This window comes from Paenibacillus sp. alder61 (assembly GCF_020179875.1).
Taxonomy (GTDB): domain Bacteria; phylum Bacillota; class Bacilli; order Paenibacillales; family Paenibacillaceae; genus Fontibacillus; species Fontibacillus faecis.
Map to the genome: position 1 here is coordinate 288,358 of NZ_JAIUDG010000002.1, position 57,671 is coordinate 346,028.

At 53.4% G+C, this 57,671-nt stretch carries 53 protein-coding genes (2 of these 53 only partly in view); 41 read left to right on the top strand and 12 right to left on the bottom strand.

The annotated features are described in order from the left end of the window. Positions 1–233 carry the final stretch of a trimeric intracellular cation channel family protein gene (locus tag LBW89_RS03255; protein ID WP_148452451.1) on the top strand. The gene continues 403 nt to the left of window position 1, outside the view, so the window shows 233 of its 636 coding nt (coding positions 404–636); its start codon lies off the left edge, out of view; its stop codon occupies positions 231–233. A gap of 742 nt (positions 234–975) precedes the next feature. Here LBW89_RS03255 and LBW89_RS03260 read toward each other — a convergent pair. Further along, complete coding sequence (locus tag LBW89_RS03260) at positions 976–1,704, bottom strand: alpha/beta hydrolase (protein WP_148452453.1); 729 nt, start codon at positions 1,702–1,704, stop codon at positions 976–978. 255 nt (positions 1,705–1,959) lie between these two features. Here LBW89_RS03260 and pdhA point away from each other — a divergent pair, with 255 nt between their 5' ends. The 14 genes from pdhA to LBW89_RS03330 all read left to right on the top strand — a co-directional run bounded on the left by pdhA (position 1,960) and on the right by LBW89_RS03330 (position 16,548). Next, positions 1,960–3,027 carry a pyruvate dehydrogenase (acetyl-transferring) E1 component subunit alpha gene (pdhA, locus tag LBW89_RS03265; RefSeq protein WP_148452455.1) on the top strand — a complete coding sequence of 356 codons (1,068 nt, stop codon included), beginning with the start codon at positions 1,960–1,962 and terminating at the stop codon, positions 3,025–3,027. A 36-nt stretch (positions 3,028–3,063) separates the two neighbouring features. After that, positions 3,064–4,044 carry an alpha-ketoacid dehydrogenase subunit beta gene (locus LBW89_RS03270; RefSeq protein ID WP_148452457.1) on the top strand — a complete coding sequence of 327 codons (981 nt, stop codon included), beginning with the start codon at positions 3,064–3,066 and terminating at the stop codon, positions 4,042–4,044. Between the two features lie 42 nt (positions 4,045–4,086). Then, on the top strand, positions 4,087–5,409 hold the full coding sequence (locus LBW89_RS03275; protein ID WP_148452459.1) for a dihydrolipoamide acetyltransferase family protein: 1,323 nt from the start codon (positions 4,087–4,089) through the stop codon (positions 5,407–5,409). Positions 5,410–5,413: 4 nt separating this feature from the next. Then, positions 5,414–6,829 (top strand): dihydrolipoyl dehydrogenase, encoded by a 1,416-nt coding sequence (lpdA, locus tag LBW89_RS03280; protein ID WP_148452461.1) that lies wholly within the window; start codon positions 5,414–5,416, stop codon positions 6,827–6,829. A gap of 176 nt (positions 6,830–7,005) precedes the next feature. Continuing rightward, positions 7,006–7,713 (top strand): hypothetical protein, encoded by a 708-nt coding sequence (locus LBW89_RS03285; protein ID WP_225038454.1) that lies wholly within the window; start codon positions 7,006–7,008, stop codon positions 7,711–7,713. 14 nt (positions 7,714–7,727) lie between these two features. Further along, complete coding sequence (locus LBW89_RS03290; RefSeq protein ID WP_225038455.1) at positions 7,728–8,093, top strand: cupin domain-containing protein; 366 nt, start codon at positions 7,728–7,730, stop codon at positions 8,091–8,093. Positions 8,094–8,614: 521 nt separating this feature from the next. Continuing rightward, positions 8,615–9,469 carry an undecaprenyl-diphosphate phosphatase gene (locus tag LBW89_RS03295; protein ID WP_148452465.1) on the top strand — a complete coding sequence of 285 codons (855 nt, stop codon included), beginning with the start codon at positions 8,615–8,617 and terminating at the stop codon, positions 9,467–9,469. A 113-nt stretch (positions 9,470–9,582) separates the two neighbouring features. Continuing rightward, positions 9,583–10,041 (top strand): GNAT family N-acetyltransferase, encoded by a 459-nt coding sequence (locus LBW89_RS03300; RefSeq protein ID WP_148452467.1) that lies wholly within the window; start codon positions 9,583–9,585, stop codon positions 10,039–10,041. A gap of 18 nt (positions 10,042–10,059) precedes the next feature. Beyond that, on the top strand, positions 10,060–10,497 hold the full coding sequence (locus tag LBW89_RS03305) for an NUDIX hydrolase (RefSeq protein ID WP_225038456.1): 438 nt from the start codon (positions 10,060–10,062) through the stop codon (positions 10,495–10,497). Between the two features lie 15 nt (positions 10,498–10,512). Next, entirely contained in the window at positions 10,513–11,109 is a 597-nt protein-coding gene (locus tag LBW89_RS03310) for an AAA family ATPase (protein ID WP_213503983.1), read from the top strand. Between the two features lie 55 nt (positions 11,110–11,164). Beyond that, complete coding sequence (gene thyA / locus LBW89_RS03315) at positions 11,165–11,959, top strand: thymidylate synthase (protein WP_148452474.1); 795 nt, start codon at positions 11,165–11,167, stop codon at positions 11,957–11,959. A 29-nt stretch (positions 11,960–11,988) separates the two neighbouring features. Then, positions 11,989–12,489 (top strand): dihydrofolate reductase, encoded by a 501-nt coding sequence (locus tag LBW89_RS03320; protein ID WP_225038457.1) that lies wholly within the window; start codon positions 11,989–11,991, stop codon positions 12,487–12,489. Between the two features lie 125 nt (positions 12,490–12,614). Beyond that, positions 12,615–14,102, top strand: coding sequence for a glutamate synthase subunit beta (locus LBW89_RS03325; RefSeq protein ID WP_225038458.1), 1,488 nt, complete (start codon positions 12,615–12,617; stop codon positions 14,100–14,102). 163 nt (positions 14,103–14,265) lie between these two features. Then, positions 14,266–16,548 carry a type IA DNA topoisomerase gene (locus LBW89_RS03330; protein ID WP_225038459.1) on the top strand — a complete coding sequence of 761 codons (2,283 nt, stop codon included), beginning with the start codon at positions 14,266–14,268 and terminating at the stop codon, positions 16,546–16,548. 48 nt (positions 16,549–16,596) lie between these two features. On the opposite strand, the gene LBW89_RS03335 is transcribed toward LBW89_RS03330, so the two are convergent. Then, the gene (locus tag LBW89_RS03335) at positions 16,597–17,376 is read right to left on the bottom strand and encodes an HAD family hydrolase (protein ID WP_213503977.1); all 780 of its coding nucleotides are present in this window, start codon (positions 17,374–17,376) and stop codon (positions 16,597–16,599) included. 39 nt (positions 17,377–17,415) lie between these two features. Continuing rightward, positions 17,416–18,330 carry a winged helix-turn-helix domain-containing protein gene (locus LBW89_RS03340; protein ID WP_225038460.1) on the bottom strand — a complete coding sequence of 305 codons (915 nt, stop codon included), beginning with the start codon at positions 18,328–18,330 and terminating at the stop codon, positions 17,416–17,418. Between the two features lie 270 nt (positions 18,331–18,600). Here LBW89_RS03340 and LBW89_RS03345 point away from each other — a divergent pair, with 270 nt between their 5' ends. Genes LBW89_RS03345 through LBW89_RS03365 form a run of 5 tightly spaced genes read left to right on the top strand, consistent with a single transcriptional unit; the run spans position 18,601 to position 23,373 of the window. Then, entirely contained in the window at positions 18,601–19,335 is a 735-nt protein-coding gene (locus LBW89_RS03345) for a phosphonate ABC transporter ATP-binding protein (protein WP_148452485.1), read from the top strand. A gap of 11 nt (positions 19,336–19,346) precedes the next feature. Continuing rightward, positions 19,347–20,606, top strand: coding sequence for a hypothetical protein (locus LBW89_RS03350; protein WP_225038461.1), 1,260 nt, complete (start codon positions 19,347–19,349; stop codon positions 20,604–20,606). A 31-nt stretch (positions 20,607–20,637) separates the two neighbouring features. Further along, on the top strand, positions 20,638–21,336 hold the full coding sequence (locus LBW89_RS03355) for a response regulator transcription factor (protein ID WP_148452489.1): 699 nt from the start codon (positions 20,638–20,640) through the stop codon (positions 21,334–21,336). Continuing rightward, complete coding sequence (locus LBW89_RS03360; protein WP_225038462.1) at positions 21,333–22,850, top strand: sensor histidine kinase; 1,518 nt, start codon at positions 21,333–21,335, stop codon at positions 22,848–22,850. The genes LBW89_RS03355 and LBW89_RS03360 overlap by 4 nt, the downstream gene beginning before the upstream one ends. Beyond that, entirely contained in the window at positions 22,831–23,373 is a 543-nt protein-coding gene (locus tag LBW89_RS03365) for a GNAT family N-acetyltransferase (protein ID WP_225038463.1), read from the top strand. The genes LBW89_RS03360 and LBW89_RS03365 overlap by 20 nt, the downstream gene beginning before the upstream one ends. Positions 23,374–23,434: 61 nt before the next feature. On the opposite strand, the gene LBW89_RS03370 is transcribed toward LBW89_RS03365, so the two are convergent. After that, positions 23,435–24,658 carry a glucose-1-phosphate adenylyltransferase gene (locus tag LBW89_RS03370; protein ID WP_148452495.1) on the bottom strand — a complete coding sequence of 408 codons (1,224 nt, stop codon included), beginning with the start codon at positions 24,656–24,658 and terminating at the stop codon, positions 23,435–23,437. Between the two features lie 189 nt (positions 24,659–24,847). Here LBW89_RS03370 and glgB point away from each other — a divergent pair, with 189 nt between their 5' ends. Together glgB and glgA are read left to right on the top strand one after the other, a co-directional pair. Continuing rightward, positions 24,848–26,785, top strand: a complete 1,938-nt coding sequence (gene glgB / locus LBW89_RS03375; protein WP_225038464.1) for a 1,4-alpha-glucan branching protein GlgB — start codon at positions 24,848–24,850, stop codon at positions 26,783–26,785. Then, positions 26,782–28,221 (top strand): glycogen synthase GlgA, encoded by a 1,440-nt coding sequence (gene glgA, locus LBW89_RS03380; protein WP_225038465.1) that lies wholly within the window; start codon positions 26,782–26,784, stop codon positions 28,219–28,221. Before glgB ends, glgA begins: the two co-directional genes overlap by 4 nt. Before the next feature lie 99 nt (positions 28,222–28,320). Here the strand turns inward: glgA and LBW89_RS03385 are convergent, their stop codons facing one another. Further along, a complete protein-coding gene (locus LBW89_RS03385) occupies positions 28,321–30,066 on the bottom strand; it encodes an alpha-glycosidase (protein WP_225038466.1) in 1,746 nt (581 codons plus the stop codon). Between the two features lie 378 nt (positions 30,067–30,444). Here LBW89_RS03385 and LBW89_RS03390 point away from each other — a divergent pair, with 378 nt between their 5' ends. The 4 genes from LBW89_RS03390 (at position 30,445) to LBW89_RS03405 (ending at position 33,685) form a co-directional block, all read left to right on the top strand. Beyond that, positions 30,445–31,290 carry a transporter substrate-binding domain-containing protein gene (locus LBW89_RS03390; protein WP_148452503.1) on the top strand — a complete coding sequence of 282 codons (846 nt, stop codon included), beginning with the start codon at positions 30,445–30,447 and terminating at the stop codon, positions 31,288–31,290. Positions 31,291–31,381: 91 nt separating this feature from the next. Then, on the top strand, positions 31,382–32,044 hold the full coding sequence (locus LBW89_RS03395; RefSeq protein ID WP_225038467.1) for an amino acid ABC transporter permease: 663 nt from the start codon (positions 31,382–31,384) through the stop codon (positions 32,042–32,044). After that, positions 32,031–32,753: an amino acid ABC transporter ATP-binding protein gene (locus LBW89_RS03400; protein ID WP_225038468.1), complete on the top strand. Its 723-nt coding sequence runs from the start codon at positions 32,031–32,033 to the stop codon at positions 32,751–32,753. Before LBW89_RS03395 ends, LBW89_RS03400 begins: the two co-directional genes overlap by 14 nt. Positions 32,754–32,983: 230 nt before the next feature. After that, entirely contained in the window at positions 32,984–33,685 is a 702-nt protein-coding gene (locus LBW89_RS03405; RefSeq protein WP_148452509.1) for a 3D domain-containing protein, read from the top strand. Positions 33,686–33,742: 57 nt separating this feature from the next. Here LBW89_RS03405 and LBW89_RS03410 read toward each other — a convergent pair whose 3' ends face one another. Next, the gene (locus tag LBW89_RS03410; RefSeq protein WP_225038469.1) at positions 33,743–34,579 is read right to left on the bottom strand and encodes a polysaccharide deacetylase family protein; all 837 of its coding nucleotides are present in this window, start codon (positions 34,577–34,579) and stop codon (positions 33,743–33,745) included. A gap of 160 nt (positions 34,580–34,739) precedes the next feature. On the opposite strand from LBW89_RS03410, the gene LBW89_RS03415 reads away from it, so the two are divergent. Genes LBW89_RS03415 through mobB form a run of 5 tightly spaced genes read left to right on the top strand, consistent with a single transcriptional unit; the run spans position 34,740 to position 38,574 of the window. Next, positions 34,740–35,435 (top strand): dihydroorotate dehydrogenase electron transfer subunit, encoded by a 696-nt coding sequence (locus LBW89_RS03415; RefSeq protein ID WP_225038470.1) that lies wholly within the window; start codon positions 34,740–34,742, stop codon positions 35,433–35,435. Further along, positions 35,432–36,364 carry a dihydroorotate dehydrogenase gene (locus tag LBW89_RS03420; protein ID WP_225038471.1) on the top strand — a complete coding sequence of 311 codons (933 nt, stop codon included), beginning with the start codon at positions 35,432–35,434 and terminating at the stop codon, positions 36,362–36,364. Before LBW89_RS03415 ends, LBW89_RS03420 begins: the two co-directional genes overlap by 4 nt. Positions 36,365–36,401: 37 nt before the next feature. After that, positions 36,402–36,767: a hypothetical protein gene (locus LBW89_RS03425; RefSeq protein ID WP_148452517.1), complete on the top strand. Its 366-nt coding sequence runs from the start codon at positions 36,402–36,404 to the stop codon at positions 36,765–36,767. Further along, a complete protein-coding gene (gene glp / locus LBW89_RS03430) occupies positions 36,755–38,026 on the top strand; it encodes a gephyrin-like molybdotransferase Glp (RefSeq protein WP_225038472.1) in 1,272 nt (423 codons plus the stop codon). The genes LBW89_RS03425 and glp overlap by 13 nt, the downstream gene beginning before the upstream one ends. Further along, complete coding sequence (gene mobB / locus LBW89_RS03435) at positions 38,023–38,574, top strand: molybdopterin-guanine dinucleotide biosynthesis protein B (protein ID WP_225038473.1); 552 nt, start codon at positions 38,023–38,025, stop codon at positions 38,572–38,574. Before glp ends, mobB begins: the two co-directional genes overlap by 4 nt. Positions 38,575–38,630: 56 nt before the next feature. Here mobB and xerS read toward each other — a convergent pair whose 3' ends face one another. The 3 genes from xerS to LBW89_RS03450 form a co-directional block, all read right to left on the bottom strand. Next, a complete protein-coding gene (gene xerS, locus LBW89_RS03440) occupies positions 38,631–39,725 on the bottom strand; it encodes a tyrosine recombinase XerS (protein ID WP_225038474.1) in 1,095 nt (364 codons plus the stop codon). Between the two features lie 40 nt (positions 39,726–39,765). Further along, positions 39,766–40,428 carry a spermine/spermidine synthase gene (locus LBW89_RS03445; RefSeq protein WP_225038475.1) on the bottom strand — a complete coding sequence of 221 codons (663 nt, stop codon included), beginning with the start codon at positions 40,426–40,428 and terminating at the stop codon, positions 39,766–39,768. Positions 40,429–40,639: 211 nt separating this feature from the next. Beyond that, a complete protein-coding gene (locus LBW89_RS03450) occupies positions 40,640–41,050 on the bottom strand; it encodes a MarR family winged helix-turn-helix transcriptional regulator (RefSeq protein WP_225038476.1) in 411 nt (136 codons plus the stop codon). Positions 41,051–41,199: 149 nt separating this feature from the next. Between LBW89_RS03450 and LBW89_RS03455 the strand changes: the two genes are divergently transcribed. Together LBW89_RS03455 and LBW89_RS03460 are read left to right on the top strand one after the other, a co-directional pair. Next, positions 41,200–42,435 (top strand): MFS transporter, encoded by a 1,236-nt coding sequence (locus tag LBW89_RS03455; RefSeq protein WP_225038477.1) that lies wholly within the window; start codon positions 41,200–41,202, stop codon positions 42,433–42,435. 781 nt (positions 42,436–43,216) lie between these two features. Beyond that, positions 43,217–44,776: a 2-isopropylmalate synthase gene (locus LBW89_RS03460; RefSeq protein WP_225038478.1), complete on the top strand. Its 1,560-nt coding sequence runs from the start codon at positions 43,217–43,219 to the stop codon at positions 44,774–44,776. 88 nt (positions 44,777–44,864) lie between these two features. Here LBW89_RS03460 and LBW89_RS03465 read toward each other — a convergent pair whose 3' ends face one another. Then, on the bottom strand, positions 44,865–45,791 hold the full coding sequence (locus LBW89_RS03465) for an L-lactate dehydrogenase (RefSeq protein WP_148452529.1): 927 nt from the start codon (positions 45,789–45,791) through the stop codon (positions 44,865–44,867). A 399-nt stretch (positions 45,792–46,190) separates the two neighbouring features. Here LBW89_RS03465 and LBW89_RS03470 point away from each other — a divergent pair, with 399 nt between their 5' ends. Beyond that, positions 46,191–47,177 (top strand): polysaccharide deacetylase family protein, encoded by a 987-nt coding sequence (locus LBW89_RS03470; protein WP_225038479.1) that lies wholly within the window; start codon positions 46,191–46,193, stop codon positions 47,175–47,177. Between the two features lie 64 nt (positions 47,178–47,241). Beyond that, on the top strand, positions 47,242–48,546 hold the full coding sequence (locus LBW89_RS03475; RefSeq protein WP_225038480.1) for a WD40/YVTN/BNR-like repeat-containing protein: 1,305 nt from the start codon (positions 47,242–47,244) through the stop codon (positions 48,544–48,546). A gap of 21 nt (positions 48,547–48,567) precedes the next feature. Here LBW89_RS03475 and LBW89_RS27660 read toward each other — a convergent pair whose 3' ends face one another. Next, entirely contained in the window at positions 48,568–50,625 is a 2,058-nt protein-coding gene (locus LBW89_RS27660; protein ID WP_225038481.1) for a LuxR family transcriptional regulator, read from the bottom strand. Positions 50,626–50,753: 128 nt separating this feature from the next. On the opposite strand from LBW89_RS27660, the gene ilvB reads away from it, so the two are divergent. The 3 genes from ilvB to LBW89_RS03495 all read left to right on the top strand — a co-directional run bounded on the left by ilvB (position 50,754) and on the right by LBW89_RS03495 (position 53,471). Next, positions 50,754–52,460 (top strand): biosynthetic-type acetolactate synthase large subunit, encoded by a 1,707-nt coding sequence (gene ilvB, locus LBW89_RS03485; protein WP_225038482.1) that lies wholly within the window; start codon positions 50,754–50,756, stop codon positions 52,458–52,460. 203 nt (positions 52,461–52,663) lie between these two features. After that, positions 52,664–52,849: a hypothetical protein gene (locus LBW89_RS03490; RefSeq protein ID WP_213503926.1), complete on the top strand. Its 186-nt coding sequence runs from the start codon at positions 52,664–52,666 to the stop codon at positions 52,847–52,849. Between the two features lie 217 nt (positions 52,850–53,066). Continuing rightward, positions 53,067–53,471 (top strand): DUF2500 domain-containing protein, encoded by a 405-nt coding sequence (locus LBW89_RS03495; RefSeq protein WP_225038483.1) that lies wholly within the window; start codon positions 53,067–53,069, stop codon positions 53,469–53,471. A 46-nt stretch (positions 53,472–53,517) separates the two neighbouring features. Here LBW89_RS03495 and LBW89_RS03500 read toward each other — a convergent pair whose 3' ends face one another. After that, complete coding sequence (locus tag LBW89_RS03500; RefSeq protein ID WP_225038484.1) at positions 53,518–54,843, bottom strand: FAD-dependent oxidoreductase; 1,326 nt, start codon at positions 54,841–54,843, stop codon at positions 53,518–53,520. 234 nt (positions 54,844–55,077) lie between these two features. Between LBW89_RS03500 and LBW89_RS03505 the strand changes: the two genes are divergently transcribed. From LBW89_RS03505 to LBW89_RS03515, 3 genes are all read left to right on the top strand, one after another. Further along, entirely contained in the window at positions 55,078–55,500 is a 423-nt protein-coding gene (locus LBW89_RS03505) for a cell wall hydrolase (RefSeq protein WP_148452545.1), read from the top strand. A gap of 194 nt (positions 55,501–55,694) precedes the next feature. Then, positions 55,695–56,099 (top strand): spore coat protein GerQ, encoded by a 405-nt coding sequence (gene gerQ / locus LBW89_RS03510; protein WP_373317641.1) that lies wholly within the window; start codon positions 55,695–55,697, stop codon positions 56,097–56,099. Between the two features lie 332 nt (positions 56,100–56,431). Continuing rightward, a protein-coding gene (locus LBW89_RS03515) for a hemolysin family protein (RefSeq protein ID WP_211373300.1) crosses the window boundary here: on the top strand, positions 56,432–57,671 show its 5' portion. It continues 41 nt past the right edge of the window; only the first 1,240 of its 1,281 coding nucleotides appear in the window; it begins with the start codon at positions 56,432–56,434; its stop codon lies off the right edge, out of view.

Here is a 57,671-nt window from a genome sequence, read left to right on the forward strand (position 1 = left end):
GGGATTTGCTTGCCGGACGCAAGCCGCTCGTTCTAAGAGATGAAATATACGCCGTTTGGGCGATGTTGGCCGGGCTCGCCGTAGGGTTGAAGTTTTTTACGTCAACCGTCGGTCTGCTGCTGCTGTTCGGCCTGGTTGTCTTCTTCCGGATGCTTTCCGTTCATTATAGATGGAAACTGCCGAGCCGTTCTCTGCGTACGGGAAACATCGGGACGAAATCAGAACAGGGTTAAAGTCCGGGTATTAAGGCTGCTTCTATAATGTAAAGAAAAAAAAGGATATCGCCCCAATGTGGCGGTATCCTTTTTGTTTGGGGCTTTAGCCAGTTGAGCTCGCGAAGCGTGCGAAACAAAGAACCATCTGATGGGGGTGTGATCATAGGAGTGTTCAAGCTACGAAGTATAACGAAAGGAAAGGGTGCTTAATGGCTAATCGAAGGGATATGTCACATCCAAAGAGGCGCCAAGTTGTGCTTCCAAGCCTCCAACTCCAAAAAGATGCAAATCTGCAAGTATTTTAGGCCGATTCCCGGGGCGATGCAAAAAAAGATGCAGATCTGCAGGAATTTCTAACGATTTTAGAGAAATGAGCCGGTTTCGTCGAAAATTCCTGCAGATTTGCAGGTATTTAGAAATTTTGAGTCCAAACAGGAAAAAAGCATGCAGATATGCAGGAATTCTATGTTATCAAGGTTTGTCTGACGGAGTACGAGTAATAATCGCACCCCTTCAGGGGGAGGCAATAGCGGCAACGGCATAGAACAAGTGGGAATGGTATTTCTGACGAGCTTGCTCACCACGCGTTCCTAATTCAGGGGTGAAATTGCAGTCCGGCGAGGGATGAAGACAGCTCACTCCTGAAGATGGGGAACTGGCGAAGGAAAGCCGTGTGCGGGAAATCCGCATGCACGGTTTGACGGGGAGTCCGGGGGAGTAAACCCCCGTCTTACCCTACTGAGGAAGGCTTGCGTCGATCTTATTGCAAGAAATGCGTCAGCGCCTCGGGCAGTTCTTGCTGCCAAAATCCCCAAAGGTGTTTGCCGTCCTTTTCATAATAAACCACTTTTGCGCCCCGTTCTTCAAGCAGTTGTCTGGCCCGGCGATTTAACTCCACGAAATTGTAGGTCCCCGTGTCGGTGGTGTATTGTTGCTCCTGAAGACCGACGACCATAAAGAGGGAGAGGTGGGACAAATCGGATTCCGCTTCAATCATCGCGAGCGTTTGGTCGTAATAGGCTCCGGAAAGGCTGATGATTTTGGAAAACAGTTTGGGATTTTTCATAGCCAGATGAAGAGAGAACGATCCGCCCAACGAATCTCCGGCCAATACCCGATCCTCCGGCTCTCGCCGCACGGGATAATTGCGTTCTACAAAGGGTATAATCTCTTCTGTAATACAGCGGCAATAGGCTTCGAACCGATGGCCGAAAGGCGCGTATTCTTCCGTACGGACGGTAGTATCGACTTCAATGCCTACAATAATAAAAGGCTCGAGTCCGTCATCCAGAATCAGCTTGTTCGCATGGGTGGCAATTCGCCCGAAGTTGAAAAACTCCTCGCCGTCCTGACAGTAGACGACAGGGTAACTAAGAATTTCGTTATAGCCCGGCGGGAGGTAAATGCGTAATTTTCGCTTCTCCCCCAAGCTGTCGCAGTCGATTTCCTCCCTGACAATAGTCCGCTTTAAATAGCGTGAATCCGTCATAATTCGGCTCGCTCCTTATCGTCTTGATATTTTGCTTTTGACCTCTCATTACGTTAAGATAGCCCTGGGAGAGGTAAACGCATTCACTACCAGGACCCGATTGTGTTACATAATTGTGTTACTGCTGTTATACAAACAAAGATAAAAAATTAAGTCATTTATGCGCAATTCCTTTGACTTAACGACTGAAACAGATGTATAATAATTCTATAACAGCGGAACATGATAATCAAATATTTTGTCGAGGTGAAGAAAATGAGCAAGATTCCTTATGAAGTATATACCGAGGAAGTCGAGGCTTTAACCGTCCTTTCGCCGGATGGTGAGATTGTTAACAAAGATAAAGTCCCGAACTTGACAGATGATCAATTGAAAGAATTAATGTACCGTATGGTATTCACCCGCACATGGGATGAGCGCGCCATCAACCTGGGCCGCCAAGGCCGCCTCGGCTTTTATGCGCCGGTATCCGGTCAAGAAGCTACGATGGTCGGCAGTGAATTCGCTCTGGACAAGAACGACTTCGTTTGCCCGGGCTACCGCGATATGCCGCAGCTCGTATGGCATGGTCTTCCGCTTTATCAAGCTTTCCTGTATTCCCGCGGCCATCAGCACGGCGGACAAATTCCGGAAGGCGTCAACGTACTTATGCCACAAATCATTATCGGCGCTCAAGTGCTTCATGCGATGGGGATCGCCATGGGCTACAAATTGAAGAAGCAAAAACAAGTCGCCATTACTTACACGGGAGACGGCGGTTCGTCCGAAGGCGATTTCTACGAAGCGCTTAACTACGCTGGGGTTTACAAACTTCCGGTCATTTTCTTTGTGCAAAATAACGGCTATGCCATTACGACTCCGTTCTCGAAACAAACCGCTGCTTTGTCCATTGCTCATAAGGCGGTTGCCGCCGGGATTCGCGGCGTGAAGATCGACGGGATGGACGTGTTCGCCGTCATCAGCGCGGTTCAAGAAGCCGCCGAGCGTGCCCGGAACGGCGAAGGCGCTACTTTGATCGAAGCTGTGACTTACCGTTTCCGTCCGCATTCCCTCTCTGACGATACGAGCAAATACCGTACGAAAGAAGAAGAAGGACAATGGAGCGAGAAGGACCCGATCGCCCGTCTTGCCAAGTATTTGGAGAAGAAAGGCCTTTGGACCGAAGAAGATACGGCTCGCGTGAAAGAAGAAGCGAAAGCGAAAGTGAACGAGCAAATCAAGAAGGCGGAACAAACCGAGAAGATGACGATTCCTGGTCTGATCGACAGCATGTTCGAGCAAACGCCTAAGCATCTGGAAGAGCAAAAAGCCGATTTTCAATAAGCCTTGAAGAAGTTCTAATGAGGAGGATAAGAAGCAATGGCACAAATGAATATGAAAGAAGCAATCCGCGATGCGATGCGCGTAGAGTTGAATCGGGATCCGAACGTCCTGCTTTTCGGGGAAGACGTAGGTAATGTCGGCGGGGTATTCCGCGTAACGGAAGGACTGCAAAAGGAATTTGGCGAAGAGCGCGTATTCGACACGCCGCTGGCCGAATCCGCGATCGGCGGTCTGGCCGTCGGTTTGGGAATCCAAGGATTCCGTCCTGTTGCGGAAATCCAGTTTGTCGGCTTTATTTTTGAAGCGTTGGACCAAATTCTCGTACAGGCTGCCCGCATGCGTTACCGTTCCGGCGGCCGCTATCATGCGCCGGTCGTATTCCGTACGCCATACGGCGGCGGGGTTAAAGCCGCTGAATTGCACACCGACGCCCTGGAAGGTTTGATTGCGCAAACTCCGGGTATTAAACTGGTGATTCCTTCGAACCCATACGATGCGAAGGGCCTGATGATCTCCGCGATCCGCGACAATGACCCGGTATTCTTCATGGAGCATTTGAACTTGTACCATGCTTTCCGCGCGGAAGTGCCTGAAGGCGAATATACCGTAGAACTCGGCAAGGCGAACGTGGTTCGCGAAGGATCCGACGTCACGATTATCGCCTACGGCATGATGGTTCATACCGCGGTGAAAGCGGCGGAAGAACTGGAGAAGAGCAAAGGCATCAAAGCCGAAGTCATCGATCTGCGCACGCTTGTGCCGCTGGACATCGATACGATTCTCGCATCTATCAAGAAAACGAACCGCGCGATCGTCGTGCAGGAAGCTCAGAAATCCGCCGGCATGGCCGCTGAAATTATCGCTCAAATCAACGAAAAAGCGATCCTGCACTTGGAAGCCCCAGTGCTTCGCATTACGCCTCCGGATACCGTTTATCCGTTCGCACAAATCGAAGATCAATGGCTTCCGACTCCGGCCCGCATCATCGAGGGCGTCAACAAAGTACTTGAATTTTAATTAAACGGCATACGAAAAATTGAAAAACAGGAGGTCTTCCAGGTGGCAAAATTTGAATATCGCTTCCCAGAGCTCGGCGAAGGTTTGCATGAAGGCGAAATTATTAAAATGCACATCAAAGCCGGCGACAAAGTAACAGATGAAGATATCGTCATGGAGGTACAAAACGACAAGGCGGTCGTTGAAGTCCCATGTCCGGTAAACGGTACGGTGCTTGAAGTGTTCGGTTCGGACGGCGCGATCTTCCGCGTTGGCCAAGTCGTGGCCGTCATCGACGCGGAAGGCGACATTCCGGAGCAGGAATCCGCTCCTGAGCAAGCCGGCGCGCAAGAAGCCGACGCGGCGAAAGGCGCAGCGGATACGCAAAACTCCCCGGCTTCGGCCAGCCCTGCGGCAGCCAAAGAAGGCGGCACCGACGGTCCTGCGGCTCCAGCTGCACCTAACCGCGAAGTGCTGGCAACGCCAAGCGTGCGTAAATACGCCCGTGAGCAAGGCATCGACATCACGCAAGTGAGCGGCTCCGGTAAAGCCGGCAAAATCACGCGCGAAGACGTCGACGCGTTCAAAAACGGCGGCGGCGCAGCCAGCCCTGCGGCATCCGGCGCTGCGCAAAGCGCGGACGCCCCTGCGGCACCGGCGGCTTCCGCGGCTGCAAGCGTGAGCGCGGAAGAAGAACGCGTTCCGTTCAAAGGAATCCGCAAAGCGATTTCAAACGCCATGGTTAAATCGGCTTACACCGCTCCGCACGTAACGATTATGGACGAAGTGGACGTGACCGAGCTGGTAGCGTTCCGTACCCGCATGAAACCGATCGCCGAGAAGAAAGGCATCAAGGTCACTTACCTGCCGTTCATCGTAAAAGCGCTCGTAGCGGCTTCCCGTCAATTCCCTGCGCTCAACGCATCGATCGACGAGGAGAACAACGAGATCGTCTACAAGAAACATTACGATATCGGGATCGCTACCGATACCGACAACGGTCTGATCGTGCCTGTTATCAAAGATGCCGATCGTAAGAGCATCTGGATGATCGCCGACGCGATCCGCGATCTGGCGGCCCGCGGCCGGGAAGGTAAGCTGTCCGCAAGCGAAATGAAGGGCAGCACCATCTCCATCACGAACATCGGCTCCGCAGGCGGCATGTTCTTTACGCCGATCATCAACTATCCTGAAGTGGCGATCTTGGGTACAGGCCGCATCAGCGAGAAGCCGGTCGTGAAGAACGGCGAAATCGTCGTGGCTCCGGTTATGGCTCTGTCGCTCAGCTTCGACCACCGTCTGATCGACGGCGCAACGGCTCAAAACTTCATGAACTATATCAAACAGCTGCTCGCCAACCCTGAGCTGCTCGTTATGGAGGTGTAACAATATGGTAGTAGGAGACGCTTCTCTGGATATTGATACATTAGTTGTAGGTGCCGGTCCCGGCGGATACGTGGCGGCCATTCGTGCCGCCCAGCTGGGCCAAAAAGTGGTGATCGTGGACAAATCGGAGCTTGGCGGCGTGTGCTTGAACCGCGGCTGTATTCCTTCGAAAGCCCTGATCTCCGCTGCGCACCAATACGAATCCGCGAAACATGCCGACGCGTTCGGCATCACTGCGGAAAATGTGAAAGTGGACTTCAAGAAAACGCAAGAATTCAAAAACGGTGTCGTTAAGAAAATGACCCAAGGCGTAACCGGTTTGCTGAAAGGCAACAAGATCGAAGTTTTCAGTGGTGAAGTCATGTTCATCAACGAGAACGAAGCTCGTGCCTTTAACGACCATGAATCGCCGCGTTACCGTTTCAAGCATTGCATCTTGGCTACAGGCTCCCGTCCGATCGAGCTGAAAGCCTTCCCGTTCGGCGGACGCATCCTGTCCTCGACCGAAGCGCTCGATCTGCAAGAAATTCCTAACAGTCTGATCGTAATCGGCGGCGGTTATATCGGCGCGGAACTCGGTCAAATGTTCTCGAAATTCGGCACGAAAGTGACGATTATCGAAGGAATGGACAGCGTACTCGCAGGCTTCGACAAGGATATGACCCGTCTCGTCACGAAGAGCATGGAGAAAACGGGCATCGAAATCATTACCAACGCCAAGGCCGAAAGCGCTGAGCAAACGGACAAAGACGTAACCGTGAAATACTCCGTAAACGGCGAAACCAAAGAAGTTACGGCGGACTACCTGCTCGTAACGGTTGGCCGTCGCCCGAACACGGACGGCGACCTTGGTTTGGAACTGGCCGGTGTGAAGCTGACGGACCGCGGTCTGGTGGAAGTTGACCATCAAGGGCGCACCAGCAATCCGAACATCTTTGCGATCGGCGACATCGTTGCCGGACCTGCGCTGGCGCACAAAGCTTCTTACGAAGGTAAAGTGGCCGCCGAAGTGATTTCCGGTCTTCCGTCCGTCGTGGACTACAAAGCGATTCCTGCGGTCGTATTTACCGATCCGGAATGCTCAAGCGTAGGCTACACGGAAAAAGAAGCCAAGGAAAAAGGCTTCAACGTCAAAGCGGGCAAGTTCCCGTTTGCGGGCAACGGTCGTGCGACTTCGCTGAATCAGCCTGACGGCTTCATCAAGATTGTGGCCAATGCCGACAACAATGTGGTTCTCGGCGCACAAATCGTCGGGATCGAAGCTTCCAACCTGATTGCCGAGCTTGGCCTTGCGATCGAAATGGGCGCCACTTTGGAAGACATTTCGCTCACGATCCACGCTCACCCTACGCTGGGTGAAATCGTGATGGAAACGGCTGAACTCGTTGAAGGTCATCCGATTCATGTCATCTCCCGTTAATTTTTGAGCTATTACTCTCGCGTCCTCCGTTATCCGGCGGATGCGGATCTCCTAAGCATATGGATAGGGCAGGACCGGCAAGTTGGGTCTTGCCCTCTTTTTTTGGCGTTCAGGCCGAACTTTTCCGGTTTTGGCTACGTTTAGTTATTAATAGAACCGTCATAGGGGAGGAAGAGATGAAGAACAGGAGAGCGATGGGGTGGAAGCTTGCGGTCTGCGTCCTGATGTTCGCCGCGGGCACGGTGCTATCCGGGCCGGCGAAGGCCGAAATCAAGAACAAGCTCAATTCCGAAACTACGCCGCAGACCCAAAAGGCAATATCCAAGAAACAGGTGACTCAATGGATCAAACAACAGGGGGCCAGGAAAGCAAACTACTATTTCGAGGGTTTGACTTTTATTGAAGTGCAGTTGGACGAAGACAAGGAGCTTGAGGTGATCGCGGGTATTGACGGAGGCGTCCATCTGGGCCATTTCTTCGTGTTTGACCGGACGAAAGCGGGGACTTACAAGCTGATTGCCGAAAAGGACTGGAAGGTGGAGGCGCTGCATCCGGGGCTCGCGGTTGAAACGGATTCCAGAGTGTTATATGAAACGGTCGAACGTACGGGCGGAACGGGCATCGATGTGAAATACGCCCACCTGTGGTATGTGAAGGACGGAAAATGGGTGGAGGCGTGGAAAGGTGTCCTTAAAGAACGCAACGCGATGATCACCGGTGCACATTCGCTCGTCGCCGGCAGCTATCAGGTGATTGACGATACTCTTTTCAGTTGGCAGACTTTGACGCGGCTTGAAGACGATGACGAGACGGTGAAGGGCGAGCGCGAAACGACGCTCCAGGTGTTTCAATTCGACGGAACCCGTTTTGTGGAGAAACAATAAAAGGGGCTGTTTTTTTGATTAGCAAAAAGAACGCGGAGCATTATATTTGGGGAGACCGCTGCGATGGTTGGCGGCTGGTACATGAACAGGACCGAAGTGTCATCCATGAAAAAATGCCTCCGGGAACATGTGAAACCCGGCATTTTCATAAACAGGCGAAACAATTTTTCTTTGTGCTGACGGGGACAATGACCCTCGAGGCCGGAGGAATCGAAACGGTACTGCGGGCCCATGAGGGATTGAATGTCCCGCCGAATCTGCCCCATCAAGTGTTCAATAAATCCGGCGAAGACTTGGAGTTTTTGGTGATTTCGCAGCCCAGCACGACAGATGACCGGTATCCGGCACCGGGCGGAACAGAAGAGGAACGAGGAACTTAAGGACCTTTAAGGTCTGATACATAACGCGCAGGCAAGTGCAAGGATTACCAAAACAGCCAAAAAAGGATGTCGGCATGTTCCCTCGTCAAGGGGGTTAAGCCTCACGAGGCCCTGCTTACTGCGTTTCGGAAAGCCATCGGGCACGGACAGGGTCGGCGCAAGGATCATCTTGGATGAATTCTGGCGTCGGCTTTTTTTGAACTTTGGTATTGGGCAGGTATATAATAGAGGACGGCTTGCCGCACTCGTCAGGCGGAGAGAATCGGGCGGTAGTTTGCCGATGGCGGAATTTCCGGGAAGAAGAATATGCATGCGGCGACAGCAATAATATGTAGGGTACATGCCCGCCTTTGGCAAAAAAAATCGAGCCGCATGTCGGGAATACGCATTCGGTGGTAGCCTGGCTGACGAATCTTATGATAGGATGGATGTTGCGGTTCAGCCGGCGGCAGCGCAGATCGATTTAACCGCGAGAATATTTAATAACGGAATGTGTTCTGGAAAAAGGAGATCTCGAAGTTATGGAAACTATTTTTTCAATCCTGAAATCGATTATTTTGGGGATCGTGGAGGGGATCACCGAATTTTTGCCGGTATCTTCCACGGGCCATCTGGTCATCTTTGAAAATTTGCTGGGCTTCAATGGGACGACCCCCTCATATGTGGAGATGTATACGTACGTTATTCAACTGGGAGCGATTTTGGCCGTCATCGTCCTGTATTGGGGCAAAATCAAGGATACGCTGGTCAACTTCTTCCCGCAGAAGGTCGGTTTTGAAAAGTCGGGATTCCGCTTTTGGCTGATGCTGGCGATCGCCTGTATCCCGGGAGGCGTGTTCGGCGTTCTGCTGAACGACTGGGCGGATGAGCATCTGTTTACGCCGGTTGTCGTGGCGTTCACGCTGTTTTTCGGCGGACTGTGGATGCTTTACGCGGAGAAAAAATTCCGCAACAACGGACTGGGCGGCGGAGGCGACGAGTTGAACGTCACGGTCAAACAAGCGCTGATCATCGGCGCTTTCCAATGCCTCGCCATTATTCCGGGCATGTCGCGCTCCGCTTCGACGATCATCGGCGGCTGGGTAGCGGGCTTGACCACGGTGGCGGCGGCGGAGTTCTCGTTCTTCCTGGCGATCCCGGTCATGGTGGGGATGAGCTTCCTGAAAATCGTGAAGATCGGCGGATTTTCGTCGATGACTTCGACCGAACTGATTTCGCTCGGCGTCGGCTTTGTCGTTTCGTTCCTCGTCGCGCTCGCCGTCATCAGCAAGTTTATTTCGTACCTGCAAAAGAAACCGATGAAGGTATTCGTATACTACCGGATGATTTTTGCGATTATCGTCCTGATCGCCGGGATTGCCGGCTTGTTCCACTAAACAAAGTCATGAGGCCCAGTCCGAAGAAACAGATTCGGCACTGGGCTTTTTTTGTTAATTCTTATAGTATAGAAGAAGTTAAAGCAAGAATACGGCTGGAGGAAGGTGCTTTGATGAGCGCAAAACTAATGATCGTCCAGGCTTCGCTTGGCGACCTGCAAGATGTGGCGGAGCTGTTTAATCAATACCGGGTGTTTTACGGGCAAGCGTCCGATCCGGCGGGAGCCGAAGCTTTTCTGTTTCAATTGATGGAGCACCGGGAGTCCGTTATTTTGCTGGCAAGGGTAGAGAACGGTCGCCAACCGGTTGGCTTTGTCCAGTTGTATCCGACGTATTCGTCGATTTCCATGCAGCGCTCATGGGTACTGAACGATTTATTCGTTCCGGAGAAATGGCGCAAGCAAGGCATCGGCCGAAAGCTTCTGGATGCCGCGGCCGACATGGCGCGTCTGACCAAAGCGAAAGGGCTTGCCCTGGAAACCGCCCCGGACAACCTTTCCGCGCAAAAGCTCTATGAAAGCCTGGGATATGTCCGTGACACGGAATTTTTCCATTATTATTTGACTCTATAAGGCAAGGGGAGGCATAGCATGAAAAGAATCGATATTGTCTACGCCTTGATCGCTAGTCCCGACAACCAAAAGGTGTTAATGGTACAAAACCTCGATAACCGGGACACATGGACTTTGCCCGGAGGGACGGTGGAGCCCGGGGAAACCCTGGAAACGGCGCTTATCCGCGAGGTGAGAGAAGAGGCCGGCATCGAGATTGCCGTTCGCGGGGTGGCCGCGGTGAACGAAGTGATTTTTCCTGAAAAACAAGAGCATTATCTGCTGCTTACGTTCCGCGCCGACCGTCTTGGCGGGACGGAGAAAACGAATGTCCCTGCGGAGATATCCGCGGTCTCCTGGATCGACGTGGACCTGGCGGATTCCCTGATGCCGTATTACGAGGCAGGCATCAGCGGACTGGTAAGCAGCGGGGACGAGGTTCCTTACTGCGATGAAGGTCAAGAGAAAGAGACCTAGACGGAGGAGAGCGGAATGATCATATGGATCAACGGAGCTTTCGGCTCCGGCAAAACTTCGGCCGCCTATACGCTCCACCGGAGAATTCCCGGATCTTTTGTGTATGATCCCGAAGACGTCGGATATTTCATCCGGAAGCGAATTCCGGGCGGGATGGAGAAGGATGATTTTCAGGACTATCCCATGTGGCGCGAGATGAACTATGCGATGCTGAAAAATATCGCCGCCGAATTTGACGGCATCCTCATCGTTCCGATGACCGTGACCCATCCCGTCTACTTTAACGAAATCGTAGGCAGGCTAAGGGATGAGGGGGTCGGCGTGCGCCATTTTACCTTATGGGCCTCGCGCGATGTGCTGCTGGCCCGTCTGAAGGGGCGGGGCGACGGCTATAATTCCTGGCCTGCCCGGCAGGTGGAGCGCTGCCTGGAAGGACTCGCGAATCCGCTGTTCGGGGAGCATCTGGACACCGATCATCTGAGCCGGGACGAGGTGGTCGGCCGGATTGCCGCCGAATGCGGCATCCCGCTGCAGCCCGACGAGCGAACCAAGCTGCAGAAGGCTTGGGACCGGGCGATCCTTACTTTAAAGCATATCCGGATTGGGAAATAGAACGACCTCTGATATAATAAACAAGATGTCAATTGATCGATAGAGGGTGTTGAAAATGAGAAATTATTTGGATTTGTTGCAGGACATTTTAGATAACGGAACACCGAAGGAAGACCGCACGGGGACGGGGACGCTCTCCGTTTTCGGCAGACAGCTGCGCTTTGATCTCAGTCAGGGTTTTCCTCTGGTTACGACCAAGCGCATCCATTTGAAATCGGTGGTTCATGAACTGTTATGGTTTTTGAAGGGCGAAACCAATATCGCCTACCTCAAAGAGCACGGCGTGCGAATCTGGGATGAATGGGCGGACGAGAACGGGGATTTGGGACCGGTCTACGGTTCGCAATGGCGTGCCTGGGAGGCGCCGGACGGCCGCCGGATCGACCAGATCGCGAATGTGATCGAAGCGATCAAGAAGAATCCCGACTCCCGCCGGCACCTGGTCAGCGCCTGGAACGTGGCCGAGATCGACAATATGAAGCTGCCGCCCTGCCACTTCGTATTTCAGTTTTACGTGGCGGGAGGGAAGCTTTCCTGCATGCTGACGATGCGTTCGGTCGATACGTTCCTGGGGTTACCTTTCAACATCGCCAGTTACTCCCTGCTTACGCATATGGTGGCCCAGCAGTGCGGGCTCGAGCCGGGCGAGTTCATCTGGTCCGGAGGGGATGTCCATATTTACAGCAATCACCTGGAGCAGGTGAAGACGCAGTTGACGCGCGAGCCTTATCCGCTGCCGCGCCTGATCATCAAACGCAAACCGGAGTCGATTTTCGATTATGTTTACGAAGACTTCGAGTTTGAAGGTTATCAGTATCACCCGACGATTAAGGCTACCGTTGCCGTATAGCGGAAATCCGAAAGAAAGGGGCAAGACGGATGGGAATTACCCTGATCTGGGCCATGTCGAAGAACGGGGCGATCGGCCGCGACAACCAGCTGCCTTGGCGGCTGCCGGCCGATTTGAAGTTTTTTAAAGAGCAGACCACCGGAAAGACGATGGTCATGGGCCGGAAAACCTGGGAATCGATGGGGAGCAAACCGCTTCCGAACCGGCGCAGCGTTGTCCTGACTGCGGACCATGCTTATCGGGCGGAAGGGGCGGAAATCGTTCACTCCGTAGAGGAAGCTTTGGAGTTCGCCAAAGGGGAAGAACTGATGGTCATCGGTGGTGCGGGCGTATTCTCCCATTTCCTTCCGTATGCCGACAAGCTGCTGGTGACCAAGATCGACGAAGACGTGGAAGGGGACGTGTTTTTTCCGCATTTCGAATGGTCGGAGTTTAGGCTTGTACAGGAAAAAGAGGGAATTCGTGATGAGAAGAATCCTTACCGTTACCGCTTTTTGACTTATGAGCGACAGAAGCCCGCTGCGCAATAGTGCAAATTATCATATCAATAATCCATTAATAACGTTTCCCCCGGATGCTAACATCAAGATACACTGAAATGTGAGAATTTCACCGCCTGGGAGTTCTCGCTTAAAACGGATGGGGGAAGTTTAAGATGTCAACACCAACGGGTTTCATGGAATATAAAAGACAGCTTCCTGCGGACCGGAGCCCGTCCGAACGGGTTCAGGACTGGCAGGAGTTCCATAAGCATATGTCGGACGAGGAACTCCGGACGCAGGGCGCCCGCTGTATGGATTGCGGCACGCCATATTGCCATACGGGAATGGATATGACGGGAGGCACCTCCGGCTGCCCGGTGCACAACCTGATTCCGGAATGGAACAACCTGGTGTACCGCGGCCTGTGGAAGGAAGCGCTGGATCGGCTGCATAAAACGAATAATTTTCCCGAATTTACGGGAAGAGTCTGCCCCGCTCCTTGTGAGGGCTCATGTACAGTAGGGCTGATCGGACAGCCTGTGACGATCAAAACGATCGAGCAAGCGATCATCGATAAAGGCTTCGAGGAAGGCTGGGTTGTGCCCGAGCCTCCGAAGCATCGCACCGGCCGCCGGGTTGCCGTCGTCGGCTCCGGTCCGGCCGGCCTGGCTTGCGCGGCTCAGCTCAACAAGGCGGGCCATGAAGTGACCGTATTCGAGCGCTCCGACCGGATCGGCGGCTTGCTGATGTACGGAATTCCTACGATGAAGCTCGATAAGGCTGTTGTACAGCGCAGAGTGGATCTGCTTGCGGCGGAAGGTGTGAAGTTTGTCACCAATACGGAAATCGGCAAGGATATTCCGGCCAAACAGCTCGCGGACGAATTCGACGCGGTCGTGCTCTGCGGTGGAGCGACCAAGCCGCGCGAATTCAATATCGAAGGCAGCGATTTGAAGGGCGTGCACTACGCGATGCCATTTTTGAACGGGACGATCAAGAGCTATCTCGACTCCGGGCTGCAGGACGGTCAGTATTTGTCGGCGGCCGGCAAGGACGTCATCGTCATCGGCGGCGGGGATACCGGTTCCGACTGTGTGGCGACATCGCTGCGGCACGGGTGCCGCAGCGTCACCCAATTCGGTACCCATGCCAAAGCGCCGTTGGAGCGGGACGTCATCAATAACCCTTGGCCGCAGTTCCCGAATGTGTATTCTCTCGACTATGCCCAGGAGGAAGCCAAAGCGCTGTTCGGCTCCGACCCGCGCGAGTTCTCCATCATGACGACGAAGTTCGTCGGGGATGAGCAGGGGAATTTGAAGGAGCTGCACACAGTGCAAATCCAGCGTATTGTGGATGAGACGGGGCGCAAGATTTACCAGCCGATTCCCGGCACGGAACGGGTGTTTCCGGCTCAGCTCGCGCTGATCGCGATCGGTTTTGACGGGCCGGAGCAGGGAATCGTTGGCGAACTGGGGTTGGAAACGGACCGCCGGACCAATGTCAAAGCCCGCTACGGTAAGTACAACACCAATGTCGAGAAAGTGTTTGCGGCCGGGGATATGCGGCGCGGGCAAAGCCTCGTCGTATGGGCTATTCATGAAGGCCGTGAAGCGGCGCGCGAAGTGGATAAATTCCTGATGGGCGCCACCGTTCTCGCCTAGTTTTTCGAGCTTCCGGTATTCAGTGGACTCCAAAAATATGATATAATAGATTCAGCTACAGGGCTGCGCGGCGCGCGGCCCTTTTTCTTGAGCATACTTATGAATTCTATTATTTTCTGGAAGCTTTAACGCTTTGGAAGCTAGGAAAGTGGGGCCCGTACCAATGAAAACGCTCGTTATCGCCGAAAAACCGGACATGGGGCGAACGATCGCCGCGGTCATCGAGCCGAAGGCGAAGAACAACCGGACCTATTTGGAGGGGGATCGCTACATTATCACTTGGGCGATCGGTCATCTGCTCGGTTTGGCCGAGCCTGACGCCTACGACGATAAGTATAAACGGTGGAACTTCGGCGATTTGCCGATACTGCCGGAACGGTTTAAGATTGTCCCCAACCCGCGGACGAAGGATCAGCTCAAAACGATCGGCGAGCTGTCCAAACGCTGCGACAAAGTCGTCAACGCGTGTGACGCCGGGCGGGAGGGGCAGTATATTTTCGCCTTGATCCAGCAGCAGTTGAAGCTGACGCAGCCGGTTCAACGGCTGTGGATTTCCGATTTGACGGCGGAAAGCATCGCCCAAGGGTTCGAGAAGCTGCGCGACGGCGCCGAGTTTGAAAATCTGACGTCGGCGGCCCGGGCCCGCAGCGAAGCGGACTGGCTCGTCGGCATGAACGCCTCGCGGGCGTTTACGACGAAGCACCGGACCCTGTTGTCCGTCGGACGCGTACAAACGCCGGTATTGGCGCTGATCTACGACCGTCAGAAGGAGATCGAGAACTTTGATTCACTGACCTACTACGAGATCAAGGCGCTGTTTGAGCAGGGCGACCGTCGGTATACCGGCAGTTGGCAGGGCGAGCGGCTGACGGATAAGGACCGTGCCGCCGCCATAGCGGACAAGGTCCGCGGGAAGCAGGGCAGGATCGCGGAATACGAAGTGAAGGATACGCGGGAATATCCTTACAGGCTTTACGATTTGACGCTGCTGCAGCGGGAGGCCAACGCCAAATACGGCTATTCGGCCAAGAAAACGCTCGATCTGGCTCAGGCGCTGTATGAGAAACATAAGGTGATTACTTATCCCCGGACGAGTTCGAACTATGTGACCGAGCAGAATATCGACGGGATGCATAAGGCGCTGCACATGCTGAAATCAACGCCATACAAAGAACTGGCGGAAGGCGGAAATCCGGGGATCGTGAACGTCAACAACAAGTCGGTGTGCAATCCGTCCCGGGTCGAGGATCACCATGCCATCCTGCCTACGCTGCGCCGTCCTGGGGCGCTGGGCAAAGAAGAGCAGAACATCTATGATCTCGTGGTCCGCCGCTTTCTGTCCCATTTTTATCCGCCGGCGGAATATAAGCAGCATACGGTCCTGACGGAAGTCGAAGGCGAAACGTTCAAAACGAATGTCAAAGAGCTCCGCTCCCTGGGGTGGAAGGTTTGTCTACCGGGGGAGGACAACGCCGGGAAAGCTTCCGGACGCGGCAAGAAACAGGAGGACGACGACGAGGCGGAAGAGCTGGTCAGCGAACCGTTCGCGATCGACCGGAACGCGCCGGTCCGATGCGCCGAAGCCGAAGCTAAGGAGAAGGCGACCCAGCCGCCGAAGGCTTACACCGAAGGGACGCTGCTGAAAGCGATGGAAAGCGCCGGGAAGCAGCTTGAGAATGAGGAGCTTCGCGAAGCGATGAAAGAAGCGGGGCTCGGCACGCCCGCGACCCGGGCCGCCACGATCGAACGGCTGAAGAAGGTCGGCTACATCACGATGCAGGGGAAACGGATCACGGTCACGCAAAAAGGCCGGACGGCGATCGAATTGATCCGCCACGCCGGCGTCGAACTGCTGACCTCACCGGAGATGACCGGGCATTGGGAGCGCCGCCTTCATCAGATCTCGAAGGGGGAGGCCGCCCGGGAGGCATTTATGGAGAACGTGAAGCGTTTCACCATTTCGATTATCGAGAAGGTCCGCACCCAGCCGAAGGCGGACGCCTCGTTATTCGAGCCGGGCGAAGCGGAGAAGGGCAAGCGCGGGCGCGCAGCCGGCGGAAGGAAGTCCGCCGCCGCCAAGGACACCGGCGGCAGGAAAGCCGCGGGCGATAAGCCGGCGGGAGCGGCCCGTCGATCGGCGGCATCGGGTCCCGGCGGACTGCAGCCGCTGGCGCCCTGCCCGCGCGAAGGCTGCGGCGGCCAGTTGATCGAAGGCCGCAAAGGGTACGGCTGCACGCATTTCAAGCAGGGCTGCGGCTTTGTCATCTGGAAGGAATTCGCCGGCAAGCAGATCTCCCTCCCGATGCTGAACGCCCTGCTGGAGAAAGGCCAAACCCAGCTGCTTACGTTCAAGCAGCCGGACGGGGAGATGAAGGCGCGGATCCGGCTTGCGGATCGTTCAACCGGCAAGCTGGAGGTGGAGCGCGCCGCATCGCCAACCGTATAACAGAACAGCCGCCCGGGACCTTTTAAATCAGGTTCCGGACGGCTGTTTCTACTTCTTCGACGATGCGACGTTATGCTTCCGCTGCCGGGCCGCGACGCTCTCGGCGATGATCGCCGGCACTTCGGTCAGGGAGGAGACGGTGTACATTTGCGTATCCGTCGTCTTTTTCAATTCGATCACATTGTAGGACCATTCGGTCGGGTGTTTGATATAAACCGCATTGATTCCGGCGGAAAGCGCCGGAGCGATATCCGTCCGCAAACTGTTGCCGATCATCCAGGTGTTGTTGCGGTCAAAAGTCCGGGAAGACAGAATTTCTTCCAGCGCATCGATATTTTTGTGCCGACGGATGTAAATCCGATCCTGAAAGTAGGCGGCGAGCTTCATCTGTTCGATCTTGCGCTGTTGGATCACCGTTTCGCCGCCCGTATAAAGGTAGAGTTCATGACCGTGACTCGCAAGCAGCTCCAGCGTCATCTCCATCCCGGGATAAGGTTCGACCTCTTGGTCGTAAACGCTCATCCCGAGCTTGAGCAGCTTATCCTCTTCGGCCAGCCGAGTTTCGCGGCCAAGCAGCCTGCAAAAATACCGGTACGTATCGATCAGGGACTGGGGAAAATGGGTGCTGACGAAACCGATTTTTTGCACCCCGGCGACGTCGATTTCGATTTGTTTGCCGCGGACTTCTTCGGCCGAAATCCGGGAATCGCCGAACCAATCGACGATCAGCTCGGCAAATTCATCGAGAATGCGATCGAAATAGATATTGCAATGCACCAGCGTATCATCCAGGTCAAAAATAAGTTGCTGCCGCAGCGGCAGATTCATCTGAGGTCACTCCTTTGGCGAAAAGGCAAGAGTTATCCGTTACAGCCGGATATAGGATTCCAGAAACATATTGAGTTCGGACGTTCCGTCCGGGCGAATGCTGAATTTCTCGGTATCCCGGTCGACGAGATGGACCCGGAGCAATCCCGCGACGCGCAGCCGCATCAAATGGTGCATTAACTGTTCTTCGGTTTCTTGAAGCTCCCCCACCATCTCGGGCAGCGATTTCGGCTGGTCCGCCACATAACGAAGGAGACGGAGCCGCTCCGGTTTGGCCAGGGCCCGGGTAAAGCGAAGCAGGCTGATCGGCGGCTCGTCCTCGTCAAGCTCGGGCAAGTCGAGCGGATACTGGATCAGCAGCGTGCGTTCATAGAAACAGTATGTATTAATCGGCCGAAAATGAATCGAAGGAATTAAAACGACGTGGTCGATCGGCAGTTCAGGTTCGAGGACCAATCCTCCGGATGCATACTCCACCAAGGCGTCGGGATCCATTTTACGAACCAAGGCCCGCTTCTCGGCAGCATCCTCTTCCAGCAGTTCCACATATTGCGGCTCGATCGGATGAAAATAAGATTCGTACCATATCCGCATCGGAGAGGCATATTGGCGCAGACGGGCGATATCCTGGCCGGTCACGGAGGGAACATACGCGCTTAACTTGTGCAAAAGAATCTCCTCGCCGGCGGAGGCCAGCGTTTCAATATAGCCCTCGATACCGTAATCGGGGTGGCGTTCGATAGCCAAGGCGTACAGCAGATCATAGTCCGAAAAAGGCAGCCGGGCCGCCGTCTCAAAGGCCGAGCGCCGCTGCTCGTCCAGGCGGGATTCGATATCCGCGATCCACTCGGGTCCGATATCGAGATTATTTACCCATTTTTGCGTCGTATATATCATAAAGCTGCTCAGAAGCTCGTACACGGGAGATACGTCGATTTTAACGTCATAAAACATGACAAGCCCTCCTCTATTTCAATGCACATAATTTCATTATGGCTTGTTGCGCCGGGGCTTGTCTACTATAATGTTTATGGACTCTTTATGAAAAGGCGTTTATCGATTTCAAATAACCAGCAAACGTGCCATTATGCGGAAGGTCGCCGGGGATACCAGCGATTTTCTTCTTTTTTGTCGGCAAATATGAACAGGCTGTAATGGATTTTCAGGAACAATTCCAATACACTAAAGAGTAGATGCAGGAATATTCAAAGGAGAATCGGACTGATGATCAATGTGAACCGTTTGAATAAATCGGTGGATGGCCGTAAGAAGCAAATACTTCGCGAGGTAAGCACCCGGTTTGAGCAGGGGGAGATGATCGGCGTGGTGGGGCCGAGCGGTAGCGGGAAGAGCACGCTGCTGCGATGCCTTGCCCTGCGCGAGAAATGGGACGGCGGCGAATATACTTGGGATGGAGAGACGGTGATCGCCGGCGGCGGCACCGGTTCGCAGAAATACCGTTCGCGTTGTGCGTATCTTGAACAAAACCCGTCGCTCTATCCCGAAAGAACGGCTCTTAAAAACGTGCTGATCGGACAAGTCGGACAAACTCCCCTGATCAGGCGTATCACCGGTATGGTGCGATCCGACGATTACATGGGGGCGATGGACGAGCTTGAGAAGTTCGGGCTGCTGGATAAGGCTCATGTGAAGGCCGGCAAATTGAGCGGAGGCGAACGCCAACGGGTCGCCATTTGCCGCGCGCTGGTGCATGGAGCCGGATTTATCGCGGCGGACGAGCCGGTCGTCGGCCTGGACCCGCAATCGGCGGAGCGCGTCCTCACGACGCTGCGAACGCTTTGCGCCGAACAGGGGAAAATCGTCGTCGCCGCTCTCCCGATGGAGCTCGCGGAACGTTATTGTTCGAGAATTTGGGGACTCTATGAAGGAGAGCTTAAGCTCGATATCTCGGGCAGACGTCTGACCGGCGAAGAGAAACGGTCCATTGAACTGGTATGAAGAAGAGAGTGATGATATTGTTTTTTAATCGATGGCTTGCGATCGTGGCCGGGAGCATGATTCTGATGGCCCTGAGCGGCTGCACCATCATCAAGGATCCGAAGTCCCTGATGGAGACACCGCAATTGACCTCGGACCGGGAGTCGCTGATGAGCGTGATTAACGCGGAACTCAAAGGCGCCCAGCCGATCCGCCCCCGCGATGCCAGCGATATCAGCTCGGTCCGCACGCCCGACTTGGATAATGACGGGGTCAAGGAAGCGATCGTCTTTTATGAAACGCCGGACGAAGCGGTGCGGATTCACGGGTTGATCCTGGAGCAGGAAGGGGATACGTGGGAGCCGAGAGTGAAGTTTGACGGCGAAGGCCAGGTGCTTGAGACGTTCCAACTGCGGGATATTACCGGGGACGGGAACTTGGAGATTATCGCCGGTTTTTCCAGCGGGGAAGAAGATCCACAGCGGGGATTGACCGTATATAGGTACAACGGGAGCGAAGTGGAGAACATCCTTACGCTGCCCTACAACGATTTTCTTATCGACGATTTAAATCAGGACGGGCAGCTGGACTTGACGGTCGTTACCTTGAAACGGGATCAGAACGCTATGGTTACCGTGTACCAATACGACGGTTCGTTTAATGAAATAAGCCATATCCAGCTGGACGATCCGATCCGGGAATATTACAACACCGTCAGCGGCAACATCACTCCCGATTTGAAAGGAATCGTGCTGGACGCCTCTTTTGGCTCGCATTACGCTTATTCCCATATTATCGTGATGAAGGATAACCGATTGGTCGATTTGCTGCCGTCCCAGGACGCCACCTTTAAGAACTATCCCGTCTTCAGCGGGGACGTGGACGGGGACGGAATATTGGAGGTCGGCCGCTCCGAAAAACCGAAAGGCTGGGAGAACCGCCCTTATGACGATATCCCGTTGTTTTCTTTTTATCAATGGGAGGAAGAGAAGGGTCTGAAATTCGTGCTTCAGCAATATATGGATTTAGCGGGCCGTTTCTACTTTAATTTTCCGAAGGATTGGTGGGGAAAAGTGACCATCGACCCGAAATCGAACCAGAACGAACATCTGTGGTTCACCCGGATCGATAACGGCGATGTCGTTGCGGAGATTTCCTTCTTCTCCTTGTCCGAGTGGGAAAAGCATAAAGAGGACTGGGAGCTGCTGGCCAGGGATAACGATAAGGTGATCGGCTTCTTGAGCCACACCGATTTGAAAATCAATAAAGGCGAAAAAGAAATCAAGCGTTAAGGTTTTTGCAAAGTTGAGGGAGGAGACCAAGTTGAGCAAAGTACTGATTTTGGAAGATGAGGAGTCGATCCGCAGTTTTATCGTCATCAATTTGAAGCGCAACGGCTTCGAGGTATTGGAGGCGGCCGACGGCAACGAGGCGTTGGCCAAACTGCAAAGCGTGCCGGATATCGATATCGCCCTGCTTGATGTGATGGTCCCGGGGATCGACGGATTTGAGGTATGCCGGCGAGTCCGTGAAACGAACGAACGGATCGGCATCATCTTTTTGACGGCGAAGGTGCAGGAACAGGATAAGGTATACGCCTTGTCCGTCGGAGCGGACGACCATGTGAGCAAGCCGTTTAGTCCGACCGAATTGATCGCCCGGATCCAGTCGCTTCTGCGGAGGGTCAACGTATACCGGGAAAGCAGCGCGAAAGTCTCTTTCACCTCGGGGCCGTTCACTCTGGACCTCATCTCCAAACAGTTTAAGAAGAACGGTAAATTGATCGAGCTTACGCCTACGGAATTCTCGCTGATCCAGTATTTTCTGGAGCAGGAGAACACGCCGCTTAGCCGGGACCTGCTGCTCGATCATGTTTGGGGCAAGGAATATATGGGGGATCCGAAGATTGTGGACGTGAATATTCGCAGGCTCCGCCAAAAGATCGAAAATAACCCTTCCGAGCCGGCGTTCCTGCAGACCGTATGGGGACACGGCTATAAGTGGAAAGGCGAGGGACAATGATCAAGAAAGGCATCGGCCGACAAATCGTAATGCAGTATTTTATCGTCGTTTTCGTGACCTTGTTTATGGTGGAGGTTATTTTTTCCTTGGCCATCCGGGTTTACTATTACGATACGATTTATAACCATATGTCCACGCATTCCACCTGGGCATCCGACTTTTTTCAAAAATTTGTCCGGCTCAGCTCGGAGCGGGATCCCGCTTATTTTACCGAAATGCTGCGGACGTTTGAACTGGACAACACCGAGCTGATGATCCTGAGCCGCAAAGGCGAGGTGAAAGCCAGCAGCAATATGTTTCAGGCGGACAAGGCGATCCAGACGAGCGATGTGATGCAGGCCGCCGCCGGAAACATGGGCAAATGGGTCGGGCGCCAGACCTCGACGGGCGAGATGGTCATGGCGGTCTCTACCCCGCTCCAGGTACGGGGCGAGAACCGGTATATCGTTCGCTTCGTAACCTCCCTGGAGGCCGTCAACGCCAACCTGATGAAGCTCACCTTATTTTCCGCGGCCGTTTGTCTGGCCGTTCTGGCTCTCGTTACGCTCTTCAGTATCGGCCTGGCCAACTCGATCGTTAAGCCGATAAACAATATACGCGCGGTATCGGCGCAGATGGCCAAGGGCAAATTCGATGTGCGGATTAAAGGGGATTATCGATACGAGTTGGGAGAACTGGCGGCCACGTTAAATTACATGGCGCAGGAAATCGTCCGCAGCAACGAGCTTAAGGATGATTTTATCTCTTCGATATCCCATGAGCTCCGTACGCCGCTGACGGGGATTAAGGGATGGAGCGAGACTTTGACGCTCGGCGGGTTTGACCCCGAGGAGACGAAGATCGGTATGGGCATCATCGCCAAGGAAACCGACCGGCTGATCGGTCTGGTGGAAGAAATGCTCGATTTCTCCAAGCTTCAGCGCAACGAGATGAAGCTGGTTATCGGACAGGTAAATTTAAAGGAATTGCTGCAGGAAACGATGCTGAACGTCTGGGCAAAAGCCGAACAGAAGGGAATTCAGATCAAGCTTGAAGATCGAACGACCCAGACTGTCACCGTCACCGGGGATGGAAACCGGCTGAAGCAGGTGTTCCTCAATCTGGTCGATAACGCGATCAAGTTCTCCGACGAGAATAGCTGGATTCATCTCGTCATCAGCCGGACCGAGCCGGGTTACGTACTTGTGGAAGTGGTGGACACCGGCATCGGCATCAGCGAAGAGCATTTGAACAAGGTTAAAGACCGGTTCTTCCAAGTCAACCATCAAGGGGGCGGCACCGGGCTTGGCCTGGCGATTACCCAACAATTGGTCGACTTGCACCATGGCACGATGGATCTGCATAGCGAACTGGGTGTAGGAACCACGGTGTCGGTGAAGCTGCCGCTGTCGGAGGAGGAAGAGACCGGAAACGGGAACAATTCCGAGCCGGATGCCTCGGCAGCCGGTGAAGCGGCTTTGGATTCGGGCCGTAATGATGCGGGGGGAGAGAAGAATGGCGAAGAGATGGGGTGAACTGCCTTCGTCCGCGGGGACGTTTGAAGTGGCATTGGCCGAACCCGCCGATGCCGAAATGGTGCGGACGCTGTTGACGGAGGCGGCCGAGTGGATGCGGGCGAACGGAATCGCGCAATGGTCGCCCGAGCAATTTACCGAGGAATTGATCGCTTCGTACTTTGCCGAACGGGAGATCTTTATGCTTCTTATGGAGAATGAACCGGCGGGATTGTTTACGCTGCAGAAAAGCGACCCGGATTACTGGGGGCCGCTGAATGACGAAGGGTTCGCTTATCTTCACCGGTTAACGGTTCGCCCGAATTTCCGGGGATTCTCCTTAGGAAAGGAAATGATCTACTGGGCGGCCAAACACGGCCGGGAAACCGGGCGTAAAGGCTTGAGATTCGATTGCTGGGACCAAAACCGCAAACTCAATCCCTATTACCGGGAACTCGGAATGGAGGAAAAGGGGATCGGGACCCTCAACGGCAGACAATACATTTTGTATGAAATGAACCGGGAGCTGTTCCAATCCTTATGATACAACCCAAAAGGCGTTCGCCAGCATGCTGGCGAACGCCTTTTTATGCGTGCAAACCTGATTAAGAGGACAGTCCTTCCGCGCGAAGGCGGGCGGTTTTGTCGTACACTTCCTTGAGCAAACGCGCCGGTTGGGGCCGGAGGGCCGGCTTCGCCACTACCGTCTCATAAGGTCCGACGACCATGATTTCGTCCGCGGTTCCTTTAATGACCGCGCCATCGTGAATGACGGCGCCTTCGCCGATGATGGCCCGCTCGATATGCACGTTACGTCCGATTTGAACGTTCGGCATAATGACGCTGTCTTTGATCTTCGTAAAGCGCCCGATCTCCGCGCCTCCAAAAATAACGGAGCGTTCCGAAACGCCGTCCAGGCTGCAGCAATCATGGATCAGCGAACTTTTCGCCTGAACGCTGCGGTTCTTAAACGGTCTGGGCTTCGATCTCCATTGCTCCCGCGTGTACATCGGCCAGGCTTCGTTAATCAGCTGCCAGTCGGACTCTTTGGCAAGCAGGTCCATGTGCGCTTCCCACAGGCTCTGCACCGTGCCGACGTCCCGCCAGTAACCCTTGAACTCATAAGCGTGGAGCGGCCGCTCTCCGGCCAGCATTTTCGGGATAACGTCTTTTCCGAAGTCATGGCTCGAATTTTCGTCCAAGGCATCTTCAATGAGATGCTGTTTCAGGTAATCCCATTTGAACAGGTATATGCCCATCGACGCCAAATTGCTGGGCGGGTTTTGCGGCTTTTCGGCAAATTCCGTAATCCGGAATTTCTCGTCCGTGGACATGACGCCGAAGCGGTGGGCTTCTTCCCACGGTACCGGCATCACGGAAATCGTGGCGCAAGCGTCCGACGCGACATGAAACTCCAGCATTTCACGGTAATCCATGTGGTAAATGTGATCACCGGACAGGATCAGCACGTTTTCCGGGGCGTGACTGTCCACGTAGGCGATATTTTTGAAAATGGCGTCCGCGGTTCCGGCGTATTCCTCAACACCAGCATTGTAGGAAGGGAGCAAAGAAATTCCGTTGTTTTCCGATCGCGGAAGCTTCCAGGCTTCGCCTTCGCCGATATGTTCATGAAGGGACTCTGCTTCATATTGAGTAAGTACACCAATCGTGTCGATTCCCGAGTTTACGCAGTTGCTGAGAGGAAAATCGATGATCCGATAATGTCCGCCAAAGGGAACTGCGGGTTTCGCAAGCCTGGACGTAAGCGGCGACAAACGTCTTCCTTCCCCTCCGGCCAACAGCATTGCAATACAGTCTTTCTTTTTCATTTCGTTTCCCTCCCGTTAGGTTTCGTCTGTGTAGTACATACATAAACGAGATATAATGTAGTTGAAACTAGAATTATGGAAAACAACAGAAAATATTACATATATTTTTTCAGGCCTGTTTTTTCTGTTCCATTCGAGGGAGAATTGGGTAAATAGTTAATTGGAATTCTACATAAAGCAGGTGATCAATTGACGGAATCCGTGAAATCACAGGGCATCTCCGAGACGGACATTTACTTGTTTCATGAAGGAACGTTATATCGCAGTTACCGTACGTTTGGCGCTCACGTCACGGAAGAGAACGGCCGCCGGGGGGTCCGGTTTACCGTTTGGGCCCCGGGCGCGCGCCAGGTTTCCCTCGCCACCGACTGGAACGGGTGGAACGGGGACAAAGATGTGTTATATAGGATACCCGATTCGGGGATTTGGACTCGTTTTTTCCCGGATGTTTCGGAAGGAACTTTTTACAAATACGACATCACCGGGCCGGACGGCAGCCGGTTCCTTAAAGCCGACCCCTACGCCTTTCATGCGGAAGTCCGGCCGGCGACGGCCTCGGTGGTGAAATCGCTGGACGGTTATTCTTGGAAAGACGGGGCTTGGCGCAGAAAGAAACGGGCTCCTTATCACAAGCCGATGAACATTTATGAGCTCCATTTCGGCACCTGGAGGCAAAAGGCGGACGGCGGTTTCTACTCGTATCGGGAAATGGCCGACCTGCTCATTCCTTACGTCAAAAAGATGGGTTACACCCACATCGAGATTATGCCGCTCACCGAGCACCCCTATGATTTGTCCTGGGGGTATCAGGCGACCGGCTACTTCGCTCCGACCAGCCGCTACGGAGGGCCCAAGGATCTCATGTATTTCGTCGACCGGTGCCATGAGGCCGAGATCGGCGTGATCCTGGATTGGGTTCCGGGTCATTTTACCAAGGATGCGCACGGCCTTCGCAGGTTTGACGGTACACCGCTGTATGAATATACCGATCCGATGAAGGCGGAGAAACCGGGGTGGGGGACGCTCAGCTTTGATTTCGGAAAACCGGAAGTCCGGTCGTTCTTAATTTCCAACGCGTTGTATTGGATGGACCTGTATCACTTTGACGGTCTGCGGGTAGACGCCGTAACGAGCATGCTACGGCTTGATTTTGAGAAGCCTCCGGGGCAATATGTACCAAATGAACACGGGGGCATAGAAAATCTGGAAGCGGTGGCTTTTCTGCAGCAACTGAATGAGGCGGTGTTCCGTTATTATCCGCATGCCTTGATGATGGCGGAGGAGTCCAGCGCTTGGCCGCTGGTCACGGCTCCGGTCCATGAAGGCGGACTGGGGTTCAACTATAAATGGAACATGGGCTGGATGAACGATACGCTCAAGTATATGGAGACCCCGTTTGCCGAGCGGCCGAATCGGCATCATCTCCTGACGTTCCCCATATGTTATGCCTATTCGGAGAATTTTGCTCTTCCTCTTTCGCATGACGAGGTGGTCCACGGCAAAAGGTCCCTGCTGGACAAAATGCCGGGGACCTATGAAGAGAAGTTCGCCGGGTTAAGGCTTCTGCTGGGTTACCAGATGACTTCGCCGGGCAAAAAGCTGCTGTTCATGGGCGGCGAGTTCGGCCAGTTTATCGAATGGCGCGATCAGGGGGAGCTGGATTGGTTCCTCCTGGATTATGACTCGCATCGCGGCGTGCAGGCTTATACGGAGGCGTTGAACCGGCTGTATCTCGAGGAGCCGGCGTTATGGGAATTGGACCATACGTACGACGGTTACCAGTGGATCCATGCGGATGACGCCCAGCAAAGCGTAATCGGGTATCTGCGCAAAGGAAAGAGAGTGAAGGATACGCTGTTGATTATCATCAATTTTCAGCCTGTGGCCCGCGAGAACTACCGCATCGGCGTACCGCGTGCGGGGAGTTACGAAGAAATATTCAGCTCGGAGGACCCGGCGTTTCGCGGCATCCAAACTACGAGCGGCAAACCAAGACGGGTGCGAAGCGAAAAAATTCCATGGCATCAGCAAAACGACAGTATGGAAATCTCGCTGCCTCCGCTAAGCTTATCGATTTGGAAAAAGTCAGCCGTTCAAGCGGCCTCGCAAAGGAGGAAGAAAAAATGAAAATTTTGTTCGCGGCGGCCGAGGCGGCGCCTTTCATCAAAACGGGCGGCTTGGCCGATGTTATCGGCGCGCTTCCGAAAGCTTTGAAGCAGGCGGGGCATGACGTTCGCATCGTACTGCCCAAATACCAGGATATTCCGGCCGCTTATACGGATACGTTGCGGCATCTGGGGGAAACGGTCGTGCCGGTCGGATGGCGCCGGCAATATGGGGGGATCGAATATCTCGTTTGGGATGGGATTCCCGTTTATTTTATCGACAACGAATATTATTTCCGGAGAGACGGCGTATACGGATATTGGGACGATGGCGAACGTTTCGCCTTTTTGAACCGGGCCGTCCTGGAGATTCTTCCGGTCATTGACTTTATCCCCGATGTCCTGCACTGCCATGATTGGCATACGGCGATGATTCCGCTGCTGCTGAAGGAGCATTTCGGCCAACATCCGGATTATCGCGGAATACGCACGGTTTTTACGATTCATAATCTGCTGTACCAGGGCGTTTTCCCGTATGAGGTGCTCGGTGATTTGCTCGGCTTGCCGTCATCGTATTTTACGGCGGACGGGGTGGAATACTATGGCAATGTAAGTTTTATGAAAGCCGGTTTGGTGTTTGCGGATCATGTCACGACCGTTAGTCCGACCTACGCCGCGGAAATCCGGACCGAGCATTACGGTTACGGTCTGGACGGCCTGCTTCGCGCTCTGGGCAACCGCTTGTCGGGGATCGTCAACGGCATTGACGTCAAGCTGTACAACCCTGCAACGGATCCGGATATCCCCGTGCGTTACCGCAAGAGTCTGAGCAAAAAACGCGAGAATAAAGCCGCCTTGCAAAAAGAGCTCGGGCTTCCCGTTGCCCCCGGCGTTCCGCTGGTCGGCATGATCACGCGTCTCGTCGAACCGAAAGGGTTGGATTTGGTCACGCGGATCATGGACGAGTGGCTGCATTTTGACGAGGTGCAATTTGTCGTGCTGGGCACGGGCGACCCTGCTTATGAGGATTGGTTCAAGGAAGCGGCTTACCGGCATCCGGATAAGTTGTCCGTCCATATTCGATTCAACGAAGGGTTATCGCGGAGGATTTACGCGGGGAGCGATTTGTTTCTGATGCCATCGAGGTTTGAACCTTGCGGAATCAGCCAACTCCTGGCATTACGCTACGGAAGTATCCCGGTAGTACGGGAAACGGGGGGCCTTAACGATACGGTTCGGGCATATAACGAATTTACGGGAGAAGGAAACGGATTCAGTTTTACAAACTTCAACGCGCACGACCTGCTCTATACGATCCGCAGAGCCGTTTCGTTTTATCAAAACCCAGGCGAGTGGAAAAAAATAACGGCGAACGCGTTTGCCGGAGACTACAGCTGGAACCGGTCCGCCGGCCAGTATGAAGAGATTTACCGCGAGATTACAGGCTTGAAAGACTGATAAGCGGCAACAAAAAAGCGGGAGCCGAGGGGATGGTCCCCCTCGATTCCCGCTTTTCTTACGTTACCTGTTGAAGGAATGCTTGCCTTCGCTTTCGTTTTACTGCAAATGACGGTAAAGGATGCGAAATCCGTAAGGATCCAGGCCGATATGCATAACGCCGTCCTTCGGTTTGACTCTTTCCTGGGACAAAGCGTCGCGCCAGTCGTCGGTTTCCATCGGATGAGTCAGGGTCCGGTACTTCCCGGTATTGTTCATCCAGACGGTAAAATGCATATGATCGTCCATTCGTTCGTACACGATGCAGGGATCGTTGACGTTCGCCTGCAGGAAGCGGAAGCGGCCTTGGCGGAGCGCGTTATGCTGGCGGCGAAGCTCGATCATCAACTTGTAAAAATCGTAAAGTTCGCGATCCTGCTTCGCCGGGTCCCATTCCATGCATTTTCGGCAATCGGGGTCGCCGCCTCCCGTAATTCCGATCTCGTCCCCGTAGAAAATGCAAGGCGTGCCGATATACGTAAACAGGAACACTACGCAAAGCTTCAGCTTGCGTTTGTCTCCTCCCACACGGGTAAGCAGTCTCGGCGTGTCATGGCTGCACAACATGTTGAACACGACTTCGTTGGTCTGCTGCGGATACCGCATGATGAGCGCTCCCATCTCATTGGAGAAATGGTAGCCGTCCATGCCCCCGTTAAAAAACTCCAACACTTTATCCGCGAACGGGTAGTTCATGACGGAGTCGAACTGATCGCCCATCAGCCAGGTCAGGGAATCGCTCCATACCTCGCCGATAATGTAAGCCTCGGGATTGGCGTTTTTGACGACTTGCCGGAAATCGCGCCAAAAATGATGATCGATTTCGTTGGCCACGTCAAGCCGCCAGCCGTCCAGCTTGATTTCCCGGATCCAGTATTCCGCGACGCCCAGCAGATATTTCTTGACCTCCGGATTCGCCGTATTGAATTTTGGCATGTTCCCGAAAAAACCGAACGTATCGTAAGTCGGAATCCCGTTTTTGATCCGGACGGGGAACTCGTTGATATGGAACCAGTCCGCGTACTTGGAGTCGGCCCCATGTTTCAACACGTCTTGGAAAGGCGGGAATTGTTCTCCGCAATGATTGAACACGGCGTCGAGCACGACCCGGATTCCGCGCTTGTGGCATTCCTCCACGACTCGCTTCAACAGCTCGTTATCCCCAAAATGCGGATCCACTTGCTTGTAATCCACCGTATCGTATTTGTGGTTGGAAGGAGAGACAAAGAGCGGAGTAAAATAAATCGCGTTGATGCCCAGGTCGGTCAAATCGTCAAGATGGTCGAGAACCCCCTTCAGGTCGCCCCCGAAAAAGTTGTCCGCCGTCGGCTGTCCGCCCCACGGTAAGGTAGGCTCCGGATCATTGGTCGGGTCACCGTTGGCGAAGCGCTCGGGCATGATCTGGTAAAAGACGGCCTTCTTGGCCCATTCGGGAACTTTAAACACATCGATGTCATGAATATAGGGGAATTCATACAATTCGCCCGGCGGAGTAGGGCCGTCATGGGAAATCCCCGTATCCATCATGTATACCGTTTCGGTTCCGGCCGTCAGTTTAAAAGCATAGGATAAGCGCTTGAATTTCGGTTTGACCGCAACCTCCCAGTAGTCGAACATATGATCATGCGCGGCTTTTTCCAGGGGGATCTCCTGATAGGTGCCGCTCCAATCATATTTGTCACCCGTCATCGCATATACATTTTCTACGTCATCGCGCTTCGTTCTTACCCGCAAATGGATTGTAGCGGAATCATAGGCATAGGCCCATTTATCACGCGGCACATGGTATAATGCCTCCAACAGCATCAGGGCCACCTCCTAATCATGGCTTGGGTTAAATCGGGGTTTTCAGCTAATTAATAACCAATTGGGGCCTGACATGAACCATTATTCCCAACCTTTACCCTTGTATGAATGGATGAGTCAATCGGTGAATGCGGCTGTATATTTTTGATGCGGATGAGTCATATTAGTTTGGATGGGGCGACAGGATCGTAAGGATAATGCCCGCTAAATTGACCGATGTTACATAATTGAAACGAAAATCCCTTATTTTATGCGGTTTTTCTTGAAACATTCATGAAAAGGACAAAATTAGCTTTGCATATATATACATATTGATTTATAATTAGCCCATTGAAACGATTCGATGAAACATTTATTTTACCGACGGGAGAGAGACAGATGAGAAAATGGGGTATTTTAATTGTAGCACTCATGATGGTGAGCGTACTTGCCGCATGCGGACAGAATAAGAACGCCGGGACGGGGAATGCGCCCGCAAAACAAGGCAACGCGGCGGAAGCCAATCAGGGAACCGCGGACACCGGAAATGCCAAAAAGCTGATCATAGGGATGAGCGCGGATTTCCCTCCTTATGAGTTTCATATCAAGAACGAAAAAGGGGAGGACGAAATCGTCGGTTTCGATGTAGACATCGCCAAAGAGATCGCCAAAGACCTTGGAGCCGAGCTGGAAATCAAAGACATGATTTTCGACTCCCTGCTCAATGAACTGGAAAGCGGCCGCGTTGATCTGGTCATTTCCGGCCTCAGCCCGACTCCGGAGCGTGCCAAACAAGTCGATTTGTCGCAGATTTATTACAAAGCGGAACAATCGGTCGTCTCTTTGACGGAGAACAAAGATAAGTACGCTACGATGGAATCCCTGGAAGGGACGAAGATCGGGGTGCAAAAGAGCTCGATCCAGGAAGGAATCGCGAAGACCGTGCCGGGCGCCAAGTTGACTTCTCTGAACAAAATTTCCGATATCGTCATGCAGCTCAAATCGGGACGGGTGGACGTCGCCATCCTTGAAGGTCCGGTCGCCGGCTCCTTTGTCAAAAACGTCGAAGGCATCAGCATTACGGATGCCAAGCCTGTAACGGATGACGAAGGCTACGTTATCGGTGTCAAAAAGGGCAACAAGGAAATGCTTGACCAGGTGAACGCGACGCTGGACCGGCTGATCAAAGACGGTTCGATCGACAAGTTCGTGGCCGAAGCAAGCGCGCTCGCCGAGAAGAAGTAAGCGCGGATCGAATGCAGAAAATAGCGGATCCCTTCGCTATTTTCTGTTTTTTTGTGAAGGATTGAGGTAAAATAGGAGGAATGATGGGAACATGGAGTTTTTCACAATATTTTGGGAGTACCGCAGCTATTTCTTTACCGGGTTGCAATATACCCTGCTGCTGGCGGCTCTCGGCGTTCTGTTCGGATTTATATTAGGCCTTATCATCACGCTTTTGCGGATGGCCCCTTGGGGGATTCTCCGGTTTATCGGGCATGCCTGGGTTGAGTTTTTGCGCGGTACGCCGATGCTTGTCCAACTTTTTATTATCCATTACGGCTTAGCCAACGCGTTCGACTTGAATTTTTCTCCGATCCAGTCGGGAGCGATTACGCTGTCCATCAACAGTTCCGCTTATCTGGCCGAGATTTTCCGGGCCGGGATCCAGGGCGTGGACCGGGGACAGGGGGAGGCGGCGCGTTCTTTGGGGATGACCCGGGGGATGTCGATGCGCTTCATCATCATCCCGCAGGCGATCAAATCGGTACTTCCCGCGATCGGGAACGAGTTCGTCACCATCATCAAGGAGTCCTCGATCGTATCGTTTATCGGGATTACGGAGCTGATGTTCCAATCCGGCGCCGTTGTGGGAATTACCTATAACGGAATGACGCCGTATCTGATCGTCGCGGTGATGTACTTTATTTTGACATTTACACTTTCCCGCATTCTTGGGTTGTTCGAAAGGAAGTTGAAAGCCAGTGATCACCGTTAAAAATTTGCATAAAAAATTCGGTCAGCTTCATATTTTGAAGGGCATTGATCTTGAAATTTCCCAGGGAGAGGTCGTCGTCGTCATCGGGCCGAGCGGCTCCGGCAAAAGTACGTTTCTCCGCTGTCTGAACCGGCTGGAGGAGCCGACCGAAGGCGAAATCACGTTTGAAGGCAAATCCATTACCGCCAGGGGGCACAACATTAACCAAACCCGTGAAAAGATGGGCATGGTGTTTCAGCAGTTCAATCTCTTCCCGCATAAGTCGGTCATCGACAATATTACATTGGCTCCGATCCGGGTGAAGAAGATGGAGAAAGCCCGCGCGGTATCGCTGGCGGTGGAGCTGCTGCGAACGGTCGGACTGGAGGACAAACTCAATGCGTACCCTTCCCAACTATCCGGCGGACAGAAACAGCGCATAGCCATTGCCCGGGCCCTGGCTATGGAACCGCACGTCATGCTGTTCGACGAACCTACCTCCGCGCTCGATCCGGAAATGGTCGGGGAAGTGCTGGACGTCATGAAGAAGCTCGCCGACAAGGGCATGACCATGGTTATCGTCACGCACGAAATGGGCTTCGCCCGCGAAGTGGGCGACCGGATCGTCTTCATGGACCAGGGACAGATCGTGGAACAAGGCACTCCGCAGGAAGTGTTCGGCGCGCCGAAGCATCAGCGCACCCAGGATTTCTTGAGCAAAGTGTTGTAAATCTTGTACAATATAAAATCATGAGACTGCCTTCCCGCACGAACGGAGGGCAGTTTTTTTACTTTTTTGTCATGAATACATCATGAAAAAACGGCGATATGGCGCGGATTATCACATCTTGGAAACAATTGCTTGGTCTTTTGGTTACAAAATTGTGATATATTGAATGGGCCAAAACCTGGCATGACAGGTTGACTATCGCCACAGGCGTGTTCAAGGAGGACTTCAACATGAATAAATATCTTAGACATAGGCTTCAATGGAAAAAAATCATCGGAACCGCCGCCATCGCAATCGGACTTGCCGGGACCCTGCAAGCCGCTCCGGGAATGGCGGAAGCGAGCGCCATACATAAGGCGAAGGAGGGGGACACCTTTTATCAGCTTGCCCAGGAATACGGGGTGGATCTGAACCAACTGGTGGCCGCCAATCCGTCGATTTCGGCTACAAACATTTATGAGGGCCTGGAGATCCTCATTCCTGGAAGTGAGGCTGAATCCCAGCAGACCGGAAGCTCCATGAGTGTAAAAGGGAACTTGGAACAAGCGCTTCCCACGCTTAAGATCGCTGAGAGCGATAAAGTGGTCGAGGCCTGGGGCAAATCCTTTAATTACTCCAGGACGCTGGACGTTAAAGCGAGCGCCTATTCGGCTGCGGCTGAAGAGAACGGAAACTGGGGAGCGGTCGATTATTTCGGGAATCCGCTGCAGCTCGGGACGATCGCGGTCGATCCGAAGGTGATCCCGATGGGAACCAAAGTACTGGTGACGGGACACACTCATGCGAACCTGCCGAAAAAAGCCTTCGTGGCGACCGCCTCGGATCAAGGCGGAGCGATCAAGGGCAATCGCATCGATATTTTTATCCCCGGCAAACCTAGTGAAGTCGAATCGTTCGGATTTCAAGACGTTACTTTATATATTTTAAAATAGGCAAAAACGAAGAAACAGCGGAAGCCGATAAGGTCCGCTGTTTCTTCGTTTTTGCGTTTATTTGTATTTCGGGAGATTGAGCAGTTCAGGGAGGGTGACGAACTGGTATCCCCGGTCTCTAAGGGTTTCAATGATTTCCGGCAGAGCCTCGATCGTACCGGTCAAATCGGATCCGGTTCCCCCGCCGGCGTGAAACAGTACGATGGATCCGGGGCCTGCGGCATTCAGAACATTGGCCTTGACTTTGGTGCGGTCAATGCCTTTCCAATCCAAAGAATCTACGTTCCAGTTGACGATCGTATACCCGTTTTTCTTGGCCCATTTCACCTGCCCCTCATTGATTTCGCCATAGGGCGGACGAAGAAGCTTGGGACGGTAGCCGATGATTCCGCTAAGTGTTTTTTCGGTACGCAATATTTCTTGTTGAAATTGTTTCACCGACCGGCTGCGGAACTGCGGATGAGTGAAGGAATGATTACCGAGAACGTGGCCTTCCCGATGGATTCGCTGGACCAGATCAGGGTATTTCTTAACCCGGTGTCCCACGGCAAAGAAGGTCGATTTCACATCATAGCGGTGCAAGATGTCCAAAATCCGGGGCGTAAACCGGGGATCGGGAACATCATCAAACGTCAAAGCGATTTTTTTGACGTTAGGTCCGCGAAATTTAAAGGTTTCCGAGTATTGGCGGCGCAGTTCCGCCAGGTTCTTCGGTTTGGCGGAGGTTTCAACGGATTCGGGAGCCTCCTGAACAGGCTCAGCCATGGCTGTCATATGAAAGTTTCCTACCGCTGCGGCTTGCCTCGGAGCTCCGCAAGCAGCGGCGGGGGAGCCATGCAGCAATACGGCCGCAATTCCGCAAGCGACCCCCATCAGTTTGATCATTCTGAACATAAAAAGGCCTCCTTCGTCAGAACATCGGTCAAGTTTGGTATGCCCTAAAATTCCCATCCGTATTCAGCGTGACAAATGTCACAGACTCTGACGCCTCAAAAAATGCATCTTAAAATGAAGCGCACATAATTGAAAGACGCATTTGAAGGGGGAGAGAGCCTTGCCTGAAGTTTTGGCGAACGAACAGGTTGCCGCCGGAGTCTACCGCTTGACCGTAGGCGGCCGGTTTGAAGGAAAAATGGGGCAATTCTACATGCTGCGAGCCTGGGGGCGGTATCCGCTGCTGCCCAGGCCTCTTAGCATTTTTAACTTGACGGAGCAAAGTGTGGAGTTTCTGTATGCGGTTGTCGGAGAGGGGACACGGATTTTCTCCGCTCTGCGCCAAGGCGACTCGGTAGAGCTGGAAGGTCCGCTTGGCAACGGATTTCCCGATCCTGCGGGGAAAACGGCCATGGTCGGCGGAGGGATCGGAACGGCTCCATTTTACTACGCCCTGCAGCAGATAACGGATGCCGATCTGTATTTGGGTTTTAGCAGGGAGGCCTATCTTGTGGACGATTTTCGCGCCAAAACGACGGGGAATGTGGTTGTGGACGTCGGGGGAATCATCTTGGATCAAATCGATTTCGGCGAATATGACACGATTTACGTCTGCGGACCGCATAACATGCTGAAAGCCGCCCAGCTGCGTCAGCGGACATCGGGAACGGAAGCCGACGTTTATGTATCCCTGGAGAACCGGATGGCCTGCGGGGTTGGCGCATGTCTGGTCTGCAGTGTGGAGTGCCGGGACAAACGAAAGAAAGCGTGTACGGACGGTCCGGTATTTCGTGCGGAGGAGGTGGTCTTCGCATGATCGATACCACTTGCCGAATCGCCGGTCTTCCGTTTAAAAACCCGATCGTGATGGCTTCGGGAACCTTCGGGTTCGGCAGCGAGTATGGCGCCTTCTATGAACTGAGCCGGTTGGGCGGAATTTCGGGAAAAGGGTTGACGCTTCAACCCAAACCGGGCAACAGCGGGCTGCGCGTTTATGAGACGCCGTCCGGCATACTGAACAGCGTAGGCTTGGAAAATCCGGGCATCCCCGTGTTTTTGAGAGACGAATGTCCTCGATGGGAAAAGCTGGATCTCGTGCGCATCGTCAATTTGGGCGGGAACACGATCCAGGACTATGTGGAGGGGGCCAGGCTGCTTCAGGAAGCGGCCTGGGAGCGCGCACAGGAGCAGCGAACGGCTTTTGATATGATTGAGCTCAACATCTCTTGTCCCAATGTGAAGGCCGGAGGGATGGCTTATGGAATCCAGACGGAAACCGCAAGGGAAGTCGTGAGGGAAATCCGGGCCGCCACGTCGTTGCCGCTGGTGGTCAAGCTGTCGCCGAACGCGGAGAATATCGTAGAGATGGCGGAAATGTGCGAGGAGGAAGGGGCGGACGGCGTTTCCCTCGTCAATACGTTCTCGGCGATGAAGATCGATATCCGGAAGCGCCGCAGTGTTTTTGAAAATTTGTATGCCGGGCTGTCCGGCCCGGCGATCAAGCCCATCGCGCTCCGCATGGTCCATCAGGTCAGCCGGGCCGTGAGCATTCCGATAATGGGAATGGGCGGCATCAGCAGCGCGGAAGATATTTTGGAATTCATAATGGCCGGGGCGGAGACGATTCAGGTGGGGACCCATAATTTCGTGAACCCGCGCGCCGGAGTCGAGCTGATCGAGGACCTGGAACGGTTGATGCGAGAAGAAGGTATCTCTTCTTTGGACGAAATCCGCGGAATCCTATAAAATAGAGCCAGGTATGTTGATGAAGGGAGCTTCGCGGATGAATTACAATTTTGCGGATATTCGGTTGGAGAGCGTGCCGATGGGACGAGACCTCCTGATCATGATCACTGGAGGGGAGGCCCATATCGGCGCGGCTTCCACCGCCTATCCGGCCGCCGGAGGGGCCGAGGTACAGACTTCGGCCGTCCCGGGCCACAAAGAGCACGTCCTGACGGAAAGCCTTGCCAAGCGCGCTGCAGCCGAGTTATCGCGTACGGTAACCCTTGTGATGGGCATTCATTATGACGGGCTGACCCGCGAGGAAATCGGACGAATCACTCAGCGAACGGAAGAATTGATGGATGAGTTTATAAGTAGCGCGCGACACCATAAGGAAGGGGGCATTAATCCATGTCAGCATTAAGCGAGAGAGAAGATAAGTTCCGGCGCCGGGCGATCTCGGTTCAAGAGGGGCAGGAGAAGGTTTTGGCTTTCGCCAAGACCGCGGAAACCGAGTGGGTGCCGTTGCCCGACGCGCAGGGCCGGGTACTCGCCGAAGATATTTCTGCTCCGCATCCTTATCCGCACTTTCGCAGGTCGGGAATGGACGGCTTTGCGATCCGCAGCGGGGATACGGTTGGCTGCACCTCGGAGAGGCCCGTGTATCTGGAAGTGGTCGATGAAATCCCTTGCGGAAGTCTCCCCTCCGTATCGCTCGTGCCCGGGACGGCGGCCCGGATTATGACCGGGGCAAAAGTGCCGGATGAGGCCGACGCCGTCGTCATGTTTGAAATGACGGAGTCCGGGGCCGACCAAGGGAAGGACTTTATCATGCTGAAACGGGAAATCGCGCCGGGAAGCAATGTCACCCCGGTGGGGCTGGAGCTGGCGGCCGGGGATCTGATTCTTGCGCGGGGACGGCGCATTTCGGCGGGGGAGATTTCGGTGCTGGCCACCTTTGGGGTGTACCGCGTCCCGGTGGCAAAGCGTCCGCGCGTAGCGATCTTCTCCACGGGCTCGGAGCTGCTCGGGATCGACGAACCGCTGCAGGACGGCCGAATCCGCAACAGCAATACGTATATGCTGGCGACCCAGGTCCGGGAAGCAGGCGGAGAGCCGCATATCCTGGAAGCGATCGCCGATGATTTGGCGACGGCCCGGCGGAAAGTACAGGAGGCGTTCGCCTTATACGATCTTGTAATCACGACCGGCGGGGTTTCGGTCGGCGATTTTGACATTATGGCCGACTTGGTCCGGGGCGATGACGTTGAAATGCTGTTCAATAAGGTGATGATGCGTCCGGGAAGTGTGACGACCGCCGCAATTAAGGAAGGCAAGCATTTGTTCGCCTTGTCGGGCAACCCGGGGGCCTGTTTCGTCGGCTTCGAGCTGTTCGTTCGGCCCGTCATCGGCCGGATGCTCGGCACCGACCAGCCGTTTCTTCCCGAATGGGAGGCGGAATTGGGACGGGACTACACGAAGGTCAACAACTTTACCCGTTTTGTGCGGGGACGGCTCGAAGTCCGGGACGGGCGTCTGTTCGCTTATCCCGCTGCGCTGGATGAATCCAGCGTGATGATCACGATCAAAGACAGTGATTGCTTGATCGTCATTCCCCCGTCCAGCAGAGGCGTTCAGGCCGGAGAAACGGTTAGCGTGCTGCGTCTGCCGGGGGCGCGATGATCCCCGTCCTCCAGGTCGCCGGTTACAAAAACAGCGGAAAGACCACGCTGATCAGCCGGCTGCTGCCGCTGCTGCGGGAGAAGGGGATTCGCGCGGCGGTCATCAAACATGATGTTCACGGTTTTGAAGGCGATATGCCGGGCACCGACACCCATGCCTTTCGCACCTCCGGTGCGGAGGCAACCGCGATCACGTCCCCCTGGCGGACCGCCGTCGTCGAGGAGAGGGAGACTCCGCTGATCGCGTTGATCGAGCGGTTCCATCATTATGATCTGATCGTAATCGAGGGTTTTAAACGCGAGCCGTACCCCAAGCTGCTGCTCGTTCGCGATATAGAGGAGGACCTCGGTCTGCTGGATTCGCTCACCCAAGTGATCGGCGTCGTTTTTCGTACGGCCGAGAGTCGATCCCGCGGTCTTGCGGGGGAACCGGACAGCATCGTGATGACTCGCATTCGCCGGAAATACGATATACCGGTGTTTCATGCTGAGAACATAGAGGAGATAGCCCGGTTTATCGAAACCTACGAGGGAAATCCCGCGGAATAACAAAAGGTGGGCCAAGAGCATTCTTGGACCACCTTTTGTTGCATCGGCGCCGTTCTTCACGAACCGGTAGAGGCCTCGTTGCGGCGTTCGATCGCTTCGGACATCGTTTTGTCGGTCAGATGGGCGTAAACCTCGGTCGTCTCCGTTGAAGCATGCCCGAGCTGTTCTTTTGTTTTGTAAATGTCGTTCTGCAGATAATAGTCCGTGGCAAAAGAATGGCGCAGCTTGTGAACCGTCAAATAAGGCTTGCCGAATCGCTTGGCGTATTTGATGATCATCGCTTGTATCGCCCGCTTCGTCATCCGCTTGCCTTCTTTCTGCCCGTTCGGGATCGTGACGAAGAGGGCATTTTCCCGTTTCGGCGTCTTGTACCGGGTTTGCCGGAGCGTCAGATAGTGAGTCAGATCGTCCTTGGACTGCTCGCGGAAATAGACGGGAGTTTTGAATGTTTCGTCGTTGTTCCCTTTACGGTATACGTAAAGCAGCTTGTTCGCAAGATCGAGATCGTCGAGGTTCAGGTTGACCACCTCCGAAACCCGCAGTCCCGAATTAAGGATCAGACTGGCGATGCAAGCGTCGCGTTCCTTGTTCTGCTCGTAGCTGTGCAGCGCCTGCTTATTGTTTTGAATGTCCGCTCCGTATCCTTCCGCGATATAGCCGATGAACTCCAGCAGCTCGTCTTCCTCCAGAATTTTCCCCTTTAACTTGGCGGCGGTGTCCTTGGGTTTGTGAATTCGTTTGATTTCCACCTTCGCCATGATATTTCGCTTCAGCAGGGGATAGAAGTTCTCATCCTCGGCGATTTGGCTCAAGTAATGGAACAGCGAACGGAGGGAAGACATCTTCCGGGAAACGGTGATCCTGGCGTTGGTCCCTTCGGTCCGGGTCGTCAGGTGAATCCGGTAGCCGACAATGCTCTCCATCCTCAGGCGTTCCAGCTCCAACAGCGTAACTTCCGCGTTGCTGCCCGCTTCCGAAAGCCCCTCGGCCCGGAGCCAATTGAAGAACTGCTCGTAATCGCGAACATATTCCAGAAGGGTAGAGGGGGAGAGGTCCGGCAGCTTGTAGTCGATAAATTGTTGAACGAACCAGGGCATGTGCACGACCCGTTCGTCGAGTTTTTTCCGATCGATCGTTTTTTGAATCATCATGTTACACCTCCATGAAACCGTTCATCCGTCCGGCAGCTCATCATCCGTTTTGAATCAGAAATATGTAATCGGGGACTCCGCTTTGCTGCGGCACCTCAAAAGTTTGGACATTCCCGTAAAAACGCTCCAGCCGGACGACGAACTCCGGAGAAGGCGTAGCGCTCCAAAATGTCAGACATCCCCCCGGTTTGAGCCGGCTCCGAAGCCGGGCCAACCCGGTATCATCGTATAACGTTCCGTTAGCGTCAAAAACTTTCCAATCCGGACCATTGTCGATATCCAGACAGATCAGATCGAATGTTTCATCCGTTTGGAAGAGCCATTTGACCAAATCGTCGTGAATCAGTTTTGTTTTCGGGTGGGACAGGGCATGGCCGGACACCGGGGCGAGAACGGAACGGTTCCACTCAATGACCTTCTGTTCAATTTCCACAACGGTCACCGTCCGAACGCGCTCATGCTTCAAGGCCTCCTGCAGGGAAAATCCCACGCCCAAGCCGCCGATGAGAACGGACTCGCAGGATTCGGCATGGTTCAGGGCGCTTCGAACCAATAGCCTTTCCGACTCTCCGTTGTACGTGGCCATCAGGAAGGTTCCATTGCTGATCACCTCGAAATGCTTTCCCCGCCGCTGAAGCTGGATCTCCCCGCACAGCGTTTCGGCCCGTTCGATGACCTCGACAGGAACATCATAGTCGTTCATGAAAACACCTCCGTCAACCGATATTTCCGCATGATTCATTCAACTCGAATATAGAGGACAACAGCGAGGTTGTCAAATAAATGCAATTATTATTAAAATTACAACATATGAAAAATTCACAATAGAAACCAACAAACACGTCCCCTGCCACAAACCTCAAAATTCACCATTCGTCTCTCCCTATACCCAAAATTCAAGGAAAAAGGGAAAATCAGTCAAACGTCCGATTCAGCCTGGCAAGAAGTCGGCCGAATATCTCTTTCTCTTCCTCAGACCAATCCCGGATCAGACGGCCGATGCGTTCGGTGCGGGACTTTTTGGAGGCGGCCAGTTCCTGTTTGCCCAATTCGGAGATTTGCAGAGAATAAGCGCGCCCGTCCGCCGGGTCGGGAATCCGGATAACGTACCCTTTTTTCTCCAAAGCCGCGGTTTGCCTGCTTACGGTGGAGACGTCCAGCCGGAACTCGTCGGCGAGGGCCTTGACGCCGGCGGCGCCGTTGGCATGAATTTGATGAAGCAGCAAATAAGCGGATCGGTCCAAATTTCCGTGTTTCCGGTTCGTTATTCGCCGATACAAGATGGCAAGCTCAACCTCGATGGTTTCTAAAGCTTGTTCGATCATGATAAATACCCCAATTCACTTAAATTTTTAAAAATATTGACACTAGTTCATGTAGTTGTATAATACAATAATGTACTTTCATTATACAACTAAATAATTCGGAACGAAAATTAGGATTCATTTCGTTCATTAAGTAAGGAGAGAAAAGCATGACAAATCAAGTATACACGGAACCGAATCCGGGATCGAGTTCACTCCGTGAGAAGAACGGAATTTTGAATCAACCGCGTGCCGTATGGGCCGTGTTTTTTGCCGGAATCATCGCCTTCATGGGAATCGGGCTGGTGGATCCGATATTGCCTGCGATCGCGGAAAACCTGCACGCGTCTCAGAGTCAGGTCACGCTGCTGTTTACAAGCTATAACGCCGTCATGGCGGTTGCGATGCTGATTACGGGGACGCTTTCTTCCAGGCTCGGCATGAAGCGGACGCTCCTCGCCGGCATTATCGTGATCGCGATATTCGCCGCACTCGGCGGCTTGTCCGATCAAATCTGGACCATTATCGGTCTTAGAGGCGGATGGGGGCTGGGTAACGCCCTGTTCGTAGCCACGGCGCTTTCGGCCATCGTGTCCTTGTCCAAAACCGGGACGACACAGGCGGTCATCTTATATGAAGCAGCCGTGGGTCTGGGTATTTCCGTCGGTCCGCTGCTCGGCGGATGGCTGGGCGCCATCACTTGGAGAGGTCCTTTTTTGGGCGTAGCTTCATTGATGATCATCGCCTTTATCGGCCTGGTTACGCTAATGCCCAAATCGGAAACGGCCCCCAAAGGAACATCCCGAACCTCGCCTTTGGAGCCGTTTCGCGCCTTAAAACACCGTTCGTTGGTCATATTCGGCCTCACCGCCTGCTTATATAATTTCGGATTCTTTACACTGATGGCCTACGCTCCATTTGTAATGGGACTGGACGAGCACGGGTTGGGTTACGTATTTCTGGGCTGGGGTGTTCTTTTGGCTTTCACTTCCGTATTCATGGCTCCACGGCTGCAGCGCAGATTCGGAACCGTCCGCTCGATGGGACTTATGCTGTTCCTGTTTGCGCTAACCCTGCTGGCCATGGGGATTTGGACCGAAACCCGATGGGTTGTCATCGCCTGCGTGATCTTTGCCGGAGCCCTGCTCGGGAACAACAACACCTTGATTACCGCGGGAGTGATGAACGCTTCGCCGGTGGAGAGATCGACGGCCTCTGCCGCCTATAGTTTTTTGCGTTTTCTTGGCGGCGCGATCGCCCCGTTCTTGGCGGGTAAGCTGGCCGAATGGTATAACCCGCATATTCCTTTTATAGTGGGAGCCGGATTCGTACTGCTCTCCGTCATTTTAATTCTTGCCAATCGCCGTCATGTAAGCCATGTGGATGAGGTTGGAGCCGAACACTGATAACCCCGGCTAATAACGAATCCAAAAAAAGATTTGACTAATTTTTAAATATTGGCATATAATAACACCAAGTTTCAGATTGAAAGGCAATGAAAAGGAGCAGGCCATACGGGCTCTTATGTCCAGAGAACGGCGAACATGCTGAAATCGCCGTCTTAATCCCGAGTGCCGACTCGCCTTGGAGCCGTTGTCCCGAACATCATTCATAAGGACAACCGGGATTAGCACCCGTTAACATGCTCGCCAAGCGATCAAGATAACGTTTGGCGTCGAGACTGTGCTTTCGCTTCAACCGGATGCACGGTGAATTTGGGTGGTACCACGGAAGAACAACCCCTTTCGTCCCATTGTACGTTGATACGTACGGGATGAAAGGGGTTTTTTAGTTTTATATGAACAATGGCTGTGAAAAGGAGCAAGGTCTTACGGGCGCTTATGTCCAGAGAGCGGCGAGCATGCTGAAATCGCCGCCTTAATCCCGTGACCGACTCGCCTTGGAGCCGTGTTTTTCGAATCAGACCGCGGTGGTTGGAACGATCCGACAGTTCGTTTGCCTCCCGCGCGCTGCCTAGGGAACGCCGGTTTGTACCCGTTATCGTACAAGGAAGCGCCGGCGTTTTGAACTCCTGCGTTTTCCGCTGAGGCCTACGGTGGGGACACCGGAGGCAAAATCAGGGTGGTACCGTGAAAATGAACCTTTTTTCGCCCCTGCTAAGCCATATCGGCTTGGCGGGGAACGAAGGAGGTTTTTTTTAATTTTATGAAAAGGTGGGAAAAGAGCATGAGGAAAATTTATGTATTTGACACAACGCTGCGGGACGGGGAGCAATCTCCGGGAGTCAGCCTGACGACGGAAGAGAAGGTGGAGATCGCCCTTCAACTGGAGCGGCTCGGTATCGACCGGATCGAGGCGGGATTTGCCGCTACATCGCCCGGCGATCTGCAGAGCATCCGGGAAGTCGCGAAGCGGGTGAAGCGCGCGACGCTGCTCAGTTTGGCACGCTGCCACATGAAGGATATCGATGCGGCCGTGGAGGCGTTGAAAGAAGCGGAGGATCCTTGCCTGCATCTGGTTCTCGCCACTTCGCCGATTCACCGGGAGTACAAACTCCGGATGAGTCAGGACAAAGTATTGGAGACGGCGGAGGCCGCGATCCGATACGGCCGGAAATTTTTCGACAAGGTGGAGTTCTCCGCCGAGGATGCCAGCCGAACCGAAATCGAGTTTCTGTGCAAGGTAACGGCAACGGCGATTTCCGCCGGAGCGACGGTCGTCAACCTGCCGGACACGGTCGGGTTCGCGACTCCGGATCAATTCGGAGCCATGTTCAGGACCATCAAATCGACCGTTCCGGGAATAGAGAAAATACAGCTCAGCACGCACTGCCATGACGATTTGGGCATGGCTACCGCTAACACGCTCGCGGCGATAGCTAATGGGATCGACCAATTTGAGGGGACGATAAACGGGATCGGGGAGAGAGCCGGAAATACTTGCCTGGAGGAAGTGATTATGGCGCTCGAGACACGCAGCGATTTTTACGGGGCCCAAACCGGCATCGTACTGAGCGAGATTTACAATACGAGCCGGCTGGTCAGCAAATATACCGGAATGAGCGTTCCCGGAAATAAAGCGATCGTGGGAGCCAACGCTTTCGCCCATGAATCGGGCATCCATCAGGATGGGATGCTCAAGCACCGCGGCACATACGAAATCATCTCGCCCGAAACGATCGGGGCCAGCTCCAGCAAACTGGTGCTCGGCAAGCACTCGGGACGGCACGCGTTTAAGGAAAAACTGGCGGATCTCGGCTATTCCCCGAATGAGGAACAGTTGAACATCGCTTTCGCCAAGTTCAAAGCATTGGCCGACCGAAAGAAGCACATTCTGTCCGAGGATATCCGCGCGCTTATGGATGAGAATATCGCGAACGAAACGAAGCTTTTTTCCCTGGAAAGTCTTCAGGTCATTTACGGGAACCGCTCGCTGCCGACCGCGTCGGTCCGTGTTCTGAAACAGGACGGAACTTTCGCCGACGAGGCCGCCGTTGGCAACGGATCGGTGGACGCCGTATATCGCGCCCTGGCCAAAGCTACGGGGTGGGAAGCGGAACTGGAAGACTACCGGATCCAATCCGTCACACCGGGGACGGATGCGCAGGCCGAAGTGCATGTCGTAATCAAGGCGGCAGGGGAAACTTTCTCCGGCCGGGGGATCAGTACGGATATTGTGGAAGCCAGCGCCAAAGCCTACCTTGAAGCGATCAACCGCATGGCGGGGCGGAAGCTTGCGAAGCAAGAACCGGGGCAAGAGCGGGACGGAAATATCGTGATCTACTAATCCGCGCAGTACCCAAAGCCAAACAAAAATCCCCCGGGACAGCGGCATCTGTCTGCGGGGGATTTTATTTTGCTTCCGAATTACAGCATTACAGCTCCAGCTTGGAGATTTCCGATTTCAGCTTGTTGGCGGAAGCCTGGAATTTCTCGAGCTCTTGCCCGGTCAATTTGAGATCCAACACTTCCCGTACGCCGGTGCGGTCGACGATGCTCGGTACGCCGAGATAAACATCGGATACCCCGTTGTAATCTTGAAGCAGCGTAGAAACATTGAGGACGGAGCCTTCGTTTTGCAGAATGGAAACGATAATCCGGTCCAGGGCCAGAGCGATGGCGTAAGATGTCGCCCCCTTGGCGTTGATGATCTCATAAGCGGCGTTTTTGGTGCTGTTAAAAATTTCTTCTCGATCCTCATCGGAGAATTCCAGATCGATCCCGGCCACATTGGCCAGACTCCACAACGGAACTTCGGAATCGCCGTGCTCGCCCACGATATGCGCGTGGATGCTGCGCGGGTTGATTCCTTTATTCTGTCCGATCAAATAACGGAAACGGGCGCTGTCAAGCAGAGTCCCGGACCCGATGACGCGATTGGAAGGGAATCCGCTCTTTTTCAAGGATACATAAGACAAAATGTCCACCGGGTTCGTGGCCACCAAAATAATCCCGTGATCGTTGTATTTAACGATGTTCTGAATGATCGTGTCAAAGATTCCCGCATTTCTTTTGAGGAGATCGATCCGCGTTTCACCCGGGCGTTGCGAAGCTCCGGCGGCAATCACAATCACATCGGCATCCGCGCAATCGCTATAGTCGCCGGCCCAGAGCTTAACCCCTCCGGTGAACGGAAGCCCGTGATTCATGTCCAGCGCTTCACCCAGCGCCTTATCTTTATTTGCGTCGATCAGGACGAGTTCGGAAACTCTTTCGCGAAGCAAAAGAGTGTAGGCGGTTGTAGCGCCAACCGCGCCTGTCCCAATAATTACCACCCTACTGGAACGAAGTTGAGTTTTCATTGATTCATCTCCCTAAAATCATATTGTCCAAGCTTTAGATTGTGTAGAACACGTCTGCCTTAATCAGCAGGTCCGGAGGGCCAGCACCGAGAAATCCGCACTAACCGAACGGATATGTAATTATTACTCCCTACATTGTACATGAATCAGTGAAAATTTAAAGTAAAACATGGAAATTAAAAATTCTTACCTTTTTTATGGCATTGTAACGGGGGATTAACCAGGATGTAACCATATTGTAAGGACATGGCCTCTCTATTTATATTATTCTATTAATAACAATGAAAGAGAGGCTTTGGTGAGAGAGAAATGTCCTACTTAGAGAGAATGGAAGAAGAAGCAGCAAGACAGACCAGATCATCCAAACACGCAAAAGATCCTAAAAAGAAATTAAGAACATTGATCATAACGGCTTTGATCCTGACATCCACATCGCTTGTTTTTTGCGCGTATGCGACGGGTTCCGTCCTTCATAAATCCAAATCCTCCGGAGCTGTTGCGGTAACGGCTCCCAAGTATTTGGATGGCCATACTACGGATAGGGGGCAAGCACAGCCCGTTGAGGAAACGGCGGAGGAAGCTGGAGAAACGCAAGGCAATGACCCGGGCTTAGATCCGGGCACAGGGAAACAGGCGGATCCGGAGAAAGCTGCCGACCCGTCAATCAACGAAGGGGAGGAAGCCAAGACGAACGAACCGGCCGTTCCGTCCCAGCCCGGCAAGCCGGCCCCGAGCCAGCAGAACCAAGCCGTTCAGACCCAGATGACGACGGCCAAGAAAGTCGTTTATCTGACGTTTGACGACGGCCCCAGCAAATACACCAACCAAATCGTCGATATTTTAAATGAAAAGGGCATTCATGCCACTTTTTTTATGATCGGAAACCAGCTTTCGGGGAACGAAAAGACGGTCAAAAACGCGGCTCAGGCCGGGAATTATATCGGGATGCACAGCATGACCCATGACAAAGACACGTTGTACAAAAGCGGTAGCTCGGCTAAATTTCTCAAGGAATACAAGCGGGAGCAAGAGATGATCGAGAAGATTACGGGAACCGCCCCTTGGTTGATCCGCGCTCCGTATGGAAGCCATCCTTACATAGGGAAGTCCTTCCGCGACGATATCGCGGCCGCCCGTTTCAAAATGTGGGATTGGACGGTGGACTCCAAAGACTGGAGTTATTCCGGCAAACCGAACCGGATTATCCAGGAAGTCAAACGGCAGGTTCATCGGGACACCGAGGTTATTTTGATGCACGAGAAGGCGCAAACCGTTCAAGCGCTGCCTGAAATCATTTCCGTTTTGCAAAAGAAAGGCTATGCGTTTGCCGTTTACAAACCGGACCAGCATATCGTCGTCAACTTCTCGAAGGACAAGCGGTTATAAACCTCCCTTAAAGGTATGTTATACTTAATCTATCAGCTAAGAGTTAGGACAGTGAGGTGATTGTTTGCTCAAGTGGTGGTGCAAGCTGGCGGGATGCGTTATGGCCGCAGGTCTGTTGCTGACCGCCTGCGCTTCGGAACAACCGGCGGATCCGGTTTCCTCCCGCCATTCGCTGAATGAGGAGGAGACGGTGGAAGAAGGACAGACGTTAACGATCGTCAACCCCGAACCTTCGCCGAGTCCCCATACTTCATCACCGGCGGAGGCCGAGGCGGGACAATACCAAATACAAACGCGGCTGACCGATTTTAAATTAATGAGCGATACTTCCGGATTGGCATGGGGGTCGACGCGAAGCGAATTGCGTTTGTATACGACGAGGGATAACGGGAAAACCTGGACGAATATTTCCCCTTCTTCTTCGATTCAATTTCCGAACAATCCGCAATACGGAAAAGACTTGTTTTTCAAAGACCTGGACCATGGCTGGGTGGTCAGAGATTCGCTCGGTTCGGGGGAAGCCATTGTGCTTCGGACCACCAACGGGGGAGGGACCTGGAAGATGACCTCGCTTCCGGAAGCCGATGACGTCTCTTCGATTTATTTTGTAAACGAGTACCGGGGCTGGATCTTGACCGTCGGTGACGGGGCCGACAGCATCGAGGCCAAAGCCGTGTATACCACGTCGAACGGCGGGGCGACCTGGGAGAAAATTATGAGTACCTCGTTGCTTCCAACCGAGAGCTCCGCGGCGAACCAAACACTGCCCAAGCTGGGGAAACCCGACGGCATGATGTTTACCGATGAGAAGAACGGCTATGTTACGTTAATCGAAGAGGGAGTTCCCGCTCTTTATGTCACAGTGGACGGAGGACAACGCTGGACGAAGAGCGCCTCGTTTTTTGACGATAGCAAAATCACTGGATGTACCCGTTTTACGACAACCGCGCCCCAAGCGTTGAACGCGGCCGGAACGGCGGCCTGGGTAGCCGTAGGCTGCGGCGGAGAGGGCGGTTTGAAGTATAACGGATATTTTACGATGGATGCCGGCAAGAGCTGGAGTCTGGCTCCGTTGGGATTGCCGTGGAAGAGTGAGGAGGATGGGGAACTGTCCACCACGTTTCTGACATCCCTTGAGGGGTGGTCCCTGCAGAAATCGGCCATGATTCATACGGTGGATCAAGGGAAAACGTGGTCGCCTTTGCCGGAAAGCCGGAAACTGCGCGAGATTCTCGCGGATTACCCCGAGGTGGTCAAGCTGCAGTTCCATTCCCCCCAAACAGGGTGGCTGCTTGTAGCCAACCACGATAAAAAAAGATCCCTGCTTATGCAAACGCAGGATGGAGGAGTCAGTTGGCACGTGCTCTAGGAGCGCGTCCAACTGACTTTTTTATTTGGAAGCGGGCAGCTCCCCTAAGATGGCGGAGACGAGCTGCGTCCGATTTTGGACTTCCGCTTTGCGCATCATAGCGGTCAAGTGCTTTTTAACCGCCGCTTCACTAATATAAAGGGCTTGGGAAATTTGTTGATTCGTCAAGCCTCTGAGCAGCTTTTCGGCCACTTCCCGTTCCCTGGAGGTAAAAAGGGGAAGATCGCCCGCCGCCGACAACGCCGCCGGAGACTCAGATAGGGGAAGCGGGGTGGTCATCCACTTTTCAAAAAGTCGAAACAAGCCCTTCCCCCGGCTATCGGCCACAAGCGTTAACGCGCTCATTTCACCGCCATAGTTGGAATGGTCGGCGCCCGGTACGATCTCGAAGCCCAGATTCCGGTAAGCGTCCTGATAATAAGGGTGCGGAGGTGGAGAAACCAGGAGCCGCTCCCCCGACAGCATATATTTCAACGTAAAATGCACTAGGATCGAACGCTGATGGTCATCTTCCAGATTCTCCATATCCAAGGCGAGCAGAAAATGGCCCTTATGGCGGTCTGGCCCGGATAATTGCCGGATCTCCGCGAGTTCCTCGGGTGCCAGGCTTTCAATATAGGCACGGGAAACCGGGGAGGAGGCCAGAAGAGGGAGATGCTCCCGGTTTACCGGAACGACCGCCGCCAATCCGAACAGCTGTCCATCATGGTTTCTGAACAGCTTGACGGTATCCGGGTAACGTTCCGCCAGCTCAATCGGCCGCGCCGGAACCAATCGGAGCAGACTTTCCTCTCGGGTGAGCCGGTAGCGATACTCGTTTCCGGTCTCCGGGTCAGCACAGATAACGCGGCAGGGGCGGGCGCTTCCTTGACGTTGACGGATATAGGATTTGGCTTCCTCCAAATTGCTGTGATCCAGCTGTTCCAGCATATAATGAATCCCCTCGACATGCCTGTAATGGGCTCTCAGAACAGGATTGCCGATATACTGCATCAGTTCCTCCACATCTTCCGTTACATCTTGACCCTGTTCGAGTTTTTGCTGAAGGCGGGCGGTATAGAAACTTACCGTCGATTCGCGGAGCTGGTGGTAACGTTCAGGGGTCCGCGTTTTAACCCGGCTGCGCAGCGCTTCTCGAATCAGCCGATTGATCTGCCAGCCGCGGCTGTACTTCCGAACGAAGGAGAGCTGAATCACACGGTCGAAGATGGCGAAGGGCAGTTCCCTTCGTAAAATCGCTTCCAACCGTTCCTGGTCGAAATGACGTAAAAAAGCGGCAACCTCCAGGACATCCGTCAACTCCTTGCGATGGCTTTCTTCCAGACCGTAGTCCAACAAACAGTCCAGGAGGGGCTCAACCCGGGGAGTTCCCGCTTCCTCCGCGGAATCGAGAATCCGGTCCATCTTTCCGGACCACAGGGACAGCATTAGCGGATGGCCTTTGGTGTGCAGCCAGGCCTGATCCTCCGCCATACGGGAGTTTCCGTGTCGCTTCATATATTCGTCCGTTTCGCTGCGGCTTAATTCGCTCAGCGGCATGGACACGATCATGGAAATCCAAGCCGGCGACGTGATCCAGGACCTGAGTAAAGGATAACGGCTCCCGATAAGGATGCAAGTCCTGATATGGAGTCCGGGGATCAGCGCCGTGCGTACCCATTTGTCCAATGCGCCGGCTTCCTCGTAATGGTCCAGGACCAGGAGAAGCGGGCCGTCTGACGCGGATTCGTGCAATCCCTGTAAGACTGCTTTATCCCTGTCTCCGTTATTGTCGTCCGGCAGGGCCAACTGCTTGGAAAGTGCCCGAGAAAAGGCGCTGAATTCGGGTCCGATCTCCCGGAAGTCCACCAGAACCTGACGGAAGCCCAGCTTTTCGGCCTGTCTTTTAAATTGTCCCAGCAGCTCGGTTTTTCCGATACCCGGCGGGCCGAACAGATTCAGGATCCGTTCGTTTCGATGTTCCATTCCTTTTAAATACCGATCAAACATCTCTTGCTCGGGGACTCTACCCACGAAGCCATGTTCTTGAACCCGATGCAGGATATCGCCGATCGATTTGATCTTCTTGTGCTCTATCACGCTTTAAACCTCCGGTTCGATCCATAATTATCTAGAAGTATACTATCAAAATCCCCGAATGGATAGTTACGCGAAGGAACGCGGGTGTGATATTTTTTGTGCATCAGTCGGCGAAAGGACGAGAACAGATGAATACATGCGAAGAGTTGGAACTCGTGACAGGATCGGAAATCCTGCTGAGATCGTTGTTGAAAGAAGGGGTCGAATGCGTATTCGGTTACCCGGGCGGAGCGGTTTTATATATTTATGATGCCATGCACGGAAACGAGGAGTTTCGGCATCTGCTGACGCGCCATGAACAAGGGGCCATTCATGCGGCTGACGGTTATGCCAGAGCGACCGGAAAAACGGGGGTGTGCCTGGCGACCTCCGGCCCGGGAGCGACCAATCTGGTAACGGGAATCGCGACGGCCTATATGGACTCCGTTCCTTTGGTGGTCATTACCGGCAACGTCGCCAGCCAGTTGATCGGAACGGATGCGTTTCAGGAGGCCGATATCGTCGGGATCACCCAACCGATCACCAAACATAGTTTTTTTGTTCGCAGAGTGGAAGACTTGGCCAAAACCGTCAAAGAAGCCTTCCATATTGCGGGCACCGGGCGAAAAGGACCCGTTCTGATCGATATACCGAAAGACGTTTCGGCGGCCTTGGCTCCGTTCCGCTACCCGGAGACGGTGTCGCTGCCGGGGTACCGGCTCGTGGAACGGCCGGAGACTGCCGATGTCGACAGGCTGCTTGAAGCGCTCCGCGGTTCCCGCAAGCCGGTCATTGTCGCCGGTGCCGGCGTGATCCATGCCGAGGCCTCGGCGGAGCTGCTCGCCTTCGCCGGGCGGGCCCGCATTCCGGTGACGACCACCATGCTCGGATTGGGAGGTTTTCCGGGGGATCATCCCTTATGGCTGGGCATGCCGGGCATGCATGGGACGGTCAGCGCGAATCGCGCCTTGACGGAGTGCGATTTCCTGCTTGCGATCGGAGCCCGGTTCGACGATCGGGTCACGATGCGGCTGGATGCGTTCGCACCGGAGGCGAAAATTGCGCATATCGATATCGATGCCGCCGAAATCGATAAGTTGGTGGAAACGTTTATTTCCGTGGTGGGCGATGCGAGGGAGGTCCTGGACATGCTGAATGAACGGTTATCCGAAGAGCTTGAATCCGTGAAATACGGAGAATGGGTGGATTACCTCTCCGGATTGAAAGCACAGTACCCGCTTAGGTATCGGGAAGAGGAAGGAAAGCTGAAACCGCAGTTCGTGATTGAAATGTTATCCAGAACGACTTCGGGCGAGGCGATCGTAACCACGGACGTCGGACAGCATCAAATGTGGGCGGCCCAGTTCTTTACCTATAAGTACCCGCGCAGCTTCTTAAGCTCCGGCGGCCTGGGAACGATGGGCTTCGGGTTTCCCTCTGCGATCGGCGCTCAAATCGGCAATCCCGACCGGCTTGTCATCTCGATTAACGGGGACGGGGGAATTCAGATGTGTTCCCAGGAACTGGCCATTTGCTCGATTCATCAAATCCCGGTGAAGATCGTCGTCATTAACAATCGAACGTTGGGGATGATTCGCCAGTGGCAGGAAGTCATTTACGATAAACGCTACAGCCATATCGACCTGTCGGGAAGCCCGGACTTCGTTCTCTTGGCTCAAGCGTATGGCGTAAAAGGGTTGCGCGCGGACAATCCCGAGGACGCCGAAAGGATTTGGGAGGTGGCCCTGAAGCATCCGGGCCCGGTGCTTCTGGAATTCATCGTTGATAAAGACGAATTGGTGCTGCCTATGATCCGGCAAGGGGATACTTTACGGGATATGATTTTATGTGAATAGCGTCTTCCCATCGCTATAGCGGCATTCGCGACATTGTAATCAGCGAATGCCGGTTTTACGCGTAAATAAAGAAAATGACGATGTTCATTAATTTGTGAAAATTATCACGTGCACAATTTCGACTTTGTGATATATTTAACTTGTAAGAAGGAAACACCACCAAGGAACGCGAGTTCTTAATAAAACATTAGGAGTGGATCCTCATGAAAACCGCAAATCAAGAAACCGTAACCCGCAACTTCCTGCAATTCTGCTACACTTGCGAAGACGCTCATTTGTGCACGACAGAGGAAGCTTGCCAAGCGTGCTGGGCGGAGCAAGGATTGTGCGAACGTGATGCGCAAGCGACCGATGAAACTCAAGAACTGCTTCAACTCTATTATGCATGACACTGGCTCTTCATTCATATCCTCATTCGGATAACCTTCGATTCTTGGCCCAGGGATCGGAGGTTATTTTATTTTGTCCAAAAAAAGTAGGACAAGGAGGCATATTTTCTCCATCCCCTGAATAACAAGTTTTGATCCGGCCGGCATATATATAGGGAAGACAGGAAGGATACAGGCTTTCGCCGACGTTAGGTAGTTTGTGACAAGGAGGGGAAGTATGCAGTCTGGGGTTGAATTGTTCGGGGTGATGAATCAGGCGATTCCGGTCTTTTTGATCATCATCGTCGGGATGCTGTTGTTAACGGGGGCCAAGGGCTTCAAGCGTTATTTGTCCGACAACCGGCAGCCGGTGCTTACCGTGCACTCCATCATTGTAGGAAAACGGACCGAAGTCTCCCACAGGCATGATACGGATCTCTCGGTGAACCGTTCGGACAGCACATACTATTTGACGTTTGAAGTGGAGAGCGGAGACCGTCTGGAATTCGTCGTTAGCGGAAAAGAGTACGGTTTATGCTCGGAAGGGGATGAGGGAAAGCTCACCTTTCAAGGCAGCCGATACTTTGGTTTTGAACGCTTAAAAACCTATCGTGCCGGGCTTCAGGAATACAGGCATTATTAAGGACATGAAGAAGGAGCTGCCGTCGGCAGCTCCTTCACATTTTTAACTAGAGCGCGAGCGCTTTGGTTTCCAGCCTTTGGTTCAGCAGCATCTGAGCCGCAGCGCGTCCGCTCGAGAAGGCGCGTTCCGCGAGCTCGCCTTTGCCTTCGCATCCGTCGCCGCAAAACAGGAAAGGAACGCCAGGAAGCTTGTTGGGCAGAAGTTTGTTGCTGTAAATATTTTTGACGCTTGCGACCATCGCTTTCTTCGACACCCGTTTGACCGCCGTATGTTCCCGCCAATCCGGATAATACGTATCGAAGAGAGCCTCCATTTGCTGGGTTTTCTTTTCCAGGTATTGCTTCTTCTCCTCTTCATCCGAAAAGTCGTCGTTCAGGTAGGCGATCCCTTGCAGCAACTGGCCGCCCACGGGCACTACGGTGTAATCGGTCGCGGAAACATCGCTGATAAACACTTTGTTATCCATATCGCTGATATAGTGGAAAGGACGCGCGACCACTTTGGAGAAACCGACATCATAGACCAGGACTTCCGTGCAGGTGTTGTCCTTGTAAGGGTCGAGCTGCGTTTTCCAAGGCGTGTTCTCGAGCATTTTACATACTTGCTGTACCGGCATCGCAAAAATCACCTGATCGAATTCCAAGGCTTCGCGGCTCTTCGTATTTAAGATGAATTTTCCCTTCTCCATCACAATCGTTTCAACCGGCTCTTTGACGGCAATGTCCCATTTCTCGTTCTCCCCGATTTTATGGACAAGCTGATCAGTGATCGTCGTCCAACTGCCGAGGATATAGTTGACGGGCTTGCTGGAAAGGAACAGGTTATGGTAGTACTCGGCAATCACTTCGCCCGATACTTTGCGCGCGTCTTCGGGCGTAATAAAAAAGTTGGAGCTGACGAGATGCTCCCACAGCTCTTTCACATCGGGAGCGGAATTGGATTTGTCGAGATACTCCCCAAGCGTACGGTAATGTTTCAACTGATGAATATGGCTGATTACGGCGGCGACTTCTGCGACGAATCTGACCTTTTCCATCGGGGTAAGGACCCCGGTCTTCATAATATTGACGAAATCCAGCGGGGCGGGGGTCAGACGGCCATGTTTGGCATAAACGACCTTGCGCTTATCGACTTGTTTGCTTTGAAACTTCAGGTTCAGCTCTTCCTCCATATGCTGCAGGGTATGGCGGTCGATGCCATAGACGGCATGCGCCCCATAATTCAGGGTAAAGCCCGACTTCTCGTAAGTAAAAGCACGACCTCCGAGTTGAGGGCTGCGTTCAAAAACGGTACCTTCAATGTTCGGTTGAGCAGAAAGATACGCGGCAGCTGTCAAACCGGCCAAACCGCCGCCAATGATTGCGATTTTCATGAGAAGAACCTCCTAAAAGGTTTTGAGTTAAGGAAGAAAATCTTGTTCTTTTATCAGTATATGCTATTCATGTAAGCGCGTCCATAGAAATAGACACGGAATATTCAAAATTGCAATCGCATACACTGCCAATTCGACAAAATTCGCTTGACAGTTTTTTTATGGGCGTTTGCACCCGGATAGGCATTAGCACATAGGATATATCGTTCAGTCGAGAGGAAGGGGGAACGGGTTTTGGCAGTCATTAAAGCCAATTCGGAAGATGTGAAGCTTCTCGCCAGGTTGATGCGGGCGGAAGCCGAAGGGGAAGGCGAGCAGGGAATGCTGATGGTCGGCAATGTCGGGGTCAATCGGATTCTCGGGGGGTGCTTGGATTTTCGGGGTATCCGAAATATGCGGGACATGGTTTTTCAATCCCCCGGCGGTTATGAGGCTACGCAAAAAGGTTACTTCTATCAAGGAGCCAGGGAGCGGGAGATTCGTCTGGCCCGGCGTGTCATCAATGGCGAGCGGATTTGGCCCGCCTCCAATGCGCTGTGGTTTTTCCGGCCTGCCGGCGACTGTCCGGCAACATGGTACAACCAGCAAAATACGGGAAGGTTTAAAGCCCACTGCTTCTTTGCGCCAACCGCGGAAGATTGTCCTGACGTGTATTAAGGTTTGGGGTACCCGAGTAAGGGAATCCACCCTCGGGGATTTTCATAAACAAAGGATTCAAAAAACAAACACATAATATTTAAGGAGGAATACACGGCATGTTTAATCCAGCTTATCGGCCGGTTACTTACACAATTGGAGTAGGGGGCTCGGGACAATATCCCGCAGGAACCGGGACGGGAACGGGGACAGGAATGGGCATGGGAGGCGGGGCAGGAACCGGAACAGGAACTGGGGCGGGGACCTATCAACAACCTCCGCAGGTTCCCAGCGGCAGTCCGATGACCCCTTCGGGTACCGTGATGCCGGTGCAAATCCCTACTTACGAGCAATCCTACATCGAGAACATTTTGCGCTTGAATCTTGGAAAAATCGGTACGTTTTACATGACCTACGAGAACAACTCCGAGTGGAACGCCAAAATCTTCAAAGGCGTGCTGGAGGCCGCGGGCCGGGACCACATTATTATCAGCAATCCCAGTACGGGGCAAAGAACGCTGCTGCTCATGGTGAACCTGGATTACGCAACCTTCGATCAACCGCTGAACTACCAATATCCGGGAACACCAGGCCAGCTGCCGGCCATGCGCAGAGGGTAAATATTTTAAAAACAGGGCCTTTCCCCGAAAGGTTCTGTTTTTTTGTTGCGAAAAAAGCTGGTTTCATAGCCCGTTTATCAGTCATACACACGGGTTTGACTGTGTAGTGTATAATTATATAATTAAAAGTAATTAAGCATGTACTTTTTATTTCGTGAGGCAAATGCTCATAACAGGGGAGATGAATCCATTGGGAAATTGACGATATACGCAAGTATCCAACATCATTATCATTTCAAACCGCGAAGGAGGTGCACCTATTCATCGCGGATCGCGCGGGAATAGGAATCGTATTGACAGACCCTTTACCGAGTCTATTATCTTTGGGACTCATGCTGTTGCTGGTCCTGCTGAACGGCTTTTTTGTCTCCGCCGAATTTGCCATCGTTAAAATTCGAAGCGGACGAATCGACACGCTCGTCGAAGAGGGCCGTAAAAGCGCCGTGATCGCCAAGAGCATGTTGAATCATTTGGACGGGTATTTATCCGCATGCCAGCTCGGAATCACTTTATGCTCTTTGGGGCTGGGTTGGTTGGGAGAACCGGTTGTCGCGCGTATGATGAGCCCGCTGTTTGAGATTGCGGGATTCGGCGAACGATTGGTGCATATCGTGTCACTATTCGTTTCCTTTTTACTGATCGCCGTGCTTCACATCGTTCTAGGGGAACTGGCTCCCAAAACGATCGCCGTACGCAAAGCCGAGCAGGTGACGCTTTTGTCGGCACGGCCGATGCGGATTTTTTACAAGATCATGTTTCCTTTTATCTGGCTGTTGAACCGCTTGTCGAGCGGGCTGCTGAGATTGTTGGGAATGGCCCCGGTCTCGGAGCAGGATTCCCTTCACACCGAGGAAGAAATCCGCGTGATGATGAAGGAAAGTTCGGAGAGCGGGCTGATCGACAGCACGGAGATGTCGCTGGTCGACAACATCTTTGAATTTGCGGATACCACGGCCCGGGAAATCATGATCCCCCGGACGGAAATGATCTGCTTATACACGCAGAACACACTTGATGAGAACCTGACAATCGCCCTAGAGGGCACTCGAACCCGTTATCCCGTATGCAATATTGATAAAGACCATATTATCGGATTTATTCATATTAAAGATTTGATCCGTTCGAATACCCAGGATTACCGGGATCTGCTGCGGCCGATCATGGCGGTCCCCGAATCGATACCGATCAGTGATTTAATGAAGCGGATGCAGCGCGGGAAGACGCAGATCGCGATCCTGATCGATGAATACGGGGGAACCTCCGGCATGGTGACGCTGGAAGACATCGTGGAAGAAATAGTAGGGGAAATTCAGGACGAATTCGATGAAGAGCGGCCCGGTATCGAGCAGTTGGATGAAATGACTTATTCCATCGACGGGTTGATGCTGATCGAATCGATCAACGACCGATTCGGCTTCGAACTGGATTCCGATGACTACGATACGATCGGCGGCTGGTTGTATTCGCGCATCGACATTCTTCCTCCGCAAGCCGGGCAGACCGTGGAGCACGAAGGTTATACTTTCATGGTTGAGGAAACCGACAACAAGAGAATTTCGCGCGTCAAGCTGC

What these genes read in the sequence shown, in the direction of transcription:
- LBW89_RS03345 (WP_148452485.1), top strand. Translation starts at nt 18,601, where the DNA reads ATGATCAATGTGAACCGTTTGAATAAATCGGTGGATGGCCGTAAGAAG.
- LBW89_RS03270 (WP_148452457.1), top strand. Translation starts at nt 3,064, where the DNA reads ATGGCACAAATGAATATGAAAGAAGCAATCCGCGATGCGATGCGCGTA.
- glp (WP_225038472.1), top strand. Translation starts at nt 36,755, where the DNA reads ATGTCAGCATTAAGCGAGAGAGAAGATAAGTTCCGGCGCCGGGCGATC.
- LBW89_RS03285 (WP_225038454.1), top strand. Translation starts at nt 7,006, where the DNA reads ATGAAGAACAGGAGAGCGATGGGGTGGAAGCTTGCGGTCTGCGTCCTG.
- LBW89_RS03340 (WP_225038460.1), bottom strand. Translation starts at nt 18,330, where the DNA reads ATGTTTTATGACGTTAAAATCGACGTATCTCCCGTGTACGAGCTTCTG.
- LBW89_RS03390 (WP_148452503.1), top strand. Translation starts at nt 30,445, where the DNA reads ATGAGAAAATGGGGTATTTTAATTGTAGCACTCATGATGGTGAGCGTA.
- mobB (WP_225038473.1), top strand. Translation starts at nt 38,023, where the DNA reads ATGATCCCCGTCCTCCAGGTCGCCGGTTACAAAAACAGCGGAAAGACC.
- LBW89_RS03370 (WP_148452495.1), bottom strand. Translation starts at nt 24,658, where the DNA reads ATGAAAAAGAAAGACTGTATTGCAATGCTGTTGGCCGGAGGGGAAGGA.
- LBW89_RS03260 (WP_148452453.1), bottom strand. Translation starts at nt 1,704, where the DNA reads ATGACGGATTCACGCTATTTAAAGCGGACTATTGTCAGGGAGGAAATC.
- LBW89_RS03350 (WP_225038461.1), top strand. Translation starts at nt 19,347, where the DNA reads ATGATATTGTTTTTTAATCGATGGCTTGCGATCGTGGCCGGGAGCATG.
- LBW89_RS03310 (WP_213503983.1), top strand. Translation starts at nt 10,513, where the DNA reads ATGATCATATGGATCAACGGAGCTTTCGGCTCCGGCAAAACTTCGGCC.
- gerQ (WP_373317641.1), top strand. Translation starts at nt 55,695, where the DNA reads ATGGGCATGGGAGGCGGGGCAGGAACCGGAACAGGAACTGGGGCGGGG.
- LBW89_RS03500 (WP_225038484.1), bottom strand. Translation starts at nt 54,843, where the DNA reads ATGAAAATCGCAATCATTGGCGGCGGTTTGGCCGGTTTGACAGCTGCC.
- xerS (WP_225038474.1), bottom strand. Translation starts at nt 39,725, where the DNA reads ATGATGATTCAAAAAACGATCGATCGGAAAAAACTCGACGAACGGGTC.
- LBW89_RS03425 (WP_148452517.1), top strand. Translation starts at nt 36,402, where the DNA reads ATGAATTACAATTTTGCGGATATTCGGTTGGAGAGCGTGCCGATGGGA.
- LBW89_RS03295 (WP_148452465.1), top strand. Translation starts at nt 8,615, where the DNA reads ATGGAAACTATTTTTTCAATCCTGAAATCGATTATTTTGGGGATCGTG.
- LBW89_RS03405 (WP_148452509.1), top strand. Translation starts at nt 32,984, where the DNA reads ATGAATAAATATCTTAGACATAGGCTTCAATGGAAAAAAATCATCGGA.
- lpdA (WP_148452461.1), top strand. Translation starts at nt 5,414, where the DNA reads ATGGTAGTAGGAGACGCTTCTCTGGATATTGATACATTAGTTGTAGGT.
- LBW89_RS03420 (WP_225038471.1), top strand. Translation starts at nt 35,432, where the DNA reads ATGATCGATACCACTTGCCGAATCGCCGGTCTTCCGTTTAAAAACCCG.
- glgA (WP_225038465.1), top strand. Translation starts at nt 26,782, where the DNA reads ATGAAAATTTTGTTCGCGGCGGCCGAGGCGGCGCCTTTCATCAAAACG.
- LBW89_RS03365 (WP_225038463.1), top strand. Translation starts at nt 22,831, where the DNA reads ATGGCGAAGAGATGGGGTGAACTGCCTTCGTCCGCGGGGACGTTTGAA.
- LBW89_RS03460 (WP_225038478.1), top strand. Translation starts at nt 43,217, where the DNA reads ATGAGGAAAATTTATGTATTTGACACAACGCTGCGGGACGGGGAGCAA.
- LBW89_RS03465 (WP_148452529.1), bottom strand. Translation starts at nt 45,791, where the DNA reads ATGAAAACTCAACTTCGTTCCAGTAGGGTGGTAATTATTGGGACAGGC.
- LBW89_RS03320 (WP_225038457.1), top strand. Translation starts at nt 11,989, where the DNA reads ATGGGAATTACCCTGATCTGGGCCATGTCGAAGAACGGGGCGATCGGC.
- LBW89_RS03445 (WP_225038475.1), bottom strand. Translation starts at nt 40,428, where the DNA reads ATGAACGACTATGATGTTCCTGTCGAGGTCATCGAACGGGCCGAAACG.
- ilvB (WP_225038482.1), top strand. Translation starts at nt 50,754, where the DNA reads ATGAATACATGCGAAGAGTTGGAACTCGTGACAGGATCGGAAATCCTG.
- LBW89_RS03490 (WP_213503926.1), top strand. Translation starts at nt 52,664, where the DNA reads ATGAAAACCGCAAATCAAGAAACCGTAACCCGCAACTTCCTGCAATTC.
- LBW89_RS03495 (WP_225038483.1), top strand. Translation starts at nt 53,067, where the DNA reads ATGCAGTCTGGGGTTGAATTGTTCGGGGTGATGAATCAGGCGATTCCG.
- LBW89_RS03335 (WP_213503977.1), bottom strand. Translation starts at nt 17,376, where the DNA reads ATGAATCTGCCGCTGCGGCAGCAACTTATTTTTGACCTGGATGATACG.
- pdhA (WP_148452455.1), top strand. Translation starts at nt 1,960, where the DNA reads ATGAGCAAGATTCCTTATGAAGTATATACCGAGGAAGTCGAGGCTTTA.
- LBW89_RS03300 (WP_148452467.1), top strand. Translation starts at nt 9,583, where the DNA reads ATGAGCGCAAAACTAATGATCGTCCAGGCTTCGCTTGGCGACCTGCAA.
- LBW89_RS03330 (WP_225038459.1), top strand. Translation starts at nt 14,266, where the DNA reads ATGAAAACGCTCGTTATCGCCGAAAAACCGGACATGGGGCGAACGATC.
- LBW89_RS03450 (WP_225038476.1), bottom strand. Translation starts at nt 41,050, where the DNA reads ATGATCGAACAAGCTTTAGAAACCATCGAGGTTGAGCTTGCCATCTTG.
- LBW89_RS03455 (WP_225038477.1), top strand. Translation starts at nt 41,200, where the DNA reads ATGACAAATCAAGTATACACGGAACCGAATCCGGGATCGAGTTCACTC.
- LBW89_RS03305 (WP_225038456.1), top strand. Translation starts at nt 10,060, where the DNA reads ATGAAAAGAATCGATATTGTCTACGCCTTGATCGCTAGTCCCGACAAC.
- LBW89_RS03395 (WP_225038467.1), top strand. Translation starts at nt 31,382, where the DNA reads ATGGAGTTTTTCACAATATTTTGGGAGTACCGCAGCTATTTCTTTACC.
- LBW89_RS03385 (WP_225038466.1), bottom strand. Translation starts at nt 30,066, where the DNA reads ATGCTGTTGGAGGCATTATACCATGTGCCGCGTGATAAATGGGCCTAT.
- LBW89_RS03325 (WP_225038458.1), top strand. Translation starts at nt 12,615, where the DNA reads ATGTCAACACCAACGGGTTTCATGGAATATAAAAGACAGCTTCCTGCG.
- LBW89_RS03410 (WP_225038469.1), bottom strand. Translation starts at nt 34,579, where the DNA reads ATGTTCAGAATGATCAAACTGATGGGGGTCGCTTGCGGAATTGCGGCC.
- thyA (WP_148452474.1), top strand. Translation starts at nt 11,165, where the DNA reads ATGAGAAATTATTTGGATTTGTTGCAGGACATTTTAGATAACGGAACA.
- LBW89_RS03360 (WP_225038462.1), top strand. Translation starts at nt 21,333, where the DNA reads ATGATCAAGAAAGGCATCGGCCGACAAATCGTAATGCAGTATTTTATC.